The sequence below is a fragment of the Delftia acidovorans NBRC 14950 genome (assembly GCF_001598795.1).
GTDB lineage: Bacteria > Pseudomonadota > Gammaproteobacteria > Burkholderiales > Burkholderiaceae_C > Comamonas > Comamonas acidovorans.
Map to the genome: position 1 here is coordinate 55,535 of NZ_BCZP01000007.1, position 54,762 is coordinate 110,296.

Genomic DNA, 54,762 nt, shown 5'->3' on the forward strand with positions numbered 1-54,762 from the left:
TCAGCGACTTGGGCAGCAGCAGCATCTGCTGGCGCAGGTCCAGCGCGGCGGACGAGGAATCGTCCATCGCCACGAAAGGCAGCCACAGCAACGCGCCCAGCGCCGGGCACCAGAACACCACCTCCAGCACGGACTTTTCCCCCAGCGCCAGCTTGGTCAGAAAGTCATATGCCCCCAACACCAGGCCGGCCAGCAGCCCCAACACCATCCAGTCCATATCCGCCTGCACTCCTGCATTGACAAGGGTGCAAGCGTAGGAGCGATGGCCGCAGGCATTGCTGAGACCTGTGCGGCGATTGCGCAATCGCGCTCATGAATGCGCGGGCATCACTGCGCGCCGGCCACCGCAGCCTGGCGCGCACCGGGCTGCTTGAACAGCTTGAAGTACGGCGTGTTCGACGGATTCACCGGGATGTCGAACTTGCGCACCATGGCATAGGTCTGGATCTGGTCGTGCAGCGGCAGGTAGATCAGCTCCTTTTGCACCGTGCTCCAGATGGAGTGGATGGTGGCGTCGCGCTTGCGCGCATCGCCCTCGGAGGCCAGGGAGACGATCTGGCTGTCCAGCTCGGCATTGCTGTAGCGCGTGGCATTGGTGTTGCCGCGGCCGTTCTTGCCGCGCGTGTGCACCAGGTAGTCGAAGACATAGGCCGAGTCATAGGTGGGCACGCCCCAGCCGTAGAGGTAGAAATCCGTTTCCTGGTTGTTGATGGCCGCCGTCTGGATGGCCAGCGGCCGGGACGACACGGCGGTCTTCACGCCGATGCGGCCCAGAAATCCGGCGATGGCCTGGCAGATGGCCTCGTCGTTCAGGTAGCGGTCGTTCGTGCAATGCAGGGTGATGCCGAAGCCGTTGGGATAGCCGGCCTCGGCCAGCAGCTTCCTGGCCTGGGCCAAGTCGGCCTTGCCCACGGCGCCAAAGGATTTCTCGTAGCCGTGCACAAAGGGCGGCGCAATGATGTTGGTGGGCACGGACAGGCCGCGCATCACGGCGCGCTGTATGGCCTGCCGGTCGATGGCCAGCTGGAAGGCCTGACGCACGCGCAGGTCAGCTAGGGGGTTCTTGTCCTTCACATCGGAATGCGACAGCGGGGCGGCGCCCACGTTCAGGCCCAGGAAGATGGTGCGGTTCTCGGCGGCCTGGTTGATGCGAAAGCGCGGGTCGGCGCTCAGGCGCGCAATGTCCTGGATGGGCAGGTCCTGCACGAAGTCCACCTCGCCCGACAGCAGCGCCGCCACGCGCGTGGCCTGGGACTTGATGGGCAGGTAGACCAGTTCGTCGATCTCCAGCGGGAACAGCCCCTTGCCCCAGTAGCCGGGAAACTGCCGCAGCACGGTGCGCGTGTCCTGTTCGCGCGAGGCGATGACGTAGGGACCCGTGCCGTTGACGTTGCGCGTGGCGTAGTTCTCTTCCTTGGCCAGCGCGTTCTGCGGCTGCTCTGCGCCATGGGCCTTGGCCCAGGCGGCGCTCAGGATCTGGATGTTGATGAGGCTGGCCGGCAGCAGCGGGTTGGGCCCGTTGGTCCTGATGTGCACGGTGAAGGCATCGACCTTGGTCACGTCGGTGATCGAGGTCAGCAGCGAGCGCATGTCCGAGGTGGCCGAGCGCGCGCGGCGCAGAGAGAACAGCACGTCGTCGGCCGTGAACAGGCTGCCGTCATGGAACTTCACGCCCTTGCGCAGCTTGAACTCCCAGACCGAGGGGTCGGCAGTCAGCGCCCAGGACGTGGCCAGGGTGGGCAGCAGCTTGCCATCGGCCGTGCGGATGATCAGCGGCTCGTAGATCTGGTGCAGCAGGTTGTGGTTGGGGCCGTTGTTCAGCGCATGCGGGTCCAGCGTGGAGGCATCGGTGGAGCGCGCCCAGCGCAGGGTTTCGGCCTGGGCGGGCGGTGCGCACAGCAGGGCTGCGGCCAGGGCGGGAAGCAGTGCGGAAGTTCGCAGGGTGCGCAAGTGGGTGCGCAGCAGGGAAAGGCGAGGCAGGAAGCGTCTTTGGGTCATGAAGTGTCGTGGCAGCCGGAACAAGATCGCAGGAAGGCGGCGGCTGCACCAGACGGCCGATTGTGTGGAGCCACCGGCCCGCCGCAAAGCCTGATTGCGCCTATGCAAATGCGCTGCACGCAGATGCAAAGCGCTGCGACAGCAGGGCGTACAGCGCGCGCAGGCCCTGGGCCTCGCCGCCCCTGGGACGGCCGGGGCGCTCCTCCAGATTCCAGGCGAACAGGTCCAGGTGCAGCCAGGGCAGCTCGGGCGGCACAAAGCTCTCCAGGAACAGCGCAGCCGTGATGGCGCCGCCCTGCGGCGTGCTGGCGGCGTTGAGCAGGTCGGCCTGGTCGGAGCGGAGCATGCGGCGGTAAGGCGCCCACAGGGGCAGGCGCCACAGCGGGTCGGCCTGCGCGCGGCCCTGGGCCAGCAGCGCATCGGCCCAGCCGTCATGGTTGCTGAACAGCGCGGGCAGGTCCGGCCCCAGCGCCGTGCGCGCAGCGCCCGTGAGCGTGGCCAGGTCGATCAGCAGCGCGGGCGGCGTGGGCGCGCTGCGAATGGCGTGGTGCAGCGCATCGGCCAGCAGGAGCCGGCCTTCGGCATCGGTGTTCTCGATCTCCACCCGCCGGCCGTCACCGGCCTCGATGATGTCGCCGGGCCGCAGCGCGCCGGCACCCACGGCGTTCTCCACCGCAGGCACCAGCAGCTTCAGGTGGATGGGCAGGCCCGCCTGCATCAGCAGATCGGCCAGGGCCAGGGCGTGTGCGGCGCCGCCCATGTCCTTCTTCATCCAGCGCATGCCTGCGGCGGGCTTGAGGTCCAGCCCACCGGAGTCAAAGCACACGCCCTTGCCGATGAGCACCACATGGGGCAGCGCGGCATCGCCCCAGGTCAGCTCGGCCACGCGCGGCGCCTGGGCCGCCGCCCGACCCACGGCGTGCACCAGGGCAAAGCCTGCGGCGGGCAGCTCGTCGCCCATCCATTGCCGGAAGCGCGCGCCATGGCGCGCGGCCAGGTCAGCCACGGCCTGGGCCAGCTGTTCGGGACCCAGCTGGTTGGCAGGCAGGTTGACCAGCCGCCGCACCTCGCCAATGGCTGCGGCCATTGGCGCGACGGCGGCCTGCTCATCAGGGCTTGCCACCAGCTGAGCGAGTGATGGAGCGGTTGCCGCATCCGACTGCCGCGCCTGGCGGGTCGATGGCAGCGCGCCCAGTGCCCAGCCCAGGAGCAGATGCGGCCTCTGAGCCTCATCCGCATCGGCGAGCGCATAGGTGCCGGGCGGCAGCGCAGCCGGCAGGCCGGCCAGCTGCCACAGCGGCTGGTCCGGGTCCACGCCGACCAGCACGCCAGCGAGGGCAGTGCACTCGCCCTGCCCTTCCCTCTGCACTTCGGCCTGCACTTCAGCCTGCATGCCGGGCAACAGCAGGATGCGGCCCGGCTGCGCATCAAAGCCTGCAGCGCGCGCCCATCGGGCCTGGGCCGGAGGCAGTTGCTCCAGCACGGCCGCCAGCGTGGCGGGCGTGGCACGGTGCAACGCCGTGGCGGGTTGGGGGGAAGTGGCGAATGCGCCGGATTGGGAAGGGGAGCTTGTGGCAGGGCTGGACATGGTGCTGGCAAAGCGCGCCAGCCTAAGGGCCGACTCCGCTTGGCGCAAACACGCCTGCCGCATATGCAAAGCAGAAATGATTGGTGGACGTCTGCGTGCAGGCGGGCCGCAGCCGCTCAGTCCAGAAAGCGCGCGGCCACCTGCGGATCGGGCACCATGCACTGCGCGCTGCGGCCAAACCAGCGGTAGCGGTTGCGGGCCAGCCAGCGGTACAGCCCATCGCGCAGGGGGCGGGGAATCAGCCACGCCGCCCATGCCAGCCGCCAGGGCCAGCCCAGGCCATGGAGCACGCGCAGGATGGCGTCCGTGTGCTGCCAGGAACGGTCCCCATCCACCAGCAGCAGCGTCTGCAGACCTTCGACCCGCAGGCCTGCATCGGCCAGCATCCTGCCGCCGGCCTCGCCCTGGATGGAGGCAAAGCGGAACCTGCCGCGCCTGTCGTGCCTCAGCAGAAACTGCACCCAGCCATTGCACAGCAGGCATTGGCCATCGAACACCACAATCATGATTCACCCTCCTTGGGCACTGAAGTGTCTTGCCGCACCGTGGGCAATTGCAGATGCCCGCTGTAGCTGGCGACCACGCCCACCCAGGGCACGGCTGCCTCGATGTGGAAATGCAGGCGATCCCCCTCGCCGCGCTCCTCGGCCACGATGCGCGGCTCCAGCCAGGCCGGGCAGGCCATGCCCAGAAAGCGCAACTTGCGCAGGCGCATCACCAGCCGATTGCCATCGGCCTCCAACCCGAAGCTCAGCCGCGCTGCGCCCAAGGATTCGATGATCTGCCCGTCCTGCATGCGCAGGCTGGAACGCATGGTCTGCGCGGGAAAGTGGCGGGTCCAGACCTCACGCTGGGGCTGGGCATGCAGCGCGAAGCGGATGGGCCCCTCGCTGGCGCGCAGCGGCGTGCCCAGACACAGCGCCAGCAGCCGGGCCGCCAGGGACTGCGGCGCCTGGGTGCGGACCCAGCCATGGAGCTCATGGCGGCCCGTCAGGCGGTGGAAGGCCTGCACGGCGGGGTCCAGCCGGGCAAAGCGCTCGCCCATGGCCTGCTCGTACATGGACAGCCTCCGGCTCATGGATGGATCTCCCTCATGCGGATGTCCAGGCCACGGGCCTCCTGCTCGAAATCCTCCAGGGTCAGCAGGCCCATGCAGGGCATGGCGCCCACGGCGGGCAGTTGGCCTGCCGCCAGCTTCCGCGCCAGGGCCGAGGCGGCAAGCGTGGGCACATAGGGGCCGTCGCCCGACCCGGCGACCAGCACCCAGACGCGCTCCTGCACGAAGCCCTGTGCGTCCCGCCCACGCACGCACACATGCATGGCACCCGCATCGCTGCCCCAGTCCTTGAAGCAGTCCGCAGCGCGCTTGAGCCACGCGGCGTGCACCGACCAGTCGCGCACCAGGCCCAGGCGCGCCAGCCAGGCCATGGCATTCATGCCCCTGTGCAGAAATGCCAACTCCAGCCCCGCGCCAAAACGCACGCCAGGCTTGCCCGCATACCGGGGTGCCAGCAGTACCAGATCAGGCACATCGCAGGGCGACAGCAGCCGCGCCCCCACAGGCTCGGGATAGCGGTGGCGCCAGCTGCCCGACCAGCCGAACACCGGCTGCGGGCCAGCGGACGCGAGGCGCTTGCCGCAGTAGCTCAGGATGCCGGCCACCGTGGACAGGCCGCGCTCCGTGCGGTTGCCGGGGCTGATGCCTATGTCGATGGAATCCACGCAGGCCATGCCGCCTGCCAGCCGATCGGCCACCGCCGTGGACAGTGCGGGGACGGAACTGGCCCCGCTGGTCAGCAGCACGCCCCGGGCCAGCGCAGCGGCTTGCAGGGCGGTGATGCCGCCGACGAAGTCGCGGCCATCGGCCAGGTCCACGTAGTGCACGCCCGCATGGGCGCAGGCCTGTGCCACGCGATGGTCCTGCCCCTGGAAAGGGCCTGAGGTATGAATGAGGAGATGGATGCCATGCTCCTGGAGCCGGGCCTGCAGCCCCGGGTCCATGGCGTCCACCGCCACGGCGGACAGCCCGGCATGGGCATCGGGCAAAAGCGCATCGACCAAGGCCTGTGCCTTGGCGCCCGAGCGGCCCACCACCACGATGTGCAGCGCCTTCTGCCGTGCCAGCCGGCGCACCAGCCGGCTGCCGAAAAAGCCATATCCCCCGACAACCATCACCCTGAATTCGTGCATGCGCCAGTGTAGGGCCGACCGGTCGCCAGGACGGCGGTGGCAGCATTTCCCTACAAGGTGTTTCATCAGGAAAATATATGGTTAGCCACCATACAATATGCTGACACCACACCTGGCGCACAGCGCCTCAACCCCAGGAAACACCATGTCCCACTATCTGGTCGAGCTCTATTCCCCCAACCCCGCCTGGCTGGCCCTGCCCGCCGCGCAGCGCCAGCAGTTTCTGGAAGGGGTTGCCAGCGCCATGGGCGGGCTGGCTGCCATGGGCGTGCAGGTGCTGGCCCTGGCCGAGACCGACCGCGGCCTGGACCAGGCCAGCCCCCACCGCTTCCTGGGCATCTGGCGCTTTCCCGATACCGCCGCGCGCGATGCCCTGCTGGCGGGCATCAAGGCCAGCGGCTGGTACGGCTACTTCGACCATGTGAACGCGGCCAGCGGCACGGGCGGCCTTGAAAGCCATCTGAAGGCGCTGGCCGAGGCCTGAGGCGGACGGGTGATGGGTGCTGGATGGGTCCGCGCCCGCGCTACGGCTGAATCGGACACCCCAGACGCTTGAGCGTCTCGTCGATCCATGGCGCGCTGTAAGTACCGGCAGCGATGTCGGCCACCATCCTGGCCTCAACGACCTGCTTCCCGAGTGCTGCATCCAGCAAGGCCTGCGCCTGCGCATGCGGTACGCACAGCAAGCCATCGTCATCGCCAATCATGAGGTCACCGGGCTCGATAACCATGCCATCGATGGCGATAGGCACATTGATCTCGCCCGGGCCGTCCTTGTAGGGTCCGCGGTGCGTGACGCCCGCGGCGAATACCGGGAAGCTGCCAGCACGAATCCATGCCGCGTCCCGGATCGCGCCATTGATCACGATGCCGCCCAGCTGGCGACGCATGGCGTCTCCCACCATGATTTCTCCGATGAGTGCGTTGGTGAGGTCGCCGCCCGCATCCACCACGATCACGTCACCTGGGCTGGCCAGTTGAAGTGCCTTGTGGAGCATGAGGTTGTCGCCCGGGCGGGTCTTGATGGTCAACGCGGGGCCGGCCATGCGCCCGCCGCCGTGCATGGGGCGCAGCCGCGCGCCGCCAGCCGTCATGCGGGCCATGCAATCGCTGACGTTGGCAACAGGCACGTCGAGATAGCGCCTGGCAATATCAAGGCTGACAGCGCGTTGCCGCTTCAGAATTTGAAGACCGATCATGGTGTGGTACTCAGAGTGGATGGAATGAAAGCCGTGCTGCTCAATCCAGCGTGGTGCCAGAGCTCTTGACGATGGGTGCCAGGCGGGCGCGGTCGCTGGCGTAGAGCCTGGCCATGTCCTGCGGTGTGCCGGTGATGAGTTCGGCGCCCGAGTCGGCGATCTTCCTGGCCGTGTCGGGTGCGTTCACCACCTTGTTGATGGCTTCGTTGAGCTGCTTGACGATGGCGTCGGAGGTGCCGGCCGGGGCCATCACGCCCCACACGCTGGCCAGCTCCACGCCCTTGATGCCGGATTCGGTGTAGGTCGGCACGTCGGGCAGCAGCTTGGAGCGGCTCGCGGTGGTCACGCCAATGGCGCGCACCTTGCCCGACTGGATGTGCGACAGCAGCGTGGGGACGGAGCCCATATACATGTCGATGCGCCCGCCCAGCAGGTCGGGCATGGCCTGCGCCATGCCGCGAAACGGCACGTGGGTGAACTTCACATTCGAGCTTTTCTGCCAGGCCTCGCTGATGAGGTGCGAAATGGTGCCGGTGCCCGGCGTGGCAAAGCTCAGGCGCCCGGGGTCCTTCTTCGCCGCCTGGACGATGTCGTCCAGGGACTTGTACGGCGAATCGGCATTCACCACGAGCACGGCCGGGCCGGCTGCGACCAGGGCCACGGCGCGCAGGTCCTTGTCGGGGTTGTAGGTGAGCTTGGAGTACAGCAGCGGGTTGAGCACCACGTTGTCGGTCTGCGCCATCACCAGGGTCAGGCCGTCGGCGGGGGCCTTGGCCACCTGGTCCAGAGCCAGGTTGCCACCGGCCCCGGGCTTGTTCTCCACCACGATGGCCCACCCATGGGCCTCGGTGAGCTTGGTGCCCACCAGCCGCGTGAGGTTGTCGGTGCCGCCACCGGCCGGAAAGGGCACGATGAACCTGATGGGCCGCTGCGGATAGGTGCCCTGGGCATGGGCATGGGCCGGGGCCATGGCGGCAGCGGTCAGTGCCAGCAGGCCGGCGAGGGCCAGGCGGCGTCGGGTCGGGGTCGTCATTGCGGATGTCTCCTTTGGTGGTGTCGGTTGGCGCAGGGGTACGTTGATCAGGGGCGGCTGGCGAGCACGTGGCTGCCCAGCCAATCGATGGCCTCGTCGGTGGAGGTGCCGGTGAACGGCTGCGCCGCATGCGCGCGGGCCGTGGCGGCAAACAGCGCCTCGACGGCGGGCAAGGCGATGGGTGCCAGGCCGTTGCGGGCCATCTGCTGCCGGGCCTCGGCCACCTCGTTGCGGCGGCGTGCGGAATGCGGGATGTGCGTGCGCACCATGGACTCCATCAGCGTGCGCAGCGGTGTCTCGTCGATGTCCTGCAGCACGGCATGCAGCTGCTCGCGCAGGCCCATCTGCTGGGCCGTCACCAGGCACTCCACGGCCAGCGCCTCGGTCCCCTTGGTGTAGATGCTGCGCAGGAGCTTGAGCGCGGCGGCATCGCCCGGCTGTCCGCCCACCACGCGAACGGAGCCGCCAAGGGGCAAGAACAATTCCTGTACAAAACCGGCCTTGCCACCGGCCACGAGCAGCGGCGTCTTTCTGCCGCCCAGGTTGACCGCGCCGGTGATGGCCACGTCCACGAAGTGCACCGCCCTGCCCTGGGCGACGCGCCGGGCCAGCTCGCCGCATTCGCGCATCTCCTGCGGGTCGGCCGTGGTCATGTCCACATAGACCACGCCATCGGCCAGATCGCGCAGATCGCGCAGATGGGGCAGGCAGGCCTCGAACAGGCTGCGCGCCACGGTGCCGAACACGGCGCTCACCACCACGTCGGCCTCGGCCAGCCAGGCACCGGGCGCGGTATGCACCTGCGCACCAGCGGCCTGCACGGCGTCGGCCACCGCAGCGTTGGGCCGCAGGTCGCACAGGCCCACCACGCTGTGCCCCTGCTCCAAAAAGGCCTGCATGTAGCAGGCGCCGACCATTCCACCACCCAGTATTGCGAACTTCATAAAAGTACAAATTTAAAACATTGAGCGCAGTCTATGGAGTGCAACCCCGATCCACTCATAGAGATTTCCCGTAGAACTGCGGATATTTGTACTTTCTTTGTATTTTTCTGAATGAAGCGCAGCGCAGCGAGCCCCTTCGTCGTCACCTAGAATCGGCGCACCATCCCCACCCACCTGGTGCAAACACAGTGCAAAACGTGAAAGACAAGGCGTACGAGGTTCTGCGGCAGCGGCTCATCGGCGGCCACTACCGACCCGGCGAACAGCTCAAGGAAGAGCCCATTGCCCGCGACCTGGGACTGAGCCGGACGCCGGTGCGCAATGCGCTGCACCGTCTGGTGGAAGATGGCCTGGCCACCGATGGCGCGGGCCAGGGTATCCGCGTGTCGGAGTGGAGCGACTGGGATGTGGAGGAGACCTTCCAGCTGCGCATGCTGCTGGAGCCGTACGCCTCGTTCCTCGCGGCCACACGCGGCGGCGAGGGGCTGGCCGATGAGCTGGAGGCCAGCAACCAGCGCATGGAGGCCGGCATTGCCGCTGGCCACGACGGCATTGGCGAGGTGCAGTCAGCCAACCGGGATTTTCACCACGCGCTGATCGAGGCATCGGGCTCGCCGCGCCTCAAGACCATGCTGGCGACGATGATCGACATGCCGATCATCAAGCGGTCGTTCTACATCTACACGCCCGAAGAGCTGGTGCAAAGCCTGCACCACCACTGCGACCTGGTGATCGCCATACGTGCCAGGGATGGGGAGCTGGCACGCCAGGTGATGCAGCTGCACCTGCGCATGTCCTACCACCGGTTCATGAAGCATCGGGGGGAATACCGCGCGGATGCATGAACAGTGTCATGACCGGGGCTGAACCCTTTGCGCTGACCGCACCCGGTACAGCCACGGCAGCCAGACAAAGGCGATGAGGACCAGCACAACGCCTGCCAGCGCCATGGGCAACACCATCGGCCAGGCACCGTGGCGCATCGTCGGATCGACAAATTGCGCCGCCAGCTGGCCGGCGCAGAAGGCCACGCACATGATCGCGAAGCCCGAACACGACACGGCCCGCCCGGCCAGCTGCGGCGGCAGACCACCCACCGCGCCCGCCTGGCCGCAAGGCTGGTGCAGGCCATGGCCCAGTGCATACACCGCGTGCCCCAGCAGCAGTGGAACGGGCGAGGTCGGCGCCAGCACGCAGCCGGCGATCTGGATGCACGGCCCCAGCAGACTGAGCGAAGCGCCCAGTTGCACCGTGCGCACCGGCCCGTGGCGCGACAGCAGGCGCCGGCACCATGTGATGCCCAGGATGTAGACCAGCGAGCCGCCCGCTGGAATCCAGCCGTAGAGCACGGGCGACAGGCCGAACAGGTCGACGTACACCATCGGCGACAGCAGCAAAAAGCAGAAGATGCCGCCGTAGGTGGCTGCGGCCAGCGCCGTCCAGGCGCAAAAGCCGGGGTCGGCGATCACCTGGCGCACACCGCCAGCGGATACGGATACGGGTACGGGTACGGATGCGAGGACCGGGGCAGACTCCGCCGGCGCTTGCCGCGTCTCGCTGAAAGTGCGCCAGCACAGTGCCAGCAAAGCCAGCGAGTAGACGCCCATCGCCACCAGCACCCAGCGCCAGCCGGTGGCCTGGACTCCCCATGCACCGGCAATCGGCGCCACCAGGGCCACCAGCCCCAGGCCCATCAGGCCGCGGGCCATGATGCGCGGCCCTTCATGGGCCGGATACAGATCGCGCACCGCAGCCCGTGCGCACACCAGGATGGCCGCCATGGCCGCGCCCTGCACGGCGCGCCAGGCCACCAGTGCGTCCGCGCTGCCCGCCAGCGCACAGCCGCCCGCCGCTGCCGTGTAGCAGGCCAAACCCGTCAGCAGCACGGGCCGGCGCCCGAAGCGGTCGGCCAGCGGCCCGCACACCAGCTGGGCGACACCGAAGGCCAGCATGAACACGGTCAGGCTGCTGCTGGCCGAGCCCAGGTCGCGCGCGATCTCGGGCAACGCCGGCAGATAGCCATCGGTGGCGACCGGCTGCGCGGCCAGCAGCAGCGGCAGCAGCAGGAGGAAGGAAACGGAGCGGCGCGGGCCGGGGTCGGCGAAGTTCATCTCAATGAAGCCTGGTCACTGCATGCAGCGCGTCGAGCGAGGGAGTTCGAAGGACGATACATGGCCAGTTGCGCGCCATGCATCCTATGCGACGGCGGACAGCACGGCCCGCAGGCCCAGCAGATAGCTGTCCGCGCCGAAGCCGCAGATCTGGCCCCGGGCGATGTCGGCAAACACCGAGTGGTGGCGAAAGGGCTCGCGCGCATGGATGTTGCTCATGTGGATCTCCACCACGGGCACGGTGAGCATGGCCAGCGCGTCGCGGATGCCGTAGCTGTAGTGCGTCCAGGCGCCGGCGTTGATGAGCACGCCATCGACGCCGTCCCGAAAGCCCTGGTGGATGCGATCGCACATGGCGCCTTCGCAATTGGTCTGGAAGCTGTCCACCTCGCAGCCCAGCTGGCTGCCCAGGCTGCGCAGCGAGGCGTCGATCTCGGCCAGCGTGACCGTGCCGTATTGGGCAGGGTCGCGCTGGCCGAACATGTTGTGGTTGATGCCGTGCAGCATCAGGATCTTTTTCATGGAGGCTCCGTGGCTTGATGTCATGGATGGAGGATGGCGCGCCGGTGGTGTCCGGGTCACGCCGTGGTGTCGATGGCGGTGCCCATGCGGGCAGCTTCTGCAATGGCCTCGGTGATCTGCAGGTTGCGCAGGCCGTCGCGCACGCTGACCAGCGGTTGTGCCAGGCCGCGCGCCACCTGCGCGAAATGCGCCATCTGGCGCACCAGCGGGTCTTCGCGCTCCACGGCGGCCACATCCAGGTCGAAGGGCTCATTCCAGGAGCGCTGGCCGGCCGATGCATAGGTCTTCAGCCGCATGCTCGGTATGGCCAGCGAGCCGAAGGTGCCCGCCACCAGGTAGCAGTCTTCGTCCTCATAGCTGGCATAGGCCTTGTTCTCCTGCGAGGTCTGCTCCCAGCTGCGCGCGCTGGCGGCCGTGTCCGAAAGCACAAAGCTGCCCAGCGCACCGCTGGCAAAGCGCAGGTTGATGGCCACCGTGTCTTCCACGGCAAAACCGCGCGTGGCATGCGAGGCGAAGGCCTGCACGGCCACGATGTCGCCGCACAGCATGCGCAGGTTGTGGACCTCGTGGATCATGTTGAGCAGGATGGGGCCGCCACCGGCCTCGCGGCGCCAGGGGCCTTCCTCGAAATAGGCGTCCGGCTTGTAGAACAGGGCCGCGCCGGTCACGGCCACCAGGCGGCCCAGCCGCCCCTGGGCAATAAGGGCTGCGGCCCGCGCCATGATCGGGCTGTGGGCGCGGTGGTGGCCCACCAGCACGCGGGCGCCGCTGCGCTCGGCCAGCGCGGCCAGGCGCTGTGCCTCGGCCACGGTGGAGGTGACGGGCTTTTCCAGCAGTATGGGCAGGCGCGCATGCATGCACTGCGCCGCCTGCGGGGCATGCAGGCGGTTGGGCGTGGCCAGCACCACGGCGTCGGGCCGGTCATGGGCGATCAGCTCGCCCAGGTCGCGCCACAGCGGCACTCCGGCCCTTTGGGCAAGCTCCCGGGCTGCGGGAGCCGGGTCCACGATGGCGGACAGGCGGCAATCCGCCTGGGCCCCGATGGCGGCGATATGGGCCTGGCCGATCGCGCCGGCGCCGGCCACGGCAATGCGAAGCGGGTGCAGCTGTGCCATGGCATGCCCCCTCAGAAGCGGTGCAGCACGCCCAGCTGCACGCCCTTGATGGTGCGGCCGTTGACGTCGTCAGCCGATGTGAAGTTGGGCTTCATGCCGCCCGATGCCGCCAGCCGGAAGCCCGCATTGCGGTCGTTCTTCAACTGCTCGGCCACCGCGTAGAGCATGGTGCGCTTGGACAGGTCGTAGTAGGCCGCGACCGCGCCGCCCGATGCGCCGCGCCCGCTGTCCGAGCCATCCTGTATGCGGCCCCACAGCGCGCCCACGCGCAGCTGCGGCGTCACGCGGTAGTCGGCCGACAGCTGCCAGACGCGGTAGAAGCGGCGCACATCGGCATTCGTGCCCGCCACCAGCCCGCCCACATTGCCCAGCACCGTGCCCGTGTTGTTGCCCGCCGAGCCCGCCGTGCTGTTGTTGGACCGCACAAAGGCCAGCTGGACCTTGCCCTTGCCGTAGTCGTAGTTGGCGTAGAGGTTGTCGTAGCGGACTGCGTCGGTATAGGCCGCGTTCTGCGGCGCACGCGCATACAGGCCTGCATAGCCGACGCGGTAGGGGCCGTTCAGGTAGTCCAGGCCCAGCTGGTAGATGGCCTGGCGCGCTGGAGCACCGGTCTCGGCCATAGCGTAGTGGGCCTCGAACAGGAAGCCGGCCATGCGCGGCGAGGTGTAGGAGATGTCGTTGTCGAAGCGCGAGGGCACGCCGAAGTTGTTGACCATCGATCCCAACGTGCGCGAGGTGAAGTCGATGTAGTCGCCGCGCCCGAAGATCACGGTGTTCTGCCGGCCCAGCCGCACCTCGCCCCAGCCGCCGCCCAGGCCCACCCAGCTTTGGCGGTCGAAGCCGCGCGTGCTGTCGGCCTGCGTGCCGTTGTCGGCGTTGATGCCCATCTCCAGCTGGAACTTCGCGTACAGGCCACCACCCAGGTCTTCCTGACCGCGAAAGCCCAGGCGGCTGCGCAGCAGGGCACCGTCCTCCAGCGTGGTCATGGATGCGCCCGAGCTGCTGCGCATGTGGTTGATGTACTGGTCCACGCTGCCGTAGATGGTGACCGAGGACTGGGCGTGGGCGCCCGCTCCCCAGGCGCCCAGCACGGTGGTCAGGGCCAGGATGCGAAGGGCCCCGCGCTGCGGCACTCGCGGTGTCTGGTGCATTTGCTGTTGCATGGTCTTGTCTCCTTCTCTGTGAAAAATGCTTTTTCGGGCGTGGCTGCGCCCTGCCCTGGACGCATTCAGGGCCGGTTGTCTGTCGGCTGGATCAGTAGGAGATGTGGGCGGTGGCGCGCAGCTCGTCGGGCGTGGCGCTGCCGAAGCCGAAGAATTCGAGGTAGGCGGGAATCATCTCGAACAGCATGTCCGTGCCCACCTGGAAGTCGCAGCCCTTGTCGCGCACGGCGCGCAGCAGGGGTGTGAACTCGGACTTCATCACCACCTCGCCCACAAAGGTGGTGGGCGCAATGCGCTGTACATCGAAAGGCAGCGGGTCATCGGCCTTCATGCCCAGCGGCGTGGCGTTGACGACCACGTCAAAGCCCTGCGGGTCCCTGGAGCCCGTGCCCACCTTCATCCTCGGGTAGTAGGCAGCGAGCCGCCCTGCCAGGGCCTGCGCGCTCTCGGCCCGCGTGTCGAACAGCATCAGCTCGCCCACGCCGGCTGCCGCCAGCGAGGCGGCAATCGCCGACCCCACGCCACCCGCCCCGGAAATCAGCACCCGCGCGCCCTGCAGCTGCCGGCCCTTGCGCAGCACGCCGCGCACAAAGCCCGCGCCGTCGAACTGGTCGCCCAGCAGCGTGCCGTCCTCGCGCCGCAGCACGGCATTGCAGGCGCCTGCAATGTGCACGGCGGGCGTGACCTCGTGCACCAGGTCCACCACGGACACCTTGTGCGGCATGGTGATCAGCGCGCCGCGCAGGTTGGTGAAACGCATGATGGCCGCGAAGTCCGGCGCGAAATGCGCCGCCTTCACGCCCATGGGCACGACGCAGGCGTCTATGCCCCGGCCATCGAACCATGGGTTGTAGATCATGGGCGACTTGAAGGTCTCGGTGGGATCGCCGATGTGTGCGATGAGGGTGGTTTTTCCGGAAATCATTCCCTGGGCTTTCGGATGCTTGGGTTGGCGGAATGTGGCGTGTGAAATTCAGCGGCCGGACTGGGACAGTGCCTGGGTGCGCAGGCGCTCGTACTCGGCGGCGTCCACAGGCTGCGCACCGGCCTCGCCCAGATCCTCCATGCGCACGCGGTAGGTCTCGCGGGCACTCCAGGCGGCCAGCGCTGCGACCACGGTGATGCCGAAGGCGATCAGCCCCACCGTCAGCCAGATGTTCTGGGAACCCGGAGGCGCCACGGCCGTGAACAGCGCAGGCAGCATGGCGGTGATGGCCGTGCCCACGTTCTGCGAGATGGCCATGGCCGAGACGCGTGTGCGGGTCGGGAACAGCTCGGGGTAGAAGCTGGGGAACACCGCGTTGTAGCCCTGGTAGACCACGCCCCACATCAGGATGGACATGGCGAAGGCCAGCGGCATGTTGCGCGTGCTGATGGCGTAGAGGTAGCCGATGGCCAGCAGCCCGGACAGCAGCGCGCCGAAGATGATGGGCGGGCGCCGGCCGATGCGGTCGGACAGGTTGCCCACCAGGGGGATCACCAGCACCGCGACGATGTTGCCCACCACGGGAATCCACAGGTACATGTCCTTGGCGAAGCCGATGCCGTAGGCGGGCTGCACCGCGTAGGCGGCACCGAAGATGGTGGCCACCACGGGGATCACGTTCATCAGCGCCATGCAGACCACGCGCAGCATGTCGGGCGAATGGTGGCGGAAGGCCTCGACCACGGGCGAACGCGGACGCGCCTCGCTGCGGCCTGCTGCCGTGAAGGCCGGGGTCTCGTTGACCTCGCGGCGGATGATCCAGCCCGCGATGATGACGACGAAGCTCAGGATGAAGGGAATGCGCCAGCCCCAGCTGTTGAACTGCTCGGTGGGCATGTAGTGCGCCAGCGGCAGGAACACGGCCGCTGCCAGGATCTGGCCGGCCTGCACGCCCTGCAGCGTGAAGCTGGCGAAAAAGCCGCGACGCCCGAACGGGGCATGCTCCAGGATCATGGAGCTGGCGCCCGAGATCTCGCCGGCCACGGCAAAGCCCTGGATCAGCCGCATCAGCACCAGCAGCGCCGGTGCCCACAGGCCGACCTGGTCATAGGTGGGCAGCAGCCCCACGGCGATGGTGGAAAAGCCCATCAGGAACATGCACCACACCAGCACCTGCTTGCGCCCGTGCGTATCGCCCAGGTGGCCCAGCACGAAGGCGCCGATGGGCCGTGCCACATAGCCCACGCCATAGGTGGCCAGCGAGGCGATGATGGCAATCGCCGGATCACCCTGCGGAAAGAAGATCTGCGGAAAGATCAGCGCCGCAGCCGTGGCGTAGATGAAGAAATCGTAGTACTCCAGGGCCGAGCCTATCCAGCCGCTGGTGGCGGCCTTCCTGGGTTGGTGCTGCGTTGACTGCGTATGTACCGGTGTTGCGCTCATGTGTTGTCTCCTCCAGGCAAAAGATCCCCGCTGCGGCAAGTGATGGATGCTTGCGGCCAGGCCAGCGGGATGTAAAAAATGTAGTTCCCGCCTATGAATCTGCCCAAGCCAATTTCCAGGGGCATGTGCGCTGATCGCACCGCGCGGTTCGATAATCGCACGCACCCAGGGTTAATACGGAAAACTCAAGCTCGCCATGACAACACCTTCCACCCTCGCCCAGCGCGACTGGATTGCCGGACTGGAACGCGGCGTATCGATCATCGAAGCCTTTGACGACGCCCACCCGCGCATGACGGCCGCCGAGGCCGGCCAGCGCACGGGCATGACGCGCACCGCCGCGCGGCGCTATCTGCTGACGCTGCAGCACATGGGCTACGTGGCGGGGGACGGCAAGCTGTTCTGGCTCACGCCGCGCGTGCTGCGGCTGGGGCAGTCGTACCTGGAGTCGGCGCGGCTGCCGCGCATCGTCCAGCCGTTTCTGCAGCGCGTGGCGGCCGGCACCCATGAAACCGCCTACCTGGCGGTGCTGGACGACGACGAGGTGGTCTACATCGCGCGCAACGGCCCCAACCGCAACATGAACACCGGCTACGTGCTGGGCGCACGCGTGCCGGCCCAGGTCACGGCGGCCGGCATGCTGATGCTGTCCATGCGCAGCGACGCCGAGCTGGAGCACTGGCTGGACAACCGCGCGCTGACGGTCTTCACCTCGCACACCATCACCTGCCCCGCCGAAATGCGCCGCGAGCTGGCCTTGATCCGCACCCAGGACTGGGCCCTGTGCGAGCAGCAGCTGAACCTGGACTCGCGCGGCATTGCCGTGCCGCTGCGCGACCGCCACGGCGCGCTGGCCGGCGCCCTCAACATCACCATGCCCATGGGCCGCGAAACCGGCAAGGACGCCGTGGCGCGCGTGCTGCCCATGCTGCGCGAGACGGCGCAGGCCATGCGGGATCTGATCTGATGGTGAACAACATGGCCATGGCGCAACTTCCTGACCTGGACATGCATGGCGGCGACGACCGTCTGCTGCAGCATCTGCAGGCACTGGAAGTGCGACTGCACGATCCGCAGGTGCGATCGGACGCAGGCCAGCTGCAGGCGCTGCTGCATGAGGACTTCCTGGAATTCGGCCGATCGGGCGGCGTGCATGACCGGGCTGCCACCGTGGACGGCCTGGCGGCCGCCTTGCCAGCAGGGGCCCCTGCCCGGTTGGTGTCAGGCGGCTTTGCGCTGGCGCGCCTGGGACCGGACAGCGCACTGCTGACCTACCGCTCGGCCAGCGTGGCCGAGGATGGAACGGCCGGCCGGCATACGCTGCGCTCCTCGGTCTGGCTGCGCACGGCCCTGGGCTGGCAGATGCGCTTCCACCAGGGCACGCCCACGACGCCATTCGACCTGGCCGCATCCATGCCATGAGCGGCCTGCGGCGTGTTCAGACCGTCTCGAACGCGTACTTTTCCGTATCCACCTCGCGTTGCGAGGCCACGGCATAGCGGTCGCCCTGAATGCGCTCGGGCTTGAAGAGGTCGTCCAGTTCGGCCAGCAGGGCAGCGTCCAGGCGCACAGCGCCGCCGCGCAGGTCTTCGTGCAGGTGGTCCACGCTGGTGGTGCCCGGCAGGGCAATCACATGCTCGCCCTGGTGCAGCACCCAGGCGATGGCCAGCTCGGCCAGCGTGCAGTCGGCGCGCTCGGCGATCGACTGCATGGGCGCGAGCAGCTGCAGGTTCTTCGCATAGGCCTCGGGCGCGAAGCGCGGCATGGCGGCGCGGATATCGCCCTTGACCAGGCCCTCGACCTCCTGGAGCTTGCCCGTGAGGAAGGCGCGGCCCAGCGGGCTGAAGGCCACGTAGGCAATGCCCAGTTCCTTGCAGGCCTGCAGCGTGCCCAGCTCGGCATTGCGCGACCACAGCGAATACTCGCTTTGCAGCGCGGCGATGGGGAAGGTGGCATGGGCGCGGCGCAGCGCGTCGGCGCCGATCTCGGACAGGCCCAGGGCGCGCACCTTGCCCTCTTCCACCAGGCGCGACATCTCGCCCACCGATTCCTCGATGGGCACGCGGCGGTCCCAACGGTGCAGGTAGTAGAGGTCGATGACATCGGTGCCCAGGCGCTGCAGGCTGTCTTCGCAATTGCGGCGCAGGGTCTTGGGGTGGCCATCGATCACGCGGCGCACCACGCCGTCGTCGCCGCGCACGCCGGCCATGCCGCATTTGCTGGCCAGGGTGATGTGGTTGCGGTGGGACTTGAGCACGGGGCCGACCAGGGATTCGTTGGCACCGAAGCCATACAGCGCCGCCGTGTCGAACAGGGTGACACCGGCGTCCAGCGCCGCATGCAGCACGGCCTTGCCCTGCTCGGGCGACGGCGGATGGCCATAGGCGTGGCTGAGGTTCATGCAGCCCAGGCCGACGGCGCTGACGGAGAAGGGACCCAGGTGGCGTGTGGACAGGTTGGTCATGGTTTTCTCACAGGGAAAAGAAGCAAGGGAGCGGCCAGCGCTCCCTTGCAATGTCGAAGGCCCATTTTGCCGTCAAACCGACGTGCCCCTCACGCCCGTGCGCGCCCAGGGCGGCAGCGGCACGGGCCGGTGCAGCACGTCGTCGTTGAGCCACAGGGCGCTGCGGCGCGCGCGCTCGGCCACGGTGTCCAGCGGCAGTTGCTGGTAGTCGTCGTTGAAGACCTCGAAGCTGTAGTCGCCCCGGTAGCCCAGGCGGTCCAGGCGCAGCACCAGGTCGGCCAGGCGCTCGCTGTGCACGCCCTCGCCCGGGAACACCCGGAAGGTGCGCGCCGTGGCCATGCGTTCCTCGAAGGTGGGGGCGTCGTGCCACATGAAGTCGGACAGTTGCACCAGGAAGATCTTGTCGCGGTCGATCAGCTCCAGCGCGTCCAGCGGTGTCTTGGCAGCCAGGATGTGGAAGGAGTCCAGCCCGATGCCCAGATTGGACGTGTCGGCACGGCAGACCACGTCCCAGCTGGTGGTGAACTCATTGACGGAGCGGCCCCAGGACAGGCCCTCGTAGGCGATCTTCACGCCCAGCGGAATGCCCAGCATGGCCAGCTTGCGCAGGTCGCGCGCAATCACGTCGAGGTCGCCCGTGGCATGGCGCGAGGTGGACGAGCAGGCCAGCAGCACGGGGCTGCCGATCTCGGCGCACATCTCCAGCATGGATTTGGCGATGTCCACCTTGTAGTGGTGCAGGTGGTCGGACAGGCCCTCGAAGTCGCGCAGCACCTGAAAGCCCGTGGGCCGCAGGCCGCTGGCGCGCACGGCCGCCGCAGCTGCCTTGACGCCGCCGGGGTGGCCGGCCAGGTCGCGCGCACTGAGCATGACCTGGGTGAAGCCCGCGCGCCGGATGGCGTCGAGCTTGGCCTCCAGCGAGCCATTCAGAGTGATGGTGTCCATGCCATAGCTGTCCAGCAAGCCCATGTTGCCCTCCAGGATCGTTGTGTGTATCGGCAGTTGAATCGGACGGCGGCGCGCCAGGCTTTGCGCTAGGCGTCGCGGTGCACCAGCTCGAACACCACGGTGCCCATGGCGTTGCGCGTGAGCGCGCCGCGGTCATCGGGGTGCAGGCGGCTCGATTCCACGAACTCCACGCCGCGTTGGCGCAGCGCCTGCACGGCGCCAGGCACGTCGGTGGTGCCCAGCCCGATGCGCTGCAGGCGCTCGGGCATGTCGTCCCACTCCAGGCCCGGATCGGGCTCGATGAGCTGCCACAGGAAGCGCTTGCAGGGGCTGCGCATGAGCTTGCCCTTGGGCAGGATGCCGAAGCGCTGCGCGTCGGGCAGCAGGTGGAAGTCGAACATGCGTTCGAAGTAGGTGATCCAGTCGGCACTGCGGCCGCGCCCTATGTACTGGACCACGCCGAAATAGCCCAGGCCGGCCAGCGCCGGTGGATGGGGATCGGCCCCGGCGATGGGCTTGAAATCGATGTCATAGATGGAGAACTCCTGCCATCGATCGACAAAGTAGAAGCGGCTGCCACCCGGGCCGTGGATGGCCGGGATGTGCAGCTCCATCGCCTGGGCCTGGCTGGGCGCCGCCCAGGCTCCCAGTTCGATGCAGCGCGTATGCGCCTGCAGGGCATCCTGCACGCGCAGCGCCACGGCCGAGATGACGGGCTGCCCGTCCGAGGCGGCATTGGCCAGCGCATCGGCAGCCCCCGCATTGACCACCAGGTTCATGCCCCCCTGCCGGTACAGCGTCACCTCGCGCGAGCGGTGCCGCGCCACGGGGCGAAAACCCAGCCCCTCCAGCACCTGGCCCAGGGCCTGGGGCTGGCTGGTCGTGTACTCGATGAACTCTATGCCGTCGATCCCGAGGCGATTGGACGCCTCGGGCACGTCTTCCCGGCTGCTGGAGGAGGAATCGGTCATTGCGGTACTCCGGATGGAAACATGGTGCGCTGCGACGGCTCGCCGGGCGGGTCAGGCCTGCAGTTGCTGCTCGAGGTCGTGCAGGACCTGATAGCAGGGCAGCACCTGGGCCACGCTGGAATTGGGCTCGCGGCCTTCGCGGATGGCGGCGAAGAACTCGCGGTCCTGCAGCTCGATGCCGTTCATGGACACATCGACCTTGGAAACGTCGATCTTCTCCTCCTTGCCGTTGACCAGATCGTCATAGCGCGCGATGTAGGTACCGGTGTCGCCGATGTAGCGAAAGAAGGTGCCCAGCGGGCCGTCGTTGTTGAACGACAGGCTCAGCGTGCAGATGGCGCCATTGGCGGCCTTGAGCTGGATGCTCATGTCCATGGCAATGCCCAGTTCCGGGTGGATGGGGCCTTGCACGGCATTGGCCTTCACGATGGGGCTGCCGGCCTGGTAGGCGAACAGGTCCACGGTGTGGGCGGCGTGGTGCCACAGCAGGTGATCGGTCCAGCTGCGGGCCTGGCCCAGCGCATTCATGTTGGTGCGGCGGAAGAAGTAGGTCTGCACATCCATCTGCTGGATGTTGAACTCGCCGGCCGCGATCTTCTTGTGCACCCACTGGTGGCTGGGGTTGAAGCGGCGCGTGTGGCCGCACATGGCCACCAGGCCGGTCTGCTTTTGCAGATCGGCCACGGCCTGCGCGTCCTTGAGGCTGTCGGCCAGCGGGATCTCCACCTGCACATGCTTGCCGGCCTTCAGGCATTCGATGGCCTGGGCTGCATGCATCTGCGTGGGCGTGCACAGGATCACGGCGTCCACCTCGGGCAGGGCCAGGCTGTCGGCCAGTTCGGTGGTCACATGCTTGATGCCGTACTTGTCGGCCACTTCCTGGGTCTTGGCCAGCTCGCGGCCCACCAGGGAGACGACTTCAACGCCGTCGATGTTCTTGATGCCGTCCAGGTGCTTGATGCCGAAGGCACCGGCGCCCGCCAGGGCGACTTTGATGGTCTTGTTGCTCATATGAGTCTCCGTAGAGCCGCCTCAAGGAGGCGAAGGCCCCCTCGGGGGGCAGTGAATACACGCAGTGAGGAACGTGGGGGCCTCAGCCGTTCTCCAGGATGAGATGTCCCACGGCCGTATTGGACGCAGGCACATGGTAGAAGCGGTGGTTGACCTTGGGCAGCGGCGCGGGGCCATCCACATCGGCCATGGCACCGCGCGCGATCAGCCACATCACGAGCTCGATGCCTTCGGAGCCGGCCTCGCGCACGTAGTCGATATGCGGCATCTTGGCCAAACCGGCAGGGTTCTCGATCAGCAGGTCCAGGAAGCGGTTGTCCCACTCCTTGTTGATCAGGCCGGCACGCGCGCCCTGCAGCTGGTGGCTCATGCCGCCCGTGCCCCAGATCTGCACGTTCAGGTCTTCGTCGAAGCTTTCCACGGCGCGGCGGATGGCACGGCCCAGATTGAAGCAGCGCTGGCCCGACGGCACGGGGTACTGCACCACGTTGACGGCAAACGGAATCACCGGGCAGGGCCAGGCGCCTGTACGCGCGTCCTGCTCGCCGCACATCAGCGACAGCGGTACGGTCAGGCCGTGGTCCACGTCCATCTTGTTGACGATGGTGAGGTCGAAGTCCTGCTGGATCACCGACTGCGCGATGTGGCTGGCCAGCTCCGGATGGCCGACGACCTTGGGCACGGGGCGCGGGCCCCAGCCTTCGTCGGCGGGCTGGTATTCAGCCGCCGTGCCGATGGCAAACGTCGGGATGAAGTCCAGGCTGAACGCGGTCGCGTGGTCGTTGTAGACCAGGAAGATCACGTCGGGCTTGTTGTCCTTGAGCCATTGGCGCGAGTGCTCGAAGCCCTTGAACAAAGGCTGCCAATAGGGCTCGTCTGCCTTGCCCAGGTCCATGGCCGCGCCGATGGCGGGCACATGCGAGGTGTAGACGGATGCGGTGATGCGCGCCATGTCAGTTGCCTTCCTTGTTCTTGTTCGCTGCGCCGGCCAGGCCTTGCGGCTGGCGGTGGGCCTGGGCATCGCCCTCCTCGCCCACGCGGCGGTTGCCTTCGGCCGAACGGCCTCCGCCCACCATCATGTTGCGGTATTCCTCTTCGGACATGCCGGTCATGGAGCCTGCCATCTGCTGGAAGCTCTTGCCGTCCGTGGCGCCGATCTTGGCCAGGAAGTAGATGTTGCCGCCCGTGCGCATGCACCAGTTGAGGTCGCGGGCCAGCACGGCCTGCTTCTGTTCCTCGCTCATGGCCCATTCGTCCAGGTAGGCACGCTCGTCGGCCTTGAAGCGCTCGCGGTTCTCGGCCTTCATCAGCGACATGCAGAACTGGTTGAGCCAGTAGCCTTTGCGGGACTGCTCGGCATCAAAAATGATGGTGCCGGGCACGTCCAGATAGGGTTTGTCCAATGCCATGGATATCTCCTTGAATATGTCCGGCACCCAGGCCGGACATGGTCGCCTTCAGGCCTCTTCGGGCCAGTAAAGGCGCATGGGGTTGTCCACCAGCAGCTTGCGCTGCAGTTCGGCCGTGGGGGCGATGTGCGGGATGAAATCGACCAGCAGGCCGTCATCGGGCATGTGGTCCTTGAGGTTGGGGTGGGGCCAGTCGGTTCCCCACAGCACGCGGTCGGGGAATTCCTCGACCACGCGGCGGGCGAAGGGCACCACGTCACGGTAGGCATTTTGCTCGCCGTCCAGCGCCTTGGGGCCGGTGACGGACAGGCGCTCGGGGCAGCTGACCTTGCTCCAGACGTTCTGGTGCTCGCGCATGAACTTGAGGAACAGCTCGAACTCGGGGCCGTCCACGGGCTTGTTCACATCGGGGCGGCCCATGTGGTCCACGACCACGGTGGTGGGCAGGCTGGTGAAGAAGTCCCACAGCTCGGGCAGGTCCACGGCCTCGAAGTAGATGACCACATGCCAGCCCAGCTTGGCGATGCGGCCCGCGATCTCCATCAGCTCGTCCTTGGGCGTGAAGTCCACCAGGCGCTTGACGAAGTTGAAGCGCACGCCGCGCACGCCGGCGGCGTGCAGCTCCTGCAGCTCCTCGTCGGTCACGCTGCGGCGCACCGTGGCCACGCCGCGCGCCTTGCCGTTGGCGGCCTTGCAGGCATCGACCATGGCGCGGTTGTCGGCGCCGTGGCAGGTGGCCTGCACGATGACGTTGCGCGCAAAGCCCAGGTGGTCGCGCAGCGCGAACAGCTGCTGCTTGCTGGCGTCGCAGGGTGTGTACTTGCGCTCGGGCGCGAAGGGGAATTCATCGCCGGGGCCGAAGACGTGGCAGTGGGCATCGACAGCGCCTGCGGGCACCTGGAACTTCGGCTTGGAGGGGCCGGCGTACCAGTCCAGCCAGCCGGGGGTCTTCTCGAAATTGCTCATGCGCTTCTCCTCCTCAATCGATATAGCGCAAGCCGGCCTTTTCCAGGGGCTCGCGCATCTTGTACATGTCCAGGCCCAGCACGCCGGAAGCCAGCTTGGCGCGCTTCTCGCCCTCGAAGCTTTCGCGCTTTTGCGCGGCTTCCAGCGTGGCGGCGGCCTTGGCGGCGGGCACGCAGACCACGCCGTCATCATCGGCCACGATCACGTCGCCGGGCGTGACCCACATGCCTGCGCAGACCACCGGGATGTTGACCGAGCCCAGCGTGGCCTTGATCGTGCCCTTGGAGGAGATGGCGCGGCTCCACACGGGGAAGTTCATCTCCTGCAGCGTCTTCACGTCGCGCACGCCGGCGTCGATGATCAGCGCCCGTGCGCCGCGCGCCTGAAAGCTCGTGGCCAGCAGGTCGCCGAAGTAGCCGTCCGTGCATTCCGAGGTCACGGCCGCGACCACGATGTCGCCGGGCTGGATCTGCTCTGCGGCCACATGCATCATCCAGTTGTCGCCGGGCTGCAGCAGCACGGTGACGGCCGTTCCCGAGACCTGCTGGCCCGCATAGATGGGACGCATATAGGGCTTGAGCAGGCCCACGCGGCCCATGGCCTCGTGGACGGTGGCCGAGCCCAGGGCGGCCAGGCCATCGGCGGCCGCGCGGTCGGCGCGCTGGATGTTGCGGTAAACCACACCGAGTTCGTACATGGTGTTCTCCTTGGATCTGTGGTGGCGGCCTGCTTACAGGCCCTTTTGCTTGAGGGCGGCGTCCATGCGCGGGAACACGCGGCGCGCATTGCCTTCGTAGACCTGGTAGCGCTCCTCTTCGGTGAGGTTGGCCGTGGCCTCGATGTAGCGCTTGGTGTCGTCGTAGTAGTGGCCCGTGGTCGGGTCGATGCCGCGCACGGCACCGATCATCTCACTGGCGAACAGGATGTTCTTGACGGGGATCACCTTGGTCAACAGGTCGATGCCGGGCTGGTGGTAGACGCAGGTGTCGAAGAAGATGTTGTTGAGCAGGTGCTCGTCCAGCAGCGGCTTCTTGAGCTCCTGCGCCAGGCCGCGGAAACGGCCCCAGTGGTAGGGCACGGCGCCGCCGCCATGGGGGATCAGGAACTTGAGCGTGGGGAAGTCCTTGAACAGGTCGCTGGTCAGGCACTGCATGAAGGCCGTGGTGTCGGCATTCAGGTAGTGGGCGCCCGTGGTGTGGAAGCACGCGTTGCAGCTGGTGGAGACATGGACCATCGCGGGGATGTCGTACTCCACCATCTTTTCGTAGATGGGATACCAGGAGCGGTCCGACAGCGGGGGCGAGGTCCAGTGGCCGCCTGAAGGATCGGGGTTCAGGTTGATGCCCACGTTGCCGTACTGCTCCACGCACTTGACCAGTTCGGGAATGCAGGTGGCAGGGTCCACGCCCGGCGACTGCGGCAGCATGGCGGCCGGGATGAAATGCTCGGGGAACAGCTCGCTGACGCGGAAGCACAGCTCGTTGCAGATGGCGGCCCAGGTGCTCGATGTCTGGAAGTCGCCGATGTGGTGGGCCATGAAGCTGGCGCGCGGGCTGAAGATGGTGAGATCGGAGCCGCGCTGCTTCATCAGCTTGAGCTGGTTGGTCTCGATGGTCTCGCGGATCTCGTCGTCGCTGATCTTCAGGTCGCTGGCCCTGGGGGCCTTGGACGGGTCCTTGAGGCCTGCGATCTGCAGGTCGCGCCAGGCGCCCAGGGCCGCGGGCGCGGTGGTGTAGTGGCCGTGTACGTCGATGATCATCGGATGGTCTCCTGCGTCTTTATGGGGTGGGAATGTGTCAGTGGAGGGGAGTGGCAGGCGCCGCGCCGCCTTGCGGCTCGGGACTGCTGTACTGCTTGATGATGAGGGCGGCCATGGCGATCACGCCAGGAATGGCCACCACGGCAAAGATCTCGCTGAAACCCAGCTGGCGCGCCGACAGCTCGGCCACCAGGAAGGAGCCCGCAATGCCGCCGAAGCGGCCAATGCCCAGCATCCAGGCCACGCCCGTGGCACGGCCCCGCGTGGGGTAGTAGGCAGCGGCCAGCGCCGGCATGGACGATTGCGCGGTGTTCATGATGGTGCCGGCCAGGAAGACGGCCACCACCAGCCAGCCCAGGTGGCCGGCCGTCTGGCCTATCCACCAGATGGAGGCCGCCGTCAGCGCATAGCCGATGGCGATGATGCGGTTGGCATTGAAGCGGTCCATGAGCCAGCCGAACAGCACGGCGCCCACGCCGCCCAGCGGGAACAGCGCGGCCACCAGGGTGCCGGTCTTGGGGTCCAGGCCCGCTTCCTTGAACAGCACGGGCATCCAGTTCATCAGCGCATAGAAGATGACCAGTCCCATGAAGTAGGCGATCCACAGCATGATCGAGCCCACCCGGTACTCGCGCGACAGCACCACGCCCATGCCGCTGCTGGCCTGGGATTCGGGCTGGGGCTTGGACTCGGTCATCACGAAGCGCTGCACGCCCTGCACGGCATCACCGGCAATGCGCGCCAGCACCTTGCGGATGCGTTCGGCCGGGTAGTTGTTGGCCACCATGTGGCGCACCGACTCGGGCAGCAGCACGACCAGGGCCACCAGCAGCAGCAGCGGCGCGGCACCGCCCAGGATGAGCACGCTGCGCCAGCCGAAATGGGGGATCATCCAGGCCGCCAGGAAACCGCCGAAGGCCGCGCCCAGCGGAAAGCCGCAGAACATGGCGTTGGTCAGCGTGGCGCGGCGCGAATCAGGGCAGTACTCACTCATCAGCGTGACGGCATTGGGCATGGCGGCGCCCAGGCCCAGGCCGGTGACGAAGCGCAGCACGGCCAGCGTCCAGATGTCGGGCGAAAAGCCCGAGGCCAGGCAGGACACGGCAAACACCGCCACCGAACCCACCAGCACGGTCTTGCGGCCCAGCCGGTCGGCCAGCGGACCAGAGAACAGGGCGCCTGCGGCCAGGCCGAACAGCGCCGCGCTGAGCACGGGCGCCAGCGCAGGCTTGCTCACGCCCCACTCGCCGATCAGCGAGGGCGCGATGTAGCCGATGGCCGCCGTGTCAAAGCCATCGAGCAGGACGATCAGGAAACACAGCGCAAAAATCACCCACTGGAATCCCGAGAACGGGTGCTCGTTGAGCAGGGTCTGCACATTGACGCCGGTTGCTGCGGCGTCCTTCTGGACGGATGTCATGACTTGTCTCTTCCACTGTCTCTCAGCCTGGCGGATACCGCATCTGCGCGCGCGGCCCGCCCCTTGTACCGCAGGGGCCGGCAAGCCCCTGCGCTGTTTCTTCAGTCCTGCCTGCGGCCGTCCCAGACCGAGCGCGGCACCATCACCTCGCCGCGCATCAGCAGGCGCGCCGTGCGCAGCAAGGCGGCCTTGGTCACCACCTCGGGATGGGCCGGGTCGCTGTCCAGCGTCACGCTGAATTCGCCCGTGGGATGCTCCACCGACACCGTGAGCGGGCCCGCGCCCTGCGTGAGCTGCGCCACGCCGTCGCACACGGTGCCCGGCATCTTCACGGCCGTGCCGACGGTGACGGCTGCCAGCACGCCGATGGCGTCATGGCAGACGTGGGGGATGAAGCTGCGCGTGGTCAGCGCGCCGCCATGCTGGGGCGGCGCGATCAGCGTCATCTTGGGGTAGTTCTTGGCCGAGACATCGCCCAGGCCCATGGTCCGGGAGATCTGCAGGCGCAGCGCCTCGATGCGGCGCTTGAGATCGGTGTCGGCGTTGAGCTCGGCCACGGTCTCCAGGCCGGTGGCGCCCACGTCGGCGGCCTTGAAGATCACCAGCGGCATGCCGTTGTCTATGCAGGTGACGTCAAGCGTGAAGTCTTCGAAACCCTCGCCCGTCACCGTGACCGTGTCCCGGGGCTTGCCCGTGGGCAGCAGGCCCGAGCAGACCGAGCCGGCCGTGTCCAGAAAGCTGATTTCGATGGGTGCCGAGCTGCCCGGCGCGCCGTCGATGCGGGCCGAGCCTTCGTACTCCACCTGGCCGCCGGGCGTCTGCACGGTGATGTCGGCCGCCATGCCGGTGTTCAGCGTCAGCACGCGGAAGGTGCTGGTCTCGCCGCGCGATGAGACCATGCCGGTCTCCAGCGCAAAGGGAACTACGCCGGCCAGCATGTTGCCGCAGTTGGGCGTGGTGTCCACCGTGTCCTTGTCGGGCTGCAGCTGGGCGAAGAGGAATTCGAGGTCGATGCCTTCCTTGTCGGAGAGGCTGACGATGCCGACCTTGCTGGTCAGCGGATGCGCGCCACCCACGCCGTCGATCTGCCGCTTGTCGGGCGAGCCCATGGCCGCAAGCAGCACGCGGTCGCGCGTGGGCAGGTCGGAGGGAAGATCGGTGGCCCGGAAGAAGGGGCCCTTGGAAGTACCGCCCCGCATCAGCAGGCAGGGAATGGCCGTTTGCATGGCTGTCTCTATCAGTATGGGTATGACAGCTATTGTGAGCATGGCGCGGGCCAGGCACCACTGAGCAAGCCCGCTAGCAGCTATAGCAAACCGGCATAGCTCAGTGCCAGGCTTGCGCTGCGGGTTGCGGCGCCCGTGCGCCGCAACTGCTTGATACAACTTATTTTTGTGCGGTGCCGCTCAATCGCGGCCATGACCCCGGCCGCGATCATGGCCATGCCCGGGGCCACGGTGGTCATCACCACGCCCGCCATGGCGATCGTGGCGGTCGTCACGGTCCCAGCGGCGGTCATCGCGGCGGTGTTCCCATTCGCGGTGGCGGCGCTCCTCGCGCCAGCGCGGATCGGGACGCGGCGGCCCGGCATGCCAGTGCGGCGGCGGGTTGCGCAGGAAGTACACCGGGCGGCCACAGGCGCCGTAGCGGGCACAGTGCTTGCCCCAGTGCTTGGCGTGGCCCGGGGGCACCCACATGTAGACAGGCGGCGGGGCCATGGGGGCCGGCGCAATGATCACGGGGCGCTGGTACAGCAGCGCTGGCGGCGGCGCGTTGCCGATGTCCACGGTGCCGTAGACGCCCGGTGCCAGCTGGCCCGAGACCGAGCCGCTGATATAGGTCTGCGCCTGGGCCGCAAGGGCCGAGCAGGCCAGCGCAAAGGCGGCCGCGGCGCGCAAGGTGGTTCGCAAGGTGAGCAGGGCCATGTTCTTTTGAAGTGGGTGAAACAGGAAAGGCCCCGTTTCTACCAAGCGCGCGGGGCCGCGTGGGCCGCTGCGCCTGAAAAGGTGTAAGAACCCGTTCAAGCCAGCGCCCGTTCCTGTTCAACGCGCCAGGGCTGCCTGCGGTGCACAACAGACCGCAATGGTCCGCTTTCTGGCCTGCACGCGCTCAGTCCAGCTTGAGCCGGGAATCCTTCACCACCTTCTGCCACTTGGCGATCTCGGCGCGGCGGAAGGTCTCCAGTTCGGCCGGCGTGGAGCCTATGGGCTCGGCGCCTATGCCAGCGAGCCGCTCCACGATGGCGGGTTCGCGCAGCACCTTGGCCAGCACCGTGGACAGCCGGTTCACGATGGCCTGCGGCGTGCCGGCCGGCGCAAAGATGGCGTTCCATTCATAGGTCTCGTAGCCGGGCACGCCCGACTCGGCGATGGTCGGCAGCTCGGGCGCGGCCTTGGAGCGCTCCAGCCCGCCCACGGCCACCGCGCGCAGCTTGCCGGTCTTCACGTGCTGCCAGGCCGAGCCCATGCTGGCAAACATCAGCGGCACCTGGCCCGACATCACATCCATCATGGCCGGGCCGCCGCCCTTGTAGGCCACATGGTGCAGCTGCGTCCTGGCCAGCAGGTTGAACAGCTCGCCCGCCAGGTGCTGGGCCGAGCCCGGGCCTGCGGACGCAAAGTACAGATGCCCGCCCCCTTCGGAGCGGCCGGCCTGGATCAGGTCCTGCACGCTCTTGATGGGGGACGACGGCGCTACCACCAGCACATTGGGCACGCGCAGCAGCAGCGAGACCGGCGCGAAGGCCTTGAGCGTGTCGAACTGCATGCGCGCGTGGATGGCGGGGTTTTGCGCGTGGTTGGAGGCATCGAGCATCAGCGTGTAACCGTCGGGCTGGGCCTTGGCCACCTGGGCACCGCCGATCATGCCGCCTGCCCCGCCCCGGTTCTCGATCACCACGGGCTGGCCCAGCTCGGCAGACAGCCTGGGGCCGATCAGGCGCGCCACCACATCGACGGTGCCGCCCGGCGGATAGGTCACGACCAGGGTGACGGGGCGCTCGGGGTAGTTGGCCGCTGCAGCCGCTGTAGCCGCTGCGGCCGGCGCGGCCATGCCGGCAACGGCCGAAAGCAGGCCTGCGGCCGCCCACAGGCTGGCGGTGCGTCTGGACGGGGAATTCATGGTGTGTCTCCTTGGTTTGGCATGTCGTTTTGGAATCGGAACAGCTCGAAGGCGGTGCGGCCCAGCACGGCCTGCAGGGGGCCGGCATCGTCCAGCCAGTCCTGCAGCCAGCGCACGGCCGCCGGATAGCTGGCCTGGCCGGCGTGCTGCGTGTGCGGCCAGTCGCTGCCCCAGAGCAACCGCCCGGCCGTGAAGGCCTGCAGCAATTGCGCGGTGGCCTGCCGGCCCGAGGCGGCGCAGTCGGCGGCCCGCCAGGTGCGGTAGGGCGCGGACAGCTTGACCCACACACGGCCGCTGTCGGCCTGCTGCAGCAGATAGCCAAAGCCCGGGTCGCGCACGCCCAGGGCCGGGTCAGGACGCCCGAAGTGGTCAACCACCACGCGGCAGCCGGCCGCCAGCAAGGCGGGCAGCAGGTCCTGCAAGCGCCCGGCCTGCAGGTGCAGCTCCACATGCCAGCCCAGGGTGTTGGCCTGCTCCAGCACGCGGCGCCAGCCGGGCGCATTCAGATCGGGCAAAGGCAGGCCGATCAGGTTCAGGCGCATGCCCACCACGCCGGCATCGGCCAGGGCCTGCAGTTGTTCATCGCCCGTGCTCTCATCCACCACGGCCACGCCGCGCAGGCGCTGCGGCTGGGCGCGCAGCGCCTGGAGCAGGTAGCTGTTGTCCGTGCCCAGAAAGCTGGGCTGCACCAGCACGCCATGGGCCAGGCCGTGCGTGTCCAGGTGGTGCAGATAGGTGCCCAGGGGCGCGTCCTCATCGGGCGCATAGCGGCGCGCATCCGGCATGGGCAGGCCACGCTCGAAGACATGGGCGTGGGTATCGACGCTGGACGCAATGGCGAACCGGGGCACGGCAGACACGGGAAGAACTCCTTGTGGGTTGCGCCACGCAAGGCGCGGCGCTGGGGGCATGGGGCCGGATTCTAGGAACGGGGGGTATATATTTCCATTCTTCAAAATGGATTTATTCATACCGGATCAATATGGAAACCCGGCATCTGCGCTACTTTCTCGCGGTGGTGGACCAGGGCAGCGTCAGCCGCGCAGCTGACTGGCTGGGCATTGCACAGCCGGCCCTGAGCCAGACCCTGGCCCGCATGGAAAAAGACCTGGGCGTGCAGCTGTTCCAGCGCTCACGCCAGGGCGCCCTGCCCACCCCGGCCGCCCTGGCCATGCTGGACGACGTGCGCACCAGCGTGGCCCGCATAGATGCCGCCGCCAGCCGCGCGCGCGAGATCGCCAGGGGCAGTGCGGGCCAGTTGACCGTGGGCCTGGTGTCCTCGGCGCTTTTCGGCACCCTGCCCCGCGCCCTGCGCGCGTTGCGGCAGCAGGCGCCCGGCGTGCGCGTCATCCTGCGCGAGATGAGCAATGCCGAGCAGGCCGAGGCCCTGCAGACCGGCGCCATCGACATCGGCCTCATGCACACACCCGTGGCCGTGGGCGGCCGCATGCGCGAGCGCCAGCTGCTGCGCGAGCGCCTGGTGGCCGCCGTGCCCGATGAATTCCAGATCGGCGAGGACGGCCAGGTCAGCCTGGCCCAGATCGCCGAGGCCGGGCTGGTGATGTACCCGCAAGCGCAATTGCCCGTGCTGCATGCCGGCATCCTCGACGCGCTGCGCAAGGCCGGGCACGAGGCCCATGTGGCGCAGGAAGCCAACCGCACCCTCACCGTGCTGGCTTGCGTGGCCGGCGGCTGCGGCGTGGCCCTGCTGCCCAGCTGGATACGCTCCATGGACTTTCGCGGCGTGCGCTTTTGCGAGGTGCGTGACGGCCAGGCCCTGCCCAGCCTGGACCTCAGCGCCATCTGGCCCGCACGCTCCACGCCCACGCTGGCCGACCTGTTCGCGCACCTGGATCTGGGCAAAGACTGAGCTCTCACTAGCCCGCTGCGACCATGTGCAGCGCGGCACGGCCCGGCACCACCGAGCGCGGCCCGGCGCCCGTGCAAGAAGCGGGATGCGCGTCCGCCTGCGCCACACTACAAACCGCTTTCCCTCATTCACGGAAAGATAAGGTGCGAGATGCAGCCATCGCCACAGCAACTCCACGGAAAAGTCGCCCTCATCACGGGCGCCAGCTCAGGCATAGGACGCGAAGCCGCCAGGCTGTTTGCCCGCCACGGCGCCAGGCTGGTCCTCACGGCCCGCCGCCAGGCGCAACTGCAGACGCTGGTGGCGGAGATCGAGCACAACGGCGGCCAGGCCATCGCGCTGGCCGGCGACGTGCGGGACGAGCCGCTGGCACAGGCGCTGGTCGAGACCGCCACGGCGCGCTTTGGTGGCCTGGACATCGCCTTCAACAATGCCGGCATGACCGGCGATCCCTGCGCCCTCCCCGATCTCTCGCTGCAGGCCTGGCAGGACGCCATCGCCACCAACCTCACCAGTGCCTTTCTGGGCGCCAAGCACCAGATACCGGCCCTGCTGGCACGCGGCGGCGGCTCGCTGATCTTCACGTCCACCTTCGTGGGCCATACGGCGGGCCTGCCCGGCATGGGCGCCTATGCCGCCAGCAAGGCCGGCCTCGTCGGCCTCACCCAGGTCATTGCCGCCGAATACGGCCCCCGCGGCCTGCGCGCCAACGCCCTGCTGCCCGGGGGCACCGACACTCCCATGGGCCGCGCCAGCACCCCCACGCCCGAGGCGCGCGCCTTCGTCGAAAACCTGCACGCGCTCAAGCGCCTCGCCACGCCTGCAGAAATCGCGGCGGCGGCGCTGTTTCTGGCGTCGGACGCATCCAGCTTCATCACGGGGACGGCCATGGTGGTCGATGGTGGCGTGTCCATCAACCGAACTTGAACGAGACCCCTGGCCGGCATGCCCAGGCCAGGGGCCGCAGCGCCTAGACCGCATCTGTCCCATGCGGCTTACCGGTACGTCCTGGCCATGCCTGCCCGTGCAACTTCAGGGCCGTCGCTGCAATGGCGGCCCGGCTTGATTTCCTGCTTGCCGGGCGTGGATGTTTTGCGGATCGCCTGCGCCGGCCTTTTCAGGGGGATAGAAAGGAATGGATTCATCCCCGGGCAATGCGCAGTGCTAGGCATGCTCGAAGAAGAAGTAGATGCCTTCGTGCTGCATCCATCGCGGGACAAGGTCGCAATCGCTTTCGTTGAATTGAACGCAGCAGTCCCCGCTGCGCGATAGCCGCAGGTGAGTTTCTTTCGCAGCGGATGGCCATAGACGCCCAATACCTGCTCGATGATGTCGGGCACGGTCTGGTTCTGGAAGATGCGAAAGTCGCTCCTGCGCGTGGCCAGCCACAATCAGGGGCTCAGGCGGGCCTTGCAGGCGTAACCGCGGTGGTTCTGGCCCTGCATGCCCAGGCGGGTGACGATGCCGTCGATGTAGCGCATTGCGCCGCCCTGGATTTGTATTTCCATGGTGGTGCTTTACCCAATAGGGCCTTGGCGAAGATGCTTTCGCTGAGCATTTCCCAATCGAGGCCGAAAGGCCGGCTGATCTTTTTCCGCCCGCGCAATTCGAGAAAATGCACTTCATCGCCCAATCGCCTGTGGATCGCGACTCGGCATGTCATTGCGCAAACCATCCTGGGTGGCAGTTCCGAGGCAGCCTCCTTTCCCCTTTCAAGGAAACGGATCATGGACAAACGAAGCGCATTGAGGCAATCTACCCGTATTGGCAATACACTGTCCATGTAAGTAATTGCATCTCACCTTGGGCCAGCACCGCCTCCAGCAGCCCTTAAGGTAAGCACCACACACACCCTCATTCCAAGCACTCTTCAATCAATAGATCAATTACATCCCATTACAGCATTGTTGACGGCTATGGCATTTAACCAGCGCATAAGGTCCATCGAATGCTCACCACATATACTCGCGAAAACTGGCAGGAATGGAGCGTCTGGTGTCTGTCAAATGGAATTTCTTCTCCTTGGGGCAGAGATCCATTGCACACACTGCATTTCCATGCTTGCGGGACCCGCAGGTAAACACAGTGTAAATTTCAGCTGTGAGCGCTCGTGAGCACTGATTAATCGCGTCGAGATTGTTATAGTAAATAACGGAACCACCATGACTAGACACACTCAGCCCATCGTGGAGCGCTTGTTCAGGCCTATGGAACGCTCGACCCGTCAACGCAGCTCGATACGCACGGTCATGGAAGAGGCTGGACGCCCCTTGCTTCCGGCCGAGATCCTCGGCGCCGCGCAGCGCGAGGTGCCAGCCATCGGGCTGGCCACGGTGTACCGCAACATCAAGCAGCTGATGGAAGCGGGCGAAGTGCAGGCCGTGGACCTGCCCGGCGAGGCCACGCGCTACGAACTCAGCGGCCGCGCCCACCACCACCATTTCCGCTGCATGAGCTGCAACCGCGTGTTCAACGTGCCCGGCTGTCCGGGCGACATGCAGCGCATCGCCCCCGAAGGCTTTGTGGTGGAGCGCCATGAGATGACGCTGTACGGCGTCTGCAGCGACTGCCACCAGAACGTGCAATAACAGGGAGCCGCCCGCCTCAGGCTCAGCCTCGGGCCCACGGATCAAGAAGATGACAGCCAGCCTGAACCATGGCTGTTTCCTTTTTCACCCGCCCTTTGCCTCAGCGCCTGCCCGGCCGCACGCGGCCTGCGGCAACACCGCCGGCCAGCAAGGCCAGCGCAGCCACCACCCACAGCATTGCCGTCTGCCCCCAGGCCTGCCGCGCAGGCCGTGGGTTGGCCGTGAAGACGGGCTGGGCTGCAAAATCCTGCGCACCGAATGTGCGGTCCTCAAACAGGTAGGGATAGAGGAAGGCGCGCAGGCGTGCGTGAAAGGCGGCGATGTCGTCCTGATAGGCCAGTTGCGCCAGCAGGTCGGTGCCGGCCTGGCGGTGCAATGCGGCCTGCACGCCCACGCCGGGCAGCAGCCAGCCCAGGCGCCCGGTCCAGGCCTGGCGTGCCTGCAGGCCTGCGCGGTAGGCGGCGAACTGGGATGCGACACTTTCATCGCCGAGCTGCTGGAAGGCGTAGTACCACTTCCAGTGAAAGCCTGCAGGCAGCGGCGCGGTGTCGCGCCATTCGGGGTGGTTGCGGAAAAAGCGCTCCATGGTCTGCTCGCGCGGCAGGTCCCAGGCGCCATGCACGGTCTGGCGCTGGGCCAGCATCAGCTCCACGCCTTGGCTCACGGGGATGGCGCGCGAGAGTGCGGCATTGGCCAGCGTGGGCAGCACCAGGGTCAGCACGGCCCAGCAGCCCATGAGGGCCATGGCATTGGCGACCGAGCTGCCGCCCAGCGCGGCAACCACCAGGCACAGGCCACTCCAGAAAACCACATAGGCGGTGGCAGACAGCAGCACCGTGGCAAGGGCGCCCGCCGCTGCCCAGCCGGCCAGTGCGCCTGCCAGGGCAGGCAGCGCCACGCAGGCCAGCACCAGCACGGAACGCAGTCCCGCGCGGCGCAGCCACAGCCGCCGCCCGGTGCCAGGCATGGCCTGCAGCATGCCCAGGCGACCCGATTCGCGCTCGCCCGAGACCAGGTCGTAGAGCAGCGCGATCAGGAACAGCGGCACCAGGTAGACCAGCACAAAGGCGAAGTCGAAGCGGCCCGCCAGCGCCAGCTCCGGGTTGAAGCTTTCGCCTTCATGCAGCTGTGCCTGCAGCGCCAGGGCGCGCACGCGCAGCACATAGGGCGCGGCATCGCGCAGGCCCAGGGCAAGAAAGGCCGTGGACGATGGCGCATCCCAGGTGGCGTGAAAGCCGTAATAGGCCACCGAGCCTGCGTCGCCGGACTGCGCATGCCGGCTTGCCTGGGCCGCCATGTCCTGCTGCTGCAGTTGCGCAAGGCGGTCCAGGGTCAGGCGTTGCGAGGCGATCTCGCGCAGGCCAGACAGCACGGCCAGCGTGGACAGCAGCAACAGCAAGGCCAGGGCGCACAGCGCCAGGCGCGAGCGCGTCAGAAGACGCCATTCATGCAGGAGCCAGCTCATCGCGCCACCCTCCCCAGCCGTTGCGTGGCCAGCAGCAAGGCCACCGTCAGTACAGCCAGCCATGCCAGCAGCACATAGGCGGCAGGCGCCGCGCGGCGCAGGGCCGCCAGCGGTGGATCGGGCTCGTGGTGGAAATCGGAGACGCCGCGCCAGTGCTCGTGGCCGATGCGGTTGTCGCGGCTCGATCGGTCGCCCGCATAGCTGAGCTTGTCCACCTGCAGGCGGTTGAGGGCCTGCACCATGCGGTAGCGATGCTGCTCGGCCTGCTCCAGAAAGCGCCGGTAGCCTTGCAGGTCGGTCCCGGCCACGGCCATGGACAGGCGGCGCAGCGCGATCACGGGGCTGATCAGGGCAAATGCGTCAGCCCGGCGCAGTTGCTCGGCCTGCAGATCGAAGCTGGCCTCGGCATGTCGCCTGAAGAGTTCACTCGTCAGCCGCTCGCCTTCCATGCCGACCAGGCCCTTGTAGTTGATGGGCAGATCCTCGACGCGCGAGACACCGTACTGCGCCAGCACCCTGGCGCGGAAAGCGGCGAAATAGGGATCGTCGGGATTGTGGCTGTCGCCCAGCGCCGCCAGCTCGCGCGCGGTGGCGATGTCGGTCTCGAAGCGCGTGGGCAGCGCCAGGGCAGATCCCACCAGCTCAGGCACCAGACGGGGCAGCAGCACCACGGCGACGGCCCAGGCCGCCAGCAGGGCCAGCAAGGCATCGCGCCCGCGCCGCATGAAGGCCGAGACAGCGACGATGCCCACCGCCCAAAGCATCAGCCACAGCACATGGCCTGCCGCCAGCGTGGCCACCAGGCTGATGGGCACCGGCGTGGCCACGGCCATCCAGGCCAGGGCCAGCAGGGCCGGCAGCAGCACCAGGGCCGCCACGCCCGCCAGCGCCAGCAGCTTGCCGGCCACGAACTGCCGCGTGCCCACGCCCTGGGCCAGCAGCACGCGCAGGGTGCCGGCCTCGCGCTCGCGTGCAATGCAGGCATGGCCCATGAAGATCAGCAGCAGCGGCGCCAGCACCTGCAGCACAAAGGCCGGCGTGAGCTGGCCGAACCGCAGCAGCAGCGAGGACTGGCGCACATCGCCGAAGTTGGCGCTGTTCTGGCGGTGGCCCTCCAGAAACAGCGTATGGCCGGTGTAGGCGTCGATGCCCGCATCGAAGGCCGCCAGCGGATTGAGCGGGCGGAACACGAAGTGGCCGTAATGCACCATGCGGTGCGGATGGCGGTCGGGCTGGGCTTCGAACTCGCTGTCCACCTGGGACTGGTGGCGCTCGCGCTGGGCCTGGGCCGCGCTGCGCTGGTCCCAGGCGGTGAAGGCGGCAGCGGCGCTGAGCAGCAGCCACAGCGCCATCCCCAGCACGGCCACGCGGTCGCGCAGCAGCAGGCGCCATTCCTCGCGCGCAATGGTCCAGGCCGCGCTCATGCCGCCGCTCCCTGCGTGTCGGCTTCAATGTGCGTGTCCGTGCCCGTGCCCGTGTGCGTGCCCGTGCCCACCCCTGCATAGTGGCGGTGCAGTGCGCGCACATCGAAGCGCTCCTCGCCGCTGGCCGCCACTTCCTCGACCAGGCGCCCGCCTGCGATGAAGCCCATGCGGTCGGCCACGTCGGCGGCCCCCAGCAGGTCGTGCGTGACCATGAGAATGGCCACGCCCTGCCCGCGCAACTGCATGAGCAGCCGGCTGAACTCGGCCGTGGCCTGCGGGTCCAGGCCCGAGGTGGGTTCGTCCAGCAGCAGTGCCGGCACCCTGCGCGCCAGCGCCAGCGCAATCGCCACTTTCTGGCGCATGCCCTTGGAAAAGCCGGAGACTCGCCGGTCGTGCGCGGCAGCGTCCAGCCCTGCGGCAGACAGCGCCTGGCCGATGGCACCAGCCGTGCCCGGCTGGCCCGCCAGCTCCAGCAGGTAGGCCACGTTCTCGCGCGCACTCAGGTGCTCGTACAGCGCCACGTTCTCGGGGATATAGGCGATCAGGGCACGCGCCTGCGCAGGCGCCGTCACCGGGTCCACGCCCTGCACGCGCACCTGTCCGCTGCGCGGCCGCACAAAGCCCAGCAGCAGGCTCAGCGTGGTGGTCTTGCCCGCGCCGTTGGCGCCCAGCAGCGCATAGATCTCGCCCGCATGCACGGCCAGGTCCAGACCCTGGAGGATGGTGCGCTCGCCATAGTCCACCACGGCGCCCAGCGCTTGGAGCACGGGCGTGGAGGCAGAAGTGGGGTTGGAAGAAACAGGAAGGGATGAATGCATGGCGGGGCTCAGAACTTTGCTTGAAGGCCTACGGTGACGGTGCGGGCCGTGCCCGGCGTCACCCACAGCCGGCTGTACGAGCTGGTGTAGTAGGTCTTGTCAAAGAGGTTGTCCACGTCCAGCGTCAGGCGCAGCGTGGGGCTGATGCGCCAGTAGGCAACCAGCTTGGCCGTGGTGTAGCTGGGCAACTCGAAGGCGGCCTTGCCGGCATTGGCCTCGGCCTGCGTGCGGGCCTGGCCCAGGCGCTTGCCCATGTGGGTGATGCCGCCGCCGATGCCATAGCGCTGGCCGTTGGAGAAGGCGTTTTCATAGACGGCCAGCACGCTGCCGTTGACCTTGGGCACGTTGAGCAGGCGCCCGCCCACCTCCAGCGTGTTGTCGCGCGAGATCTCCACATCGTTGAGCACCAGGCTCGCATTCAGGCGCCAGCGCTGCGTGACCTGGCCGGCGAAGTCGAACTCCAGGCCCCGGCTGCGGATCTCGCCGGCCGAGACCGAGTAGCCGGCGTTGCCCGGGTCGGCCGTCAGCACATTGCGCTTGCGGATGTCGAACAGCGCAGCCGTGGCACCCATGCGCTGGTCGGCGCTTTCCCACTTGGCGCCCAGCTCCATCGAACGGCCGGATTCTGGGCTGAAGCCCGCACCGGCCACATCGATGCCCACGTTGGGCCGGAACGAGCGGCCCGCGTTGGCATAGAAGGTCCATTGCGGCACCGGCAGCCAGCTCAGGCCCAGGCGCGGAGAGGTCGAGGTCGGGTCCTGCTGCGTGGTCGCCCCCGTGCGGCGGTTGTGCAGCGACTGGTCGTAGCGGTCCATGCGCAGGCCGGCCACCACACGCCATTGGGGCGAGAGCTTGATGGCGTCCTGCAGGTAGAACGCCGTGTTGCGCTGCCGCTCGAAGGTGTCGGTATTGGCCGTGGGCACGGGGCGCGCACCGCCGTAGATGGGGTTGTAGATGTTGATGGCGTAGGGATTGGCCGCCGTCGGGTTGGCGCGCAGCATCAGCGTGTCCATCTCGAAGCGAAAGCTCTCCAGGCCCAGCAGCAGTTCGTGCTCGATGGCGCCCGTGCGCACCGTGCCCTGCAGTTCCGCCTGCACGGCGATGTCGTCGGACTGGTAGTCGCGAAAGCGCCGCTGGCGCGTGAGGTCGCCATTGGCCAGCAGCGCGTGCGGCTCGGTGGAAAAGCCGTTGATCGAGGTCTCGCGATAGGACAGGCCCAGGCGGCTGCGCCACTGCGCGTTCCACTCATGCGAGAGGATGAACTGGTGGGTGCGGTTTTCCACCGTCACATCGCCGTCGCCCGGCTCGCCCAGGAAGCGGCTGCGCGAGATGGCGCCCAGCCGGTCGCCCAAGGCCACCACGCCGCGGTCCAGCGGCGTCTTGTGGCGCAGCAGCTCGCCCGAGTACTCCAGCACCGTATCGCGCCCCAGCTTCCAGGTGAAGGCCGGTGCGATCACCTGACGGCTGGCGCCTACGAAGTCACGGAAGCTGTCGCGGTCCTCCACGGCGATGTTGAGCCGGTAGGCAAAGTTCTCGCCCACCGGTCCCGTGGTGTCCAGCGCGCCACGCCGCAGGCCGTAGCTGCCTGCATAGGCTTCCACGGAATGCGAAGGCGTCCACAGTGGGCGCTTGGAGACCACGTTCAGCGTGCCGCCCGGCTCGCTGCTGCCGTAGAGCGCAGCGGCCGTGCCCTTGAGGAACTCGATGCGCTCCACGCCGGCCAGGTCACGTGGCGCATTGAAGCCGCGCCCCGAGGAAAAACCGTTGAACAGGGTGGCCATGCCCACGTTCTGGTCGCCGGGCAGACCGCGGATGACGATGTTGTCCCACAGCCCGCCAAAGTTGTTCTGGCGCGAGACGCCGCCCACGTAGTCCAGCACGTCGTCAAGCTTGGTGGCGCCCAGGTCGTCCATGGCCTGGCGCGTGATCACGCGCACCGACTGCGGCAGCTCGCGCAGCGGCAGGTCGGTCTTGGCACCGGCCGCCTCGTCGGTGTGATAGGCGCCCGAGGCCGTTCGGCCCACGACTTCCACGGCAGGCAGCAGCGCCTGCTCCTGCGCGGAAGCGGAAGCGGCGGCAGCGGGGCCGGGGCCGGAGGACGGATCCTGACCTTGGGCCAGCGCAGGCGTGGACAGGAAGGCGGCAGCGCTCAGGGCAAGCGGCAGCGGGCGAAGGCGGGGAAGCGGCTTCGCGGGGAAGAAGAAGGCAGTCATGGTGAAAACGGGCACAGGCGCATGCCGCCGGCATCCACAGCCGGCGCGCGCAAACACGGACATGCCGCCAGCACCAACGGGTGCTGGCGGCAGAGAAGGAGAAAAGTGCTTGCGGGTTCAGCGCGGCGGGTCGCGCGATGCAAAGGCCCAGCGGTTCTGCGAGGGGATGGCGCCGCCCACGGTGCGCGGCGGCACCCTCTCAGGCGGCGCGGCCACGGCCAGCGGCAGGCCGAAGTGCGGCAGCCAGGCCGCCGCATGCGGTGCATGGCCCATGCACCATACGCAGACGGCTTCGGCGGCTTCGACGACTTCAGCCTTTTCGCCAGCCTGGCCGCGTTGGCCGGCCTGGCCGGTCAGCGCATCATCTTCGCAGCCGTTGAGGCCTGCAAAAGCCTGGGCAGGCCCGGCCACCGCCTGCCGGATATGCGTTGCGCCGTGCAGGGGCATGCCAATGGCCGTGTTGAAAAACACGGCCAGCAATAGCAGACGCAAAACAAGCAGACGCATGAGACGGCGATCTTACTATTGACAGTTAAATATCATTAACAACCCGCCGCCATTTTCTGCACAGGGCCGGGACAGCAGCGCGGGAATATGCCACCGGCATGTGACAGGCCGATTGGCGATTTTCAGCCTTGCGCCTATTTATCTGCCGGTCCCACGCCCCGGAAGAACATGTCGCAGATCTGGTCCGCCACCTTCTCCAGCGAGCCCTTGCGGGGGTTGAACCAGGACTGTATGGAGTTGATGCTGCCCAGGATCATGATGCGCGCCAAGTGGATGTCGGCGTCGGCCCGCAGGCGGCCTTCGGCGCGCAGGTCTTCGAGCAGGCCGCTCCAGAATTTCTGGTGGCGCTCGCGGCGCTTGATCTGGCGCTCGCGCACCTTGTCGGGCAGCTGGCCCAGCAGCCGGCCGTGGGCCAGGGCGAAGTCGCCATGCTTTACCAGCCCCGCCATCTGGCCCAGCACGGCTGCGCGAAAGCGCTGCTCGGCCGTGGCGTCGGCGCCCAGCGCGGCAAGGCGCTCCTGCTGCTGGCTGATGATGCGGTTACCGCCCTGCTCCATGACCTCGTCCACCAGTTCCTCCTTGGAGGCGAAGTGGTAGTAGATGCTGGCGGCCTCGATCCCGGACTGCTCGGCAATGTTGCGCATGGTGGTGGCAGAGTAGCCCTGCTCACCGAAGGTGCGGGCGGCCAGCTTGAGAAGGGTCTCGCGGGTCTCGTTGCCGTCGTGGGCGCTGGTCTGCCTTCTTGCCATGTCTGCCAGGTGGTGGATCGTTGTAGTGCGGCGATCCTAACAGGCTGTTGGTAGCGCGCCAATCAAGCGTTCGGTGCCTGCCGCCCGCCGACTGCCGCATGGCCGGGCCGCGAAATCCGTTTCAAGAATCACCCTTGAAACAACTGCAGGCTGCAATGGCTCCGGCAATCGGGAAGCCGATGCGCTTGTCCTGTATCGACAGAAGGTGCCGCCATTCACCATTCGAAAAATCGGTCTTTAACAATAAAAAAAACCTATCCTGCAAATCGATTATTCAAATGAAACCACAGGCATCAATCAATGCATTGAATAACTCGATCAAATCACATGTAATATATTTTATAAATCGATTTTATGATTTGATTGATAAAATGCAAATGTTGATTGTTTTCCATACCCAAGGCGGAACTTTCGCGGCCAACGTTGCGCACTCCCCTGAAAAAGCCATGACAGCACGTCGTCTCCAGAGGAGGAAGCACCAACCACAGTGCTCTGCAAATGTAACAACGGCACAACAGCTTTTGTAAAGTGCCGGTTATCCAGATTGCCCTGGATATAATGCGGATCGCCTTGGAATATGCCCAGGCATGAGAAGAAGCGCCCTACCCTCCATAGAGCGCCAACATCATCAGTATTTGTACTTACGGTGAGTTCTTCATCCCCACTGCACATGCACCAGAATTGACCATTCTGCAAAGAGTCCTGGGTCCAGGCTCTTGCTGCGCAGTTTTCACACAAATAGCCGCACTTAGAAATTCTTCCATCAAGATGACTACATACCAAGAGCTGATTGCCCAGAAAAAATTGCTCGACCAGCAAATCGACGACGCCCGCAAGCTGGAGTCCAAAGCGGCCCTGGCATCGGTGCAGGAGCTGGTCCGTGAGTTCGGCTTCACAGCACAACAGGTCTTCCCCTGGAAGCCCGATGGCAAAAAGAGCGCTCCCGCCAAATACCAGGACCCCGAGTCCGGCAAGACCTGGACCGGCCGCGGCAAGCCGCCGAACTGGATCCTGGGCAAGGACCGCACCCTGTTCGAAATCAAGTGAGTCCCTGCCGCGCATGTGCCCGCCCGCTCGGCGGCGCACATGCGCGGATGAGCGTCATGCAGGCACCACCGCCGTGACCTCGATCTCCACCTTGGCCCGGTCTTCCACCAGATCCGCCACCTCCACCGCCGTCATGGCCGGGAAATGCCGCCCGATCAGTTCGCGGTAGTGCTTTCCAATGGCTGGATAGGCAGCCACGTATTCCTGCTTGTCGGTCACATACCAGGTCATGCGCACGATGTGCTCGGGCCTGGCGCCGCCTTCGGCGAGGATGGCGACGATATTGGCCAGCGCCTGCCGCACCTGTTCCGCAAAGTCGTCCGACTCGAATTGCTGCTGGCCGTTCCAGCCAATCTGGCCGCCGACGAACACCAGCCGGGAGCCGACCGTCATCTCGGTCAGGATGCCATTGGCATAGCCTCGGGGCGCCAGCCAGTCCGGGGGTTGCAGAGTCTTCATTGCTTCATCCTGTTCTCGTTGAATCCATAAAACCGTCCTGCGGCACCAGATAGGCCTGCAGGCGCTCGCGCAGATCGGCCGGCAGTGGCGTGGCCTTCATGCTGCGCAAATCCATGGTGACGATGGTCATGCGCGCACACAGCCGGCGTTGGCCATCTGGCCCTTCGAAACGCACATCGAACTGGAACGATGCCCCGCCGATGCGGCGCACCTCCAATACCTGGCGCAGCGTGTCGTGCCAGCGGCTGGGCGCCGTGAAATCGCATTGCACCGACACCGTGGGCGTGCCCACCTGGCGCTGTACATGCAGGGTGTGGAATGGCAGGCCCATTCCCCTGTCGAACCATTCCTCGACCAGGTCGTTGACCATCTCGAAATAGCGCGGGTAAAAGACGATGCCGGCCGGATCGCAATGGCGAAACAGCACCTGCACCTGGCTGACGAAGGCGGAGGCCATGGCGCGCGCTCACGGCATCTTGCGCAGCACGAATCGCTGCAGCTTGCCGGTCTCGGTGCGCGGCAGGGCCGGCACGAAGACAATGGCGCGCGGGTACTTGTAGGGCGCAATGCTGGCCTTGACGAAGGCCTGCAGCGTGGCGGCCATGTCGTCGCCGGCCGCAAAGCCGGGCTTGAGCACCACAAAGGCCTTGACCACCTGGCCGCGCTCGTCGTCTGCCGCGCCGATCACGCCGCATTCGGCCACGGCCTCGTGGCGCAGCAGCGCATCCTCCACCTCGGGGCCGGCGATGTTGTAGCCGGCCGAGATGATCATGTCGTCATTGCGCGCCTGATAGAACAGATAGCCGTCGGCGTCGCGCACAAAGGTGTCGCCGGGCAGGTTCCAGCCGTTTTGCACAAAGCGCTTCTGGCGCTCGTCGGCAAGATACCGGCAGCCGGTCGGCCCCTTGATGGCCAGGCGGCCGGGCGTGCCGTCGGGCACGGGCTGCATGTCGTCGTCCACCACCTGGGCCACGTAGCCGGGCACGACCTTGCCGATGGCGCCCGCGCGCACCTCCTCGGGCGGGCTGGACACGAAGACGTGGATGAGCTCGGTGCCGCCGATGCCGTCGATCATCTCGATGCCCGTGGCCTGCTTCCACAGCTGGCGCGTGGCGTCCGGCAGGGCCTCGCCCGCCGACACGCTTTTCCTGAGCGACGACAGATCGAAGCGCGCTGCCTGCGCCGCCATCTGCCGGTAGAAGGTGGGCGCGGTGAAGACGATGGTGGCGCGGAAATCCTGCACCAGCTGCAGCAGCCCTTCGGGCGTGAGCTTTTCGGCCAGCACGGTGCTGGCGCCTACGCGCAGCGGAAAGCACAGCAGCCCGCCCAGGCCAAAGGTGAAGGCCAGCGGCGGCGTGCCGCAGAAGATGTCGTCCGGGCCCGGCCGGATCACATGGCGCGGGAACAGGTCGCACATGGCCAGCACGTCGCGGTGGAAATGCATGCAGCCCTTGGGCGCGCCCGTGGTGCCGCTGGTGAAGGCGATCAGGCAGACATCGTCTGCCGCCGTATCGCAGCAGTCGAAGGTGTCGGGCTTGGCTGCGGCCAGGGCGTCCAGCGCATCGGCTGCGCCGTCGTTGAAATACAGCACGCGCGAAAGGTCCGGGCAATGGTGTTCATGGCCGGGCTGCAGGCACAGCTGCACTTCGTCCTTGAGGCGCACATCGCACAGCACGGCCTGCACCTGGGCCTTGGCGATGATCTGCTGCAGCTCCTTGGCACGCAGCAGCGGCATGGTTGGCACCGTCACCAGCCCGGCCTTGATGGCGGCCAGCCAGGACGCGGCCATCATGGCGTTGTTGGGGCCGCGCAGCAGCAGCCGGTTGCCGGGCACCAGCTGCAGGTCTTCCACCAGCACATGGGCGATGCGGTTGGTCAGCGCCTGCAGTTCGGCATAGGTCATGGCGGCCTGGTCCGCGCCCTGCCTCCAGCGCAGGGCCACACGGCCGCCCTGGCCGCGCGCCACCATGGCATCGACCAGTTCGGCCGCGCAGTTCAGGCGTTCGGGATAGGCCACGTCCGGTCCGTCGAGCAGGAACTCGGGCCATTGGTCGGGCGGCGGCAGATTGTCCCGGGCGAAAGTATCGATGTGGGCGGAGGCTTGCATGCGATGTTCCCTGGCTTTGCGTTGAATGGGCAGCCTGCCGCTCAGGCCTTGAGCAGCTCGCGCGCGATGATGAGTTTTTGCACCTCGGTCGCGCCCTCGTAGATGCGCAGCGCGCGGATCTCGCGGTACAGCGTCTCCACCGGCATGCCCGAGACCACGCCTGCCCCGCCGAACATCTGCAGCGCGCGGTCGATCACGGCCTGGGCCGATTCAGTGGCCGTCATCTTGGCCATGGCCGCCTCGCGCGTGGTGCGCGTCTTCTTCACATCGCGCATCCAGGCGGCGCGGTAGGTCAGCAGGGCCGATGCGTCGATGGCCGTGTCCATGTCGCCCAGCGCGGCCTGGGTCAGTTGCAGGTCGCCCAGGGTCTGGCCGAACATGCGGCGTGACTTGGCGCGTGCCAGGCCTTCATCCAGCGCGCGGCGCGCAAAGCCCAGTGCGGCGGCGGCCACCGAGGCGCGGAAGATGTCCAGCGTCATCATGGCCAGCTTGAAGCCCTGCCCCGGCTCGCCCAGGCGCTGCGACACGGGTATGCGGCAGTTGTCGAAGCGGATGGTGGCCAGCGGGTGCGGCGCAATCAGTTCGATGCGCTCGCCGATCGAAAAGCCCGGCGTGTCCGCATCGACCACGAAGGCGCTGATGCCGCGCGCCCCGGGTGCCTCGCCCGTGCGGGCGAACACGCAGTAGAAGTCGGCAATGCCGCCGTTGGAGATCCAGGTCTTGGCACCGTTGAGCACATAGTGGTCGCCTTCGAGCCGCGCCTCGCAGGCCATGGCGGCCACGTCGGAGCCGGCATCGGGCTCGGACAGCGCAAAGGCCGCAATGGCCTCGCCGCGCGCCACGCGCGGCAGGTAGCGCTGGCGCAGCGCATCCGACCCCATGAGCGATATCGCACCGCTGCCCAGGCCCTGCATGGCAAAGGCGAAGTCGGCCAGGCCTTCATGGCGGGCCAGGGTCTCGCGCAGGATGCAGACCGCACGCGAGTCCACCTCGGGCAAGGCCCCGCCCCAGGCGCCGCCGGGGCCAGACGGCACGGCATAGCGCAGCCAGCCGGCCTGGCCCAGGGCCTTCACCAGTTGGCGGCAGGCCGCATCGGCATCGTGGTGGTCCACATCGCCCAGGGATTGGGCGCACCAGGCGTCGGCCTCATGCGCCAGCGTGCGGTGGGCGTCGTCGAAGAAGGGCCAGTCCAGCCAGGAGGAGTCACGCATTTCAGTTTCCTTCAAAGACAGGCTTTTGCTTGGCCACGAAGGCCTCGTAGGCGCGGTGGAAGTCGCGCGTCTGCATGCAGATGGCCTGGGCCTCGGCTTCGGCCTCGATGGCCTCGTCCACGCCCATGTTCCATTCCTGGTGCAGCAGCTTCTTGGTTACGCCATGGGCAAAGGTGGGGCCGGCGGCCAGCTGGGCGGCCAGCGCATGGGCGGCTTCGCCGATCTGCTCGGAGCCGTGCAGGGCATTGAAGAAACCCCAGGCTGCGCCCTCCTCGGCCGTCATGGCGCGGCCCGTGTACAGCAGCTCGGAGGCGCGGCCCTGGCCGATCATGCGCGGCAGCAGCGTGCAGGCGCCCATGTCGGCACCGGCCAGGCCTACGCGGGTGAAGAGAAACGCCGTGCGCGCGGCCGGCGTGCCCAGGCGCATGTCGGCCGCCAGCGCGACCATGGCGCCCGCGCCCGCGCAGATGCCGTCCACCGCCGCCACGATGGGCTGCGGGCAGGCGCGCATGGCCTTGATCAGATCGCCCGTCATGCGCGTGAAGTCCAGCAGCTCGGGCATGCTCATCTTGGTGAGCGGGCCGATGATCTCGTGCACATCGCCGCCCGAGCAGAAATTGCCGCCCGCGCCCGTGACCACCACGGCCTTGATGTCGGTGGCATAGACCAGGGCGCGGAACAGGTCGCGCAGCTCGGCGTAGGAGCCGAAGGTCAGCGGGTTCTTGCGCTCGGGCCGGTTCAGGGTGATGGTGCCGATCTTGCCGTCGGCCGATACCTGCCACACAAAGGTCCTGGCCTCGTAGCCGGCCAGGGGGCGCTTGTGGTGCTTCATGCTGTGTTCTTCGGGCTGGGTGCTCATGGTGTCTCCATCAAGAATTCAGAAAACGGGGGGAGTGGACCGGGTTCAGCCGGTCATCACCTCGCCGCCGTCGACGGCAATGGACTGGCCGTTGACCGAGGCGGACGCCGGCAGGGCCAGCCAGGCCACGGTCTCGGCCACTTCCTCGGGCTGGACCAGGCGGCCCTGCGGGTTGCGTTCGGCCAGCCTGGCGCGGGCCTCATCCGCCGTCATGCCGGTCTTGTCCACGATGTTGGCCACGGCGCCGCGCACGATGTCGGTCTCGGTATAGCCGGGGCAGACGGCATTCACCGTCACGCCCTTGCCTGCGGTCTCCAGCGCCAGCGAGCGCGTGAGGCCGATCACGCCATGCTTGGCCGCGCAATAGGCGCTGACATAGGCATAGCCGATCAGCCCTGCCGTGCTGGCCACATTGATGATGCGGCCCCAGCGCGCAGCCAGCATGCCCGGCAGCGCGGCCTGCATGCAGTGGAAGGTGCCTGTGAGATTGACGGCCAGCATCGCCTGCCACAGTGCGGCATCGGTGCGCTCGAACTTCTGGCTGCTGGCCTGGCCTGCGTTGTTGACCAGCACCTGCACGGGGCCGAAGGCCGCCTCGGCCTGCGCGAAGGCCTGGCGCACCGAGGCCTCGTCGGCAATATCCGCCTGCACGGACTGCACCATCTGTGCTGCCTGTGCCGTGCCGCCCAGCTCGCGCACGGCAGCCTCCAGCGCCGCACCATCGCGACCCAGCAGCGTGACCCGCGCGCCGCGGGCCAGCAGCGCCCGCGCACAGGCCAGGCCTATGCCGCGCGCCCCGCCCGTCACCAGGGCATGGCGCTCTTCAAGAAGATTCAAAGATATGGTCATTTCAATCACCCGTGGCGATGCGAGCCACCCGCAACCTATGAAACCGGCGCGCCACACAGCGAGGGACGCCGAGGAAGGGCCTGGGCCGGCCGCGCCGCCCCGCACCGACGGTATCGCCGGTGGCCCGTATGCCCCCCTCCCGCGAAGCGAGAGAGGGCGCCGTGCACACGGGGGAAGGCGCGAAGCGACTCAGGGGGTGTAGTTTCATTTCGCGTCCAACTGCGCCATGGCGGCGGCGCGTTCGAAGTTGGTTTCCAACTGGCGCTTGCCGGGCTGGTACTGGTTCGGCCAATCCACATCCTGCGCACCGAGTCTCGCAGCCTCGCGCAGCGTCCAGGCCGCATCTGCCAGGTGCGGGCGCGCCAGCGCGCACAGGTCGGCCCGGCCCGAGGCGATGATGGCGTTGGCATGGTCGGCCTCGAAGATGGCGCCCACGGCAATGGTCGGTATGCCGGCCTCGTTGCGCACGCGGTCGGCAAACGGCGTCTGGTACATGCGGCCGTACACCGGCTTCTGGTCGGGGCTGACCTGGCCCGAGGAGCAGTCGATCATGTCCGCGCCCGCCGCCTTGAAGCGGCGTGCGATCTCCACCGCATCGTCGGGCGTGATGCCGCCTTCCACCCAGTCATGGGCCGAGATGCGCACCGACATGGGCCGGTCCTGCGGCCAGGCTGCGCGCACCGCCTCGAACACCTCCAGCGGAAAGCGCAGGCGGTTGTCCAGGCTGCCGCCATATTCGTCATCGCGCTGGTTGGTCAGCGGCGAGATGAAGCTGGACAGCAGATAGCCGTGGGCGCAGTGCAGCTCCAGCCAGTCAAAGCCCGCTGCCGCGGCGCGCCGCGTGGCGGCCACGAAGTCCTCGCGCACGCGGTCCATGTCGGCGCGGGTCATGGCGACGGGCACTTGCGAGAGTCCCTCGATATAGGGCAGGGCCGATGCCGACAGCAGCGGCCAGTTGCCCTGCTCCAGCGGATGGTCGATCTGCTGCCAGCCCAGCTGGGTGGAACCCTTGCGCCCCGCATGCCCCAGCTGCACGCCAATGTGCGCACCGCCCTGCGCGTGCACGAAATCGACAATGCGCCCAAAGGCCTGCGCCTGCTCGTCGTTCCACAGCCCGGGGCAGCCGGGCGTGATGCGCGCGTCGGGCGAGGTGCAGGTCATCTCCACCATCACCAGGCCCGCGCCGCCCATGGCGCGCGCGCCCAGGTGCACCAGGTGGAAGTCGCCAGGCACGCCGTCGGTGCAGGAATACATGGCCATGGGCGAGACCACGATGCGGTTCTTCAGCCGCAGGCCGCGCGCCTGGTAGGGCGTGAGCATGGGCATGGGCGGGCGGCGGCCTTCGGGCACGGTCTCGCCCGCATGCTCGGCAATCCAGCGCTCGAAGCCCTGCAGCCAGGCGGCATCGCGCAGGCGCAGGTTCTCGTGCGAGATGCGCTGCGAGCGCGTCAGCAGCGAATAGGCGAACTGCTCCGGCTCCAGGCCCGCATAGCGCTCCACGTTCTCGAACCATTCCGTGGAATTGCGCGCCGCGTTCTGGATCTTGAGCACCTCCACGCTGCGCACATCCTCGTAGTGGCGCAGGCCGGCCTCGATGCCCGCCGCAGACCGCAGGCTGCGTGCCAGCTCGATCGCATCCTCCAACGCCAGCTTGGTGCCCGAGCCAATCGAGAAATGCGCCGTGTGCGCCGCATCGCCCATCAGTACCACGGGCACGCTGCGCGGGCCGCGCGGCGTGTCCAGCGCGTTCCAGTGCACCCAGGTATTGCAGATCACGCGCGGAAAGCGGATCCAGATGGCCGAGCCGCGCAGGTGCGTGGCATTGCTGACCAGGGCATGGCCGTCCAGCCAGGGGGCGAACAGTTTTTCGCAATAGGCAATGCCCTCTTCCTGGCTCATCTGCTCTATGCCGGCGGCCTGCCAGGTCTCCTCGGGCGTCTCCACGATGAAGGTGGACATGCCGTCTTCGTAGCGGTAGGCATGGGCCTGGAACCAGCCGTGCTCGGTCTGCACGAAGGCGAAGGTGAAGGCATCGAACACCTTGGTCGTGCCCAGCCACACGAAGCGGCAGCGGCGCTGGTCGATATCGGGCCGAAAGGTATCGGCATAGCGCGTGCGCACCTGGCTGTTGATGCCGTCCGAGGCGATGACCAGGTCGGCGTCGTACTCGCGCGCAATCGCCTGGTCGTCCTGCACGAAGTTCTCGAACACCAGCTTCACGCCCACGTCCTCGCAGCGCGCCTGCAGGATGTTGAGCAGCTTCTTGCGGCCTATGCCGATGAAGCCATGGCCGCTGCTGCGCAGGCTGCGGCCCTTGAAGTGGATGTCGATATCGTCCCAGTGGTTGAAGGCGTCACCAATGGTGCGGGCCGATACGGGATCGGCCTCGCGCAGGTTGTCCATGGTGGCGTCCGAGAACACCACGCCCCAGCCAAAGGTGTCGTAGGGCCGGTTGCGCTCCACCACCGTGACCTCGTTGGCGGGGTCCTGCAGCTTCATCAGCAGGCCGAAGTACAGGCCGGCGGGACCTCCACCGATACAGACGATCTTCATACCGCAAACCCTTTTCTCGCAGGGCGACGGCACAGGACGCCCCAGGTTCAGAATCCAGGCCCAAGAACTTTAAGCCTGAATAGTTTAGGTTTGAAATATATAGACGAAACGCCGGCACGAACCTAGGGAGAACACGCATGAGCTCCCCGACAGCCGCTACGATGCCGGATCACCAGGAGGATCTCCCTTGGAAAAATACCGGTTCAATGTCTTCGGCCGCATCATCGCCATCGAACGCGCGCAGGCCCAGTGGCGCTGCTTCAACGTCGGCGCCGACGGCAAGCGCGCGCCCGCCCTGCTGGCCATTCCCTGCGATGTCACCCACGCCGAACTGGCGCAGTACCTCTACGACATCTACCACGAGAGCGCAGCCGCATCGGACCAGGACATCTTCGAGATCACCCCCGGCACCACCATCCCCTCACCCAGGAGTTCCTCTTGAACCAGCAAACCGAAGTCCGCGAACTGAAGCCGGGCCTCAGCCCCTTTCCCGCCGCCGCCGACATCTTCGTGGCCGACCAGCCCTGGCTGGCCGAGCACCTGCTGCCGCTGATCTCCATCGACCTGGGCCTGGTGCGGCCCGAACTGGCCGGCACCGTGGTCCACATGCTGTGCCCCGTCGAGCCCTTCGAGGGCTGCATCGGCGATGAGACCGAAGCCCACCACAACGCCTTCACCGCCCCCAACTGGTTTGCGCTGGAGCTGACGCCCGACAACCGCTACCGCTTCCTGGGCAACGAAGGCTTCTTCCAGCGCGCGCCGCAGCATAGCGGCCAGTTCACCAAGGATGCCTTCGCCTGCGAGCACACCGACGAAATGCTGGCCAGCCACGCCAAGGCCAGTGCCTACTACGCCGAACACGGCCGCCTGGCCAGCTACTCGCGCTACGGCAAGGGCGAGCCCATGGAGCACGACTACCTGGACAGCCTGGGCGGCGGAATCTGGTACGGCAACTGGACCGGCCACCCGCCCATTCCCCCGGCCTTTCAGCTGGACGAAGCGGAAAACGCCGGCATGGGCGATGAACTGGAAGACGACGGCATCCGCATCACCCGCGACGGCAAGCCCTTCTTCCACGTGGCCAACGTGGCCGGCTACAACTGGTGCGCCACGGGCGCGGACAGCATCCTGCTGTTCTACGAGCCGGAAAGCCGCACGGTGCTGTTCACCTTCGACTGGACCTGAGCCGCCGGCACGGGGCCGCTCAGACGCGCCCAGGCTAGGGCGTGACGATCAGATGCGCCAGCAGCGGCCGGATGCGATCGTCCTGGTAGTAGCCACCGTACTCCGTGTAGCGCAGAAAGGCGGCATTGCAATGGTGGCAGCGCCAGAGCGTGCAGCGGTTGTACGGGTGCCAGCCCAGGGCGATGGGGGCATCCGGCGACCACTGGTTCGTGCCCTGTGGGTGGTATTCCTCAAGCAATTCCCGTGTCTCCGGCGTGCCCAGCGCACCAACCTGCTGCAGATGCGAAGTCTTGTCCGCCCCCGACAAGGACTCCCAGCCCGGCCTCCACAGCACAGCGCAGTCCGTGCATCGCTGCTGCTCGGCCGCCGCCGCGGCGAAGGCTCTCAATTCGGGTTCAGGAAGGGGGGTTGAAGTTGTCATGGAACGGTGCCTTGGTTTCCATGGATTGTCCGGCAGGTTTGGGGGCGGGTTTGGCAGGGGTTCATATTCCGTGGCAAAGCACTGCATCGGGTGCTGACCCGCCTTCGCATCAAAGTACTGGCCCTGGAATCTCAGATGCTCTTAGACCTCTAGTGGTGATACGCGTGCTGGCAACAGGTGCTGTGCTGGTCTCATATATGGCGGGCCCGGCCTGCTCACCCAGAATGGCCTAGGCACTGGGCGACAGGCCGCAGTCCATGGGTCTGGCACAGGTGTATTTGATATCTTCTAAATTTCCGAGGATTCTCATCGTTGAGCAACTTATTTTAATTTAATCTTGCCGCTGCGAATTTCCAGCCTCATATTGATATTTAGTAAATTCCTCCAAAACAAAAATATTATCAGAACTTATCAATACACCCATCTCCATCAAATAGCAAGATAATTTAGGGTAGAGAATAATACCACATTCATGAGAATTTATATTCCTTTTCTGTGTCATGGTTTTTTTAACAATGGATTCTTTTTCTTTATTTCTTCTTAAGTCAAGAAGGCTTAACGCATTTAATTCATTATCAACCCCTGACTTGCATAGCATTGTTGCAAACCCCAGGTCGTCATCATAATTTAAGTAACTTAATTTGCAAAAATCTGGAATATAAATTTCATAATTATTGATATTAACAATAGAATGTTCGTGAATATTATTATTTTTCGATTTAAATTCAATCAACTGAATACATCCAGAGATAAAAAACATTGTCGAGAGCAATAAAATTGCTGCATGAAGTATTTTCTTTATCTTTTTAGAGTGAATATTAATCATAGCACCAGATTTATTTATGGATTGATTTTTCAAGCGCTCCTCCGGTTAGCGTTGCGGTTACCTTCATGCCACTTTTATATGCTTCACGCATAGCTTCAATAGCTTCTTTTTCGGATTCCTCCGCTTGACCATTCATTACCTCAAGATCTTGAGCGGATTTAGGACAATTGGGAGGTGTTGGCACAGCAATACATTTGTATAAATCGACTTTTGCCTGATTGGCTCTTTCCGTCTTTTGATGTGCATCTGCCACATCTTTCCCAAAATTTGCAGATTTCCTTGCTTTATTAGCTGTACTTGCAGCGGCACCAACACCTCCTTATCCTTGCAACCCCAGTGAATCTATCCACGAGGGCGGATCTGCTGGGTAGTCATAGTGACTAGTGCCTCCATTCCATCCAATCGAATCCTGATTCACATAACTCCCCACCACCGGATCGTAATACCGATGACGGTTGTAATACAGCCCCATTTCCCTGTCATGGTGCTCCCCGGCAGCCGGATCGCCTGGTGGATGCCCTGCGGGTTGTATTCCTGCAGCACATTGCCCGAGGGAACCAGCTTTGCAGCCCAGGCCACTTGGCCGGTCTGGTCCGTCAGGGCAATTGGTATGTCCAGATGGTCGCAGTGGTAGTGGAAGATGGTGATGTGGGCGTGCTGTTCTCTTTCCTGTTTTTGCAGTTTAGGCCTGCATGCCGCTGAGCAGGCCTGTGGTGCTGTCGGCGGCCTCATTGGCTCGGTACCTGGAGAGGGCTTTGTGCGTCTGCGATGGAGTTGGGTTACTGTTCCATCCTGACCATACCCACCCGCGCAACTTCGCTGTTTCGGACATATCCTCAGCCTATGGAAGCTCTGTATAAATCAAACTTCCGAAAAGCAGGCTGTTAAAAATCAATGACTTTCAATGTCTACAAAATAGAAATCGTGCTTTGTGCAGAGGTTCCCTAAGTAAATACCCAGCCTAGCCCCAAAGCACAGTCAATTAATTAGAATAAATACCCTACTTGCGTTAATAGCAATAAATACACCGAATTCAAAGATATAGATAATCCGCAACAAACCAATCAATGATCTCCTAGCAAGAATTCTATTGATAATCAATTTCTACTAAGCAGATGTAAGATTGCGATTTATATGGAGTTCTCATGGTCATCCTTGCATGTGTAGGCTTACTTGAGAAAATAGCATTTCTCCCATCAATATCCCTGGAATAGAGAATTATTTCATCTTTGTTTAAAAGCATATGAATTTGAACATTTTCCAAATTCCTCGATATTTTCTGCCCAATCTTTTTATCAGGGCTATTTATATA

Annotated in this window: 59 protein-coding genes and 1 pseudogene (2 of these 60 only partly in view); 11 read left to right on the top strand and 49 right to left on the bottom strand. The window is 66.4% G+C overall.

Annotated elements, in window-relative coordinates; translation table 11 throughout:
• The 6 genes from DA1_RS10725 to DA1_RS10750 all read right to left on the bottom strand — a co-directional run.
• Positions 1-217, bottom strand: partial view of an EamA family transporter gene (locus tag DA1_RS10725; protein ID WP_034395718.1) — the start only. Its footprint begins 653 nt before the window's first position; only the first 217 of its 870 coding nucleotides appear in the window; its start codon is at positions 215-217; the stop codon falls past the left edge of the window.
• 110 nt (positions 218-327) lie between these two features.
• Positions 328-1,998 (bottom strand): ABC transporter substrate-binding protein, encoded by a 1,671-nt coding sequence (locus DA1_RS10730; protein ID WP_034395715.1) that lies wholly within the window; start codon positions 1,996-1,998, stop codon positions 328-330.
• Between the two features lie 100 nt (positions 1,999-2,098).
• The gene (locus DA1_RS10735) at positions 2,099-3,586 is read right to left on the bottom strand and encodes a leucyl aminopeptidase family protein (RefSeq protein ID WP_034398815.1); all 1,488 of its coding nucleotides are present in this window, start codon (positions 3,584-3,586) and stop codon (positions 2,099-2,101) included.
• Between the two features lie 116 nt (positions 3,587-3,702).
• Positions 3,703-4,092, bottom strand: a complete 390-nt coding sequence (locus DA1_RS10740; protein WP_013801838.1) for a thiol-disulfide oxidoreductase DCC family protein — start codon at positions 4,090-4,092, stop codon at positions 3,703-3,705.
• The gene (locus DA1_RS10745) at positions 4,089-4,664 is read right to left on the bottom strand and encodes a DUF4166 domain-containing protein (RefSeq protein ID WP_034395712.1); all 576 of its coding nucleotides are present in this window, start codon (positions 4,662-4,664) and stop codon (positions 4,089-4,091) included. Before DA1_RS10745 ends, DA1_RS10740 begins: the two co-directional genes overlap by 4 nt.
• A complete protein-coding gene (locus DA1_RS10750) occupies positions 4,661-5,776 on the bottom strand; it encodes a saccharopine dehydrogenase family protein (protein ID WP_034395709.1) in 1,116 nt (371 codons plus the stop codon). The genes DA1_RS10745 and DA1_RS10750 overlap by 4 nt, the downstream gene beginning before the upstream one ends.
• Positions 5,777-5,921: 145 nt before the next feature.
• On the opposite strand from DA1_RS10750, the gene DA1_RS10755 reads away from it, so the two are divergent.
• Positions 5,922-6,260: a DUF6616 family protein gene (locus tag DA1_RS10755; RefSeq protein ID WP_034395706.1), complete on the top strand. Its 339-nt coding sequence runs from the start codon at positions 5,922-5,924 to the stop codon at positions 6,258-6,260.
• A gap of 40 nt (positions 6,261-6,300) precedes the next feature.
• Here the strand turns inward: DA1_RS10755 and DA1_RS10760 are convergent, their stop codons facing one another.
• The 3 genes from DA1_RS10760 to DA1_RS10770 are packed head-to-tail and all read right to left on the bottom strand — an operon-like array spanning position 6,301 to position 8,952.
• Complete coding sequence (locus DA1_RS10760; protein ID WP_034395703.1) at positions 6,301-6,975, bottom strand: RraA family protein; 675 nt, start codon at positions 6,973-6,975, stop codon at positions 6,301-6,303.
• Positions 6,976-7,015: 40 nt separating this feature from the next.
• Positions 7,016-8,008, bottom strand: a complete 993-nt coding sequence (locus DA1_RS10765) for a Bug family tripartite tricarboxylate transporter substrate binding protein (protein ID WP_034395700.1) — start codon at positions 8,006-8,008, stop codon at positions 7,016-7,018.
• Positions 8,009-8,055: 47 nt separating this feature from the next.
• On the bottom strand, positions 8,056-8,952 hold the full coding sequence (locus tag DA1_RS10770) for an NAD(P)-dependent oxidoreductase (protein WP_080736942.1): 897 nt from the start codon (positions 8,950-8,952) through the stop codon (positions 8,056-8,058).
• A 188-nt stretch (positions 8,953-9,140) separates the two neighbouring features.
• On the opposite strand from DA1_RS10770, the gene DA1_RS10775 reads away from it, so the two are divergent.
• Positions 9,141-9,797 carry a GntR family transcriptional regulator gene (locus tag DA1_RS10775; protein WP_012206234.1) on the top strand — a complete coding sequence of 219 codons (657 nt, stop codon included), beginning with the start codon at positions 9,141-9,143 and terminating at the stop codon, positions 9,795-9,797.
• Between the two features lie 6 nt (positions 9,798-9,803).
• On the opposite strand, the gene DA1_RS10780 is transcribed toward DA1_RS10775, so the two are convergent.
• From DA1_RS10780 to DA1_RS10805, 6 genes are all read right to left on the bottom strand, one after another.
• Positions 9,804-11,063: an MFS transporter gene (locus DA1_RS10780; protein ID WP_034395693.1), complete on the bottom strand. Its 1,260-nt coding sequence runs from the start codon at positions 11,061-11,063 to the stop codon at positions 9,804-9,806.
• Between the two features lie 84 nt (positions 11,064-11,147).
• Entirely contained in the window at positions 11,148-11,585 is a 438-nt protein-coding gene (aroQ, locus tag DA1_RS10785) for a type II 3-dehydroquinate dehydratase (protein ID WP_016451445.1), read from the bottom strand.
• 56 nt (positions 11,586-11,641) lie between these two features.
• Positions 11,642-12,700, bottom strand: coding sequence for a Gfo/Idh/MocA family protein (locus tag DA1_RS10790; protein ID WP_034395690.1), 1,059 nt, complete (start codon positions 12,698-12,700; stop codon positions 11,642-11,644).
• An 11-nt stretch (positions 12,701-12,711) separates the two neighbouring features.
• Complete coding sequence (locus DA1_RS10795; RefSeq protein ID WP_016451443.1) at positions 12,712-13,863, bottom strand: porin; 1,152 nt, start codon at positions 13,861-13,863, stop codon at positions 12,712-12,714.
• A 91-nt stretch (positions 13,864-13,954) separates the two neighbouring features.
• Positions 13,955-14,788 carry a shikimate dehydrogenase family protein gene (locus DA1_RS10800; RefSeq protein WP_034395687.1) on the bottom strand — a complete coding sequence of 278 codons (834 nt, stop codon included), beginning with the start codon at positions 14,786-14,788 and terminating at the stop codon, positions 13,955-13,957.
• Positions 14,789-14,836: 48 nt separating this feature from the next.
• A complete protein-coding gene (locus tag DA1_RS10805; protein WP_034395684.1) occupies positions 14,837-16,231 on the bottom strand; it encodes an MFS transporter in 1,395 nt (464 codons plus the stop codon).
• Between the two features lie 196 nt (positions 16,232-16,427).
• On the opposite strand from DA1_RS10805, the gene DA1_RS10810 reads away from it, so the two are divergent.
• A complete protein-coding gene (locus DA1_RS10810) occupies positions 16,428-17,198 on the top strand; it encodes an IclR family transcriptional regulator domain-containing protein (RefSeq protein WP_012206241.1) in 771 nt (256 codons plus the stop codon).
• A gap of 17 nt (positions 17,199-17,215) precedes the next feature.
• Complete coding sequence (locus tag DA1_RS10815) at positions 17,216-17,653, top strand: nuclear transport factor 2 family protein (RefSeq protein ID WP_230590913.1); 438 nt, start codon at positions 17,216-17,218, stop codon at positions 17,651-17,653.
• Positions 17,654-17,669: 16 nt separating this feature from the next.
• Here DA1_RS10815 and DA1_RS10820 read toward each other — a convergent pair whose 3' ends face one another.
• The 14 genes from DA1_RS10820 to DA1_RS10885 all read right to left on the bottom strand — a co-directional run bounded on the left by DA1_RS10820 (position 17,670) and on the right by DA1_RS10885 (position 31,159).
• A complete protein-coding gene (locus DA1_RS10820) occupies positions 17,670-18,695 on the bottom strand; it encodes an aldo/keto reductase (protein ID WP_012206243.1) in 1,026 nt (341 codons plus the stop codon).
• Positions 18,696-18,767: 72 nt separating this feature from the next.
• Positions 18,768-19,664, bottom strand: a complete 897-nt coding sequence (locus DA1_RS10825) for a sugar phosphate isomerase/epimerase family protein (RefSeq protein WP_034395678.1) — start codon at positions 19,662-19,664, stop codon at positions 18,768-18,770.
• Between the two features lie 65 nt (positions 19,665-19,729).
• Entirely contained in the window at positions 19,730-20,614 is an 885-nt protein-coding gene (locus DA1_RS10830) for a 4-hydroxyphenylpyruvate dioxygenase (RefSeq protein ID WP_034395675.1), read from the bottom strand.
• A gap of 51 nt (positions 20,615-20,665) precedes the next feature.
• The gene (locus DA1_RS10835) at positions 20,666-21,625 is read right to left on the bottom strand and encodes a Gfo/Idh/MocA family oxidoreductase (RefSeq protein WP_012206246.1); all 960 of its coding nucleotides are present in this window, start codon (positions 21,623-21,625) and stop codon (positions 20,666-20,668) included.
• 82 nt (positions 21,626-21,707) lie between these two features.
• On the bottom strand, positions 21,708-22,577 hold the full coding sequence (locus tag DA1_RS10840; protein ID WP_012206247.1) for a class III extradiol dioxygenase subunit beta: 870 nt from the start codon (positions 22,575-22,577) through the stop codon (positions 21,708-21,710).
• Position 22,578: 1 nt separating this feature from the next.
• The gene (ligA, locus tag DA1_RS10845; RefSeq protein WP_034395671.1) at positions 22,579-23,034 is read right to left on the bottom strand and encodes a protocatechuate 4,5-dioxygenase subunit alpha; all 456 of its coding nucleotides are present in this window, start codon (positions 23,032-23,034) and stop codon (positions 22,579-22,581) included.
• 48 nt (positions 23,035-23,082) lie between these two features.
• Positions 23,083-24,000, bottom strand: coding sequence for an amidohydrolase family protein (locus DA1_RS10850; protein WP_034395666.1), 918 nt, complete (start codon positions 23,998-24,000; stop codon positions 23,083-23,085).
• Positions 24,001-24,013: 13 nt separating this feature from the next.
• Positions 24,014-24,697 carry a 4-carboxy-4-hydroxy-2-oxoadipate aldolase/oxaloacetate decarboxylase gene (gene ligK, locus DA1_RS10855; RefSeq protein ID WP_013801814.1) on the bottom strand — a complete coding sequence of 228 codons (684 nt, stop codon included), beginning with the start codon at positions 24,695-24,697 and terminating at the stop codon, positions 24,014-24,016.
• Between the two features lie 33 nt (positions 24,698-24,730).
• Positions 24,731-25,759, bottom strand: a complete 1,029-nt coding sequence (locus tag DA1_RS10860) for an amidohydrolase family protein (RefSeq protein WP_034395662.1) — start codon at positions 25,757-25,759, stop codon at positions 24,731-24,733.
• Positions 25,760-25,796: 37 nt separating this feature from the next.
• Positions 25,797-27,179, bottom strand: coding sequence for an MFS transporter (locus tag DA1_RS10865; RefSeq protein ID WP_034395659.1), 1,383 nt, complete (start codon positions 27,177-27,179; stop codon positions 25,797-25,799).
• Positions 27,180-27,280: 101 nt separating this feature from the next.
• Positions 27,281-28,405, bottom strand: a complete 1,125-nt coding sequence (locus DA1_RS10870) for a 4-oxalomesaconate tautomerase (protein ID WP_034395655.1) — start codon at positions 28,403-28,405, stop codon at positions 27,281-27,283.
• 180 nt (positions 28,406-28,585) lie between these two features.
• Positions 28,586-29,104 (bottom strand): hypothetical protein, encoded by a 519-nt coding sequence (locus DA1_RS10875; RefSeq protein WP_034395652.1) that lies wholly within the window; start codon positions 29,102-29,104, stop codon positions 28,586-28,588.
• A gap of 184 nt (positions 29,105-29,288) precedes the next feature.
• Positions 29,289-30,299, bottom strand: coding sequence for a tripartite tricarboxylate transporter substrate binding protein (locus DA1_RS10880; RefSeq protein ID WP_034395650.1), 1,011 nt, complete (start codon positions 30,297-30,299; stop codon positions 29,289-29,291).
• On the bottom strand, positions 30,296-31,159 hold the full coding sequence (locus DA1_RS10885; protein WP_034395647.1) for an amidohydrolase family protein: 864 nt from the start codon (positions 31,157-31,159) through the stop codon (positions 30,296-30,298). Before DA1_RS10885 ends, DA1_RS10880 begins: the two co-directional genes overlap by 4 nt.
• A 122-nt stretch (positions 31,160-31,281) precedes the next feature.
• Here DA1_RS10885 and DA1_RS10890 point away from each other — a divergent pair, with 122 nt between their 5' ends.
• Together DA1_RS10890 and DA1_RS10895 are read left to right on the top strand one after the other, a co-directional pair.
• Positions 31,282-32,169 carry a LysR family transcriptional regulator gene (locus DA1_RS10890; protein WP_034395644.1) on the top strand — a complete coding sequence of 296 codons (888 nt, stop codon included), beginning with the start codon at positions 31,282-31,284 and terminating at the stop codon, positions 32,167-32,169.
• A gap of 150 nt (positions 32,170-32,319) precedes the next feature.
• A complete protein-coding gene (locus tag DA1_RS10895) occupies positions 32,320-33,096 on the top strand; it encodes an SDR family oxidoreductase (protein ID WP_034395641.1) in 777 nt (258 codons plus the stop codon).
• Positions 33,097-33,333: 237 nt separating this feature from the next.
• Here the strand turns inward: DA1_RS10895 and DA1_RS31515 are convergent, their stop codons facing one another.
• Positions 33,334-33,486, bottom strand: coding sequence for a contractile injection system protein, VgrG/Pvc8 family (locus tag DA1_RS31515; RefSeq protein WP_373861019.1), 153 nt, complete (start codon positions 33,484-33,486; stop codon positions 33,334-33,336).
• Between the two features lie 74 nt (positions 33,487-33,560).
• Positions 33,561-33,677 carry a phage late control D family protein gene (locus DA1_RS31275; protein WP_230590912.1) on the bottom strand — a complete coding sequence of 39 codons (117 nt, stop codon included), beginning with the start codon at positions 33,675-33,677 and terminating at the stop codon, positions 33,561-33,563.
• Between the two features lie 654 nt (positions 33,678-34,331).
• Here DA1_RS31275 and DA1_RS10900 point away from each other — a divergent pair.
• Entirely contained in the window at positions 34,332-34,757 is a 426-nt protein-coding gene (locus DA1_RS10900; RefSeq protein WP_012206260.1) for a Fur family transcriptional regulator, read from the top strand.
• Between the two features lie 100 nt (positions 34,758-34,857).
• Here DA1_RS10900 and DA1_RS10905 read toward each other — a convergent pair whose 3' ends face one another.
• The 6 genes from DA1_RS10905 to DA1_RS10930 form a co-directional block, all read right to left on the bottom strand.
• On the bottom strand, positions 34,858-36,222 hold the full coding sequence (locus DA1_RS10905; RefSeq protein WP_034395638.1) for a DUF3526 domain-containing protein: 1,365 nt from the start codon (positions 36,220-36,222) through the stop codon (positions 34,858-34,860).
• Positions 36,219-37,646 (bottom strand): ABC transporter permease, encoded by a 1,428-nt coding sequence (locus DA1_RS10910; protein WP_034395634.1) that lies wholly within the window; start codon positions 37,644-37,646, stop codon positions 36,219-36,221. Before DA1_RS10910 ends, DA1_RS10905 begins: the two co-directional genes overlap by 4 nt.
• Complete coding sequence (locus tag DA1_RS10915; protein ID WP_034395631.1) at positions 37,643-38,464, bottom strand: ABC transporter ATP-binding protein; 822 nt, start codon at positions 38,462-38,464, stop codon at positions 37,643-37,645. Before DA1_RS10915 ends, DA1_RS10910 begins: the two co-directional genes overlap by 4 nt.
• 8 nt (positions 38,465-38,472) lie before the next feature.
• Positions 38,473-40,677: a TonB-dependent siderophore receptor gene (locus DA1_RS10920; protein WP_034398813.1), complete on the bottom strand. Its 2,205-nt coding sequence runs from the start codon at positions 40,675-40,677 to the stop codon at positions 38,473-38,475.
• A gap of 117 nt (positions 40,678-40,794) precedes the next feature.
• On the bottom strand, positions 40,795-41,184 hold the full coding sequence (locus tag DA1_RS10925; protein WP_034395628.1) for a DUF2946 family protein: 390 nt from the start codon (positions 41,182-41,184) through the stop codon (positions 40,795-40,797).
• A 134-nt stretch (positions 41,185-41,318) separates the two neighbouring features.
• On the bottom strand, positions 41,319-41,933 hold the full coding sequence (locus tag DA1_RS10930) for a TetR/AcrR family transcriptional regulator (protein WP_012206266.1): 615 nt from the start codon (positions 41,931-41,933) through the stop codon (positions 41,319-41,321).
• A gap of 134 nt (positions 41,934-42,067) precedes the next feature.
• Between DA1_RS10930 and DA1_RS30335 the strand changes: the two genes are divergently transcribed.
• Both DA1_RS30335 and DA1_RS10935 read left to right on the top strand, forming a co-directional pair.
• Positions 42,068-42,460: a hypothetical protein gene (locus DA1_RS30335; protein ID WP_155294310.1), complete on the top strand. Its 393-nt coding sequence runs from the start codon at positions 42,068-42,070 to the stop codon at positions 42,458-42,460.
• 241 nt (positions 42,461-42,701) lie between these two features.
• Positions 42,702-42,980 (top strand): H-NS histone family protein, encoded by a 279-nt coding sequence (locus DA1_RS10935; RefSeq protein WP_012206267.1) that lies wholly within the window; start codon positions 42,702-42,704, stop codon positions 42,978-42,980.
• A gap of 54 nt (positions 42,981-43,034) precedes the next feature.
• Here the strand turns inward: DA1_RS10935 and DA1_RS10940 are convergent, their stop codons facing one another.
• The 7 genes from DA1_RS10940 to DA1_RS10970 all read right to left on the bottom strand — a co-directional run bounded on the left by DA1_RS10940 (position 43,035) and on the right by DA1_RS10970 (position 51,018).
• On the bottom strand, positions 43,035-43,439 hold the full coding sequence (locus tag DA1_RS10940; protein WP_012206268.1) for a RidA family protein: 405 nt from the start codon (positions 43,437-43,439) through the stop codon (positions 43,035-43,037).
• A gap of 4 nt (positions 43,440-43,443) precedes the next feature.
• A complete protein-coding gene (locus DA1_RS10945; protein ID WP_034395624.1) occupies positions 43,444-43,896 on the bottom strand; it encodes an acyl-CoA thioesterase in 453 nt (150 codons plus the stop codon).
• A gap of 9 nt (positions 43,897-43,905) precedes the next feature.
• A complete protein-coding gene (locus DA1_RS10950) occupies positions 43,906-45,546 on the bottom strand; it encodes an AMP-binding protein (protein WP_034395621.1) in 1,641 nt (546 codons plus the stop codon).
• A gap of 41 nt (positions 45,547-45,587) precedes the next feature.
• Entirely contained in the window at positions 45,588-46,757 is a 1,170-nt protein-coding gene (locus DA1_RS10955; protein WP_013801799.1) for an acyl-CoA dehydrogenase family protein, read from the bottom strand.
• Between the two features lies 1 nt (position 46,758).
• Complete coding sequence (locus DA1_RS10960) at positions 46,759-47,616, bottom strand: enoyl-CoA hydratase family protein (RefSeq protein WP_034395618.1); 858 nt, start codon at positions 47,614-47,616, stop codon at positions 46,759-46,761.
• A gap of 45 nt (positions 47,617-47,661) precedes the next feature.
• Positions 47,662-48,465: an SDR family NAD(P)-dependent oxidoreductase gene (locus tag DA1_RS10965; RefSeq protein ID WP_034395614.1), complete on the bottom strand. Its 804-nt coding sequence runs from the start codon at positions 48,463-48,465 to the stop codon at positions 47,662-47,664.
• Between the two features lie 204 nt (positions 48,466-48,669).
• Positions 48,670-51,018, bottom strand: a complete 2,349-nt coding sequence (locus DA1_RS10970) for a bifunctional salicylyl-CoA 5-hydroxylase/oxidoreductase (protein WP_034395611.1) — start codon at positions 51,016-51,018, stop codon at positions 48,670-48,672.
• A 187-nt stretch (positions 51,019-51,205) separates the two neighbouring features.
• On the opposite strand from DA1_RS10970, the gene DA1_RS10975 reads away from it, so the two are divergent.
• Complete coding sequence (locus DA1_RS10975) at positions 51,206-51,460, top strand: DUF7661 family protein (protein WP_017407498.1); 255 nt, start codon at positions 51,206-51,208, stop codon at positions 51,458-51,460.
• On the top strand, positions 51,457-52,203 hold the full coding sequence (locus DA1_RS10980) for a hypothetical protein (RefSeq protein WP_034395606.1): 747 nt from the start codon (positions 51,457-51,459) through the stop codon (positions 52,201-52,203). Before DA1_RS10975 ends, DA1_RS10980 begins: the two co-directional genes overlap by 4 nt.
• A 34-nt stretch (positions 52,204-52,237) precedes the next feature.
• Here the strand turns inward: DA1_RS10980 and DA1_RS10985 are convergent, their stop codons facing one another.
• The 5 genes and pseudogenes from DA1_RS10985 to DA1_RS30350 form a co-directional block, all read right to left on the bottom strand.
• Positions 52,238-52,624: a hypothetical protein gene (locus tag DA1_RS10985; RefSeq protein WP_034395603.1), complete on the bottom strand. Its 387-nt coding sequence runs from the start codon at positions 52,622-52,624 to the stop codon at positions 52,238-52,240.
• 331 nt (positions 52,625-52,955) lie between these two features.
• Positions 52,956-53,483, bottom strand: coding sequence for a hypothetical protein (locus DA1_RS30340; RefSeq protein WP_155294309.1), 528 nt, complete (start codon positions 53,481-53,483; stop codon positions 52,956-52,958).
• Positions 53,461-53,703: a hypothetical protein gene (locus DA1_RS30345; protein WP_155294308.1), complete on the bottom strand. Its 243-nt coding sequence runs from the start codon at positions 53,701-53,703 to the stop codon at positions 53,461-53,463. The genes DA1_RS30340 and DA1_RS30345 overlap by 23 nt, the downstream gene beginning before the upstream one ends.
• A gap of 75 nt (positions 53,704-53,778) precedes the next feature.
• Positions 53,779-54,180: pseudogene (locus DA1_RS31285) on the bottom strand (RHS repeat-associated core domain-containing protein); the annotation flags it as partial.
• Positions 54,181-54,537: 357 nt separating this feature from the next.
• Positions 54,538-54,762 carry the 3' portion of a hypothetical protein gene (locus DA1_RS30350; RefSeq protein WP_155294307.1) on the bottom strand. The gene runs 354 nt beyond the window's last position, so only the last 225 of its 579 coding nucleotides appear in the window; the start codon falls outside the window, past its right edge; the stop codon is at positions 54,538-54,540.

Excerpts from the sequence above, each read along its gene's own strand:
- DA1_RS10730 (WP_034395715.1), bottom strand. The coding sequence starts at position 1,998 with ATGACCCAAAGACGCTTCCTGCCTCGCCTTTCCCTGCTGCGCACCCAC.
- DA1_RS10735 (WP_034398815.1), bottom strand. The coding sequence starts at position 3,586 with ATGTCCAGCCCTGCCACAAGCTCCCCTTCCCAATCCGGCGCATTCGCC.
- DA1_RS10740 (WP_013801838.1), bottom strand. The coding sequence starts at position 4,092 with ATGATTGTGGTGTTCGATGGCCAATGCCTGCTGTGCAATGGCTGGGTG.
- DA1_RS10745 (WP_034395712.1), bottom strand. The coding sequence starts at position 4,664 with ATGAGCCGGAGGCTGTCCATGTACGAGCAGGCCATGGGCGAGCGCTTT.
- DA1_RS10750 (WP_034395709.1), bottom strand. The coding sequence starts at position 5,776 with ATGCACGAATTCAGGGTGATGGTTGTCGGGGGATATGGCTTTTTCGGC.
- DA1_RS10755 (WP_034395706.1), top strand. The coding sequence starts at position 5,922 with ATGTCCCACTATCTGGTCGAGCTCTATTCCCCCAACCCCGCCTGGCTG.
- DA1_RS10760 (WP_034395703.1), bottom strand. The coding sequence starts at position 6,975 with ATGATCGGTCTTCAAATTCTGAAGCGGCAACGCGCTGTCAGCCTTGAT.
- DA1_RS10765 (WP_034395700.1), bottom strand. The coding sequence starts at position 8,008 with ATGACGACCCCGACCCGACGCCGCCTGGCCCTCGCCGGCCTGCTGGCA.
- DA1_RS10770 (WP_080736942.1), bottom strand. The coding sequence starts at position 8,952 with ATGAAGTTCGCAATACTGGGTGGTGGAATGGTCGGCGCCTGCTACATG.
- DA1_RS10780 (WP_034395693.1), bottom strand. The coding sequence starts at position 11,063 with ATGAACTTCGCCGACCCCGGCCCGCGCCGCTCCGTTTCCTTCCTCCTG.
- aroQ (WP_016451445.1), bottom strand. The coding sequence starts at position 11,585 with ATGAAAAAGATCCTGATGCTGCACGGCATCAACCACAACATGTTCGGC.
- DA1_RS10790 (WP_034395690.1), bottom strand. The coding sequence starts at position 12,700 with ATGGCACAGCTGCACCCGCTTCGCATTGCCGTGGCCGGCGCCGGCGCG.
- DA1_RS10795 (WP_016451443.1), bottom strand. The coding sequence starts at position 13,863 with ATGCAACAGCAAATGCACCAGACACCGCGAGTGCCGCAGCGCGGGGCC.
- DA1_RS10800 (WP_034395687.1), bottom strand. The coding sequence starts at position 14,788 with ATGATTTCCGGAAAAACCACCCTCATCGCACACATCGGCGATCCCACC.
- DA1_RS10805 (WP_034395684.1), bottom strand. The coding sequence starts at position 16,231 with ATGAGCGCAACACCGGTACATACGCAGTCAACGCAGCACCAACCCAGG.
- DA1_RS10810 (WP_012206241.1), top strand. The coding sequence starts at position 16,428 with ATGACAACACCTTCCACCCTCGCCCAGCGCGACTGGATTGCCGGACTG.
- DA1_RS10815 (WP_230590913.1), top strand. The coding sequence starts at position 17,216 with ATGGCGCAACTTCCTGACCTGGACATGCATGGCGGCGACGACCGTCTG.
- DA1_RS10820 (WP_012206243.1), bottom strand. The coding sequence starts at position 18,695 with ATGACCAACCTGTCCACACGCCACCTGGGTCCCTTCTCCGTCAGCGCC.
- DA1_RS10825 (WP_034395678.1), bottom strand. The coding sequence starts at position 19,664 with ATGGGCTTGCTGGACAGCTATGGCATGGACACCATCACTCTGAATGGC.
- DA1_RS10830 (WP_034395675.1), bottom strand. The coding sequence starts at position 20,614 with ATGACCGATTCCTCCTCCAGCAGCCGGGAAGACGTGCCCGAGGCGTCC.
- DA1_RS10835 (WP_012206246.1), bottom strand. The coding sequence starts at position 21,625 with ATGAGCAACAAGACCATCAAAGTCGCCCTGGCGGGCGCCGGTGCCTTC.
- DA1_RS10840 (WP_012206247.1), bottom strand. The coding sequence starts at position 22,577 with ATGGCGCGCATCACCGCATCCGTCTACACCTCGCATGTGCCCGCCATC.
- ligA (WP_034395671.1), bottom strand. The coding sequence starts at position 23,034 with ATGGCATTGGACAAACCCTATCTGGACGTGCCCGGCACCATCATTTTT.
- DA1_RS10850 (WP_034395666.1), bottom strand. The coding sequence starts at position 24,000 with ATGAGCAATTTCGAGAAGACCCCCGGCTGGCTGGACTGGTACGCCGGC.
- ligK (WP_013801814.1), bottom strand. The coding sequence starts at position 24,697 with ATGTACGAACTCGGTGTGGTTTACCGCAACATCCAGCGCGCCGACCGC.
- DA1_RS10860 (WP_034395662.1), bottom strand. The coding sequence starts at position 25,759 with ATGATCATCGACGTACACGGCCACTACACCACCGCGCCCGCGGCCCTG.
- DA1_RS10865 (WP_034395659.1), bottom strand. The coding sequence starts at position 27,179 with ATGACATCCGTCCAGAAGGACGCCGCAGCAACCGGCGTCAATGTGCAG.
- DA1_RS10870 (WP_034395655.1), bottom strand. The coding sequence starts at position 28,405 with ATGCAAACGGCCATTCCCTGCCTGCTGATGCGGGGCGGTACTTCCAAG.
- DA1_RS10875 (WP_034395652.1), bottom strand. The coding sequence starts at position 29,104 with ATGGCCCTGCTCACCTTGCGAACCACCTTGCGCGCCGCGGCCGCCTTT.
- DA1_RS10880 (WP_034395650.1), bottom strand. The coding sequence starts at position 30,299 with ATGAATTCCCCGTCCAGACGCACCGCCAGCCTGTGGGCGGCCGCAGGC.
- DA1_RS10890 (WP_034395644.1), top strand. The coding sequence starts at position 31,282 with ATGGAAACCCGGCATCTGCGCTACTTTCTCGCGGTGGTGGACCAGGGC.
- DA1_RS10895 (WP_034395641.1), top strand. The coding sequence starts at position 32,320 with ATGCAGCCATCGCCACAGCAACTCCACGGAAAAGTCGCCCTCATCACG.
- DA1_RS31275 (WP_230590912.1), bottom strand. The coding sequence starts at position 33,677 with ATGGAAATACAAATCCAGGGCGGCGCAATGCGCTACATCGACGGCATC.
- DA1_RS10900 (WP_012206260.1), top strand. The coding sequence starts at position 34,332 with ATGACTAGACACACTCAGCCCATCGTGGAGCGCTTGTTCAGGCCTATG.
- DA1_RS10905 (WP_034395638.1), bottom strand. The coding sequence starts at position 36,222 with ATGAGCTGGCTCCTGCATGAATGGCGTCTTCTGACGCGCTCGCGCCTG.
- DA1_RS10910 (WP_034395634.1), bottom strand. The coding sequence starts at position 37,646 with ATGAGCGCGGCCTGGACCATTGCGCGCGAGGAATGGCGCCTGCTGCTG.
- DA1_RS10915 (WP_034395631.1), bottom strand. The coding sequence starts at position 38,464 with ATGCATTCATCCCTTCCTGTTTCTTCCAACCCCACTTCTGCCTCCACG.
- DA1_RS10920 (WP_034398813.1), bottom strand. The coding sequence starts at position 40,677 with ATGACTGCCTTCTTCTTCCCCGCGAAGCCGCTTCCCCGCCTTCGCCCG.
- DA1_RS10925 (WP_034395628.1), bottom strand. The coding sequence starts at position 41,184 with ATGCGTCTGCTTGTTTTGCGTCTGCTATTGCTGGCCGTGTTTTTCAAC.
- DA1_RS10930 (WP_012206266.1), bottom strand. The coding sequence starts at position 41,933 with ATGGCAAGAAGGCAGACCAGCGCCCACGACGGCAACGAGACCCGCGAG.
- DA1_RS10935 (WP_012206267.1), top strand. The coding sequence starts at position 42,702 with ATGACTACATACCAAGAGCTGATTGCCCAGAAAAAATTGCTCGACCAG.
- DA1_RS10940 (WP_012206268.1), bottom strand. The coding sequence starts at position 43,439 with ATGAAGACTCTGCAACCCCCGGACTGGCTGGCGCCCCGAGGCTATGCC.
- DA1_RS10945 (WP_034395624.1), bottom strand. The coding sequence starts at position 43,896 with ATGGCCTCCGCCTTCGTCAGCCAGGTGCAGGTGCTGTTTCGCCATTGC.
- DA1_RS10950 (WP_034395621.1), bottom strand. The coding sequence starts at position 45,546 with ATGCAAGCCTCCGCCCACATCGATACTTTCGCCCGGGACAATCTGCCG.
- DA1_RS10955 (WP_013801799.1), bottom strand. The coding sequence starts at position 46,757 with ATGCGTGACTCCTCCTGGCTGGACTGGCCCTTCTTCGACGACGCCCAC.
- DA1_RS10960 (WP_034395618.1), bottom strand. The coding sequence starts at position 47,616 with ATGAGCACCCAGCCCGAAGAACACAGCATGAAGCACCACAAGCGCCCC.
- DA1_RS10965 (WP_034395614.1), bottom strand. The coding sequence starts at position 48,465 with ATGACCATATCTTTGAATCTTCTTGAAGAGCGCCATGCCCTGGTGACG.
- DA1_RS10970 (WP_034395611.1), bottom strand. The coding sequence starts at position 51,018 with ATGAAGATCGTCTGTATCGGTGGAGGTCCCGCCGGCCTGTACTTCGGC.
- DA1_RS10985 (WP_034395603.1), bottom strand. The coding sequence starts at position 52,624 with ATGACAACTTCAACCCCCCTTCCTGAACCCGAATTGAGAGCCTTCGCC.